41 protein-coding genes and 1 other RNA gene (2 of these 42 cut by a window edge) are annotated in these 57671 nt (G+C 45.9%); 12 read left to right on the top strand and 30 right to left on the bottom strand.

Going from position 1 to position 57671, the window contains the following annotated elements:
- Window positions 1-1488: the 3' portion of a serine hydrolase domain-containing protein gene (locus V7R55_RS01910; protein WP_334056840.1), read on the top strand. The gene continues 30 nt to the left of window position 1, outside the view; only the last 1488 of its 1518 coding nucleotides appear in the window; its start codon lies off the left edge, out of view; the stop codon is at window positions 1486-1488.
- A 251-nt stretch (window positions 1489-1739) separates the two neighbouring features.
- Here the strand turns inward: V7R55_RS01910 and V7R55_RS01905 are convergent, their stop codons facing one another.
- The 11 genes from V7R55_RS01905 to V7R55_RS01855 form a co-directional block, all read right to left on the bottom strand.
- Window positions 1740-2213, bottom strand: a complete 474-nt coding sequence (locus V7R55_RS01905) for a (2Fe-2S)-binding protein (protein WP_131136857.1) — start codon at window positions 2211-2213, stop codon at window positions 1740-1742.
- 3 nt (window positions 2214-2216) lie between these two features.
- The gene (locus V7R55_RS01900) at window positions 2217-4409 is read right to left on the bottom strand and encodes a molybdopterin cofactor-binding domain-containing protein (RefSeq protein ID WP_334056838.1); all 2193 of its coding nucleotides are present in this window, start codon (window positions 4407-4409) and stop codon (window positions 2217-2219) included.
- A gap of 571 nt (window positions 4410-4980) precedes the next feature.
- Window positions 4981-7890, bottom strand: coding sequence for an aminomethyl-transferring glycine dehydrogenase (gene gcvP, locus V7R55_RS01895; protein WP_334056837.1), 2910 nt, complete (start codon window positions 7888-7890; stop codon window positions 4981-4983).
- Between the two features lie 121 nt (window positions 7891-8011).
- Window positions 8012-8401, bottom strand: coding sequence for a glycine cleavage system protein GcvH (gene gcvH, locus V7R55_RS01890; protein WP_334056834.1), 390 nt, complete (start codon window positions 8399-8401; stop codon window positions 8012-8014).
- A 51-nt stretch (window positions 8402-8452) separates the two neighbouring features.
- On the bottom strand, window positions 8453-9532 hold the full coding sequence (gene gcvT / locus V7R55_RS01885) for a glycine cleavage system aminomethyltransferase GcvT (RefSeq protein ID WP_014950361.1): 1080 nt from the start codon (window positions 9530-9532) through the stop codon (window positions 8453-8455).
- A 333-nt stretch (window positions 9533-9865) separates the two neighbouring features.
- Window positions 9866-11218 (bottom strand): sugar MFS transporter, encoded by a 1353-nt coding sequence (locus tag V7R55_RS01880; protein ID WP_334056832.1) that lies wholly within the window; start codon window positions 11216-11218, stop codon window positions 9866-9868.
- A 30-nt stretch (window positions 11219-11248) separates the two neighbouring features.
- A complete protein-coding gene (gene nagA / locus V7R55_RS01875; protein ID WP_334056830.1) occupies window positions 11249-12400 on the bottom strand; it encodes an N-acetylglucosamine-6-phosphate deacetylase in 1152 nt (383 codons plus the stop codon).
- Window positions 12397-13395, bottom strand: a complete 999-nt coding sequence (gene nagB-II, locus V7R55_RS01870; RefSeq protein WP_334056828.1) for a glucosamine-6-phosphate deaminase NagB-II — start codon at window positions 13393-13395, stop codon at window positions 12397-12399. The genes nagA and nagB-II overlap by 4 nt, the downstream gene beginning before the upstream one ends.
- Entirely contained in the window at window positions 13392-14297 is a 906-nt protein-coding gene (locus V7R55_RS01865; RefSeq protein ID WP_334056827.1) for a BadF/BadG/BcrA/BcrD ATPase family protein, read from the bottom strand. Before V7R55_RS01865 ends, nagB-II begins: the two co-directional genes overlap by 4 nt.
- 85 nt (window positions 14298-14382) lie before the next feature.
- Window positions 14383-16938, bottom strand: a complete 2556-nt coding sequence (locus V7R55_RS01860; RefSeq protein ID WP_334056825.1) for a family 20 glycosylhydrolase — start codon at window positions 16936-16938, stop codon at window positions 14383-14385.
- 101 nt (window positions 16939-17039) lie between these two features.
- Complete coding sequence (locus V7R55_RS01855; protein WP_334056823.1) at window positions 17040-19766, bottom strand: TonB-dependent receptor; 2727 nt, start codon at window positions 19764-19766, stop codon at window positions 17040-17042.
- Window positions 19767-19985: 219 nt separating this feature from the next.
- Here V7R55_RS01855 and V7R55_RS01850 point away from each other — a divergent pair, with 219 nt between their 5' ends.
- From V7R55_RS01850 to V7R55_RS01840, 3 genes are all read left to right on the top strand, one after another.
- The gene (locus tag V7R55_RS01850; protein WP_156078719.1) at window positions 19986-21011 is read left to right on the top strand and encodes a LacI family DNA-binding transcriptional regulator; all 1026 of its coding nucleotides are present in this window, start codon (window positions 19986-19988) and stop codon (window positions 21009-21011) included.
- The gene (locus V7R55_RS01845; protein WP_283635187.1) at window positions 21011-22531 is read left to right on the top strand and encodes a tryptophan halogenase family protein; all 1521 of its coding nucleotides are present in this window, start codon (window positions 21011-21013) and stop codon (window positions 22529-22531) included. The genes V7R55_RS01850 and V7R55_RS01845 overlap by 1 nt, the downstream gene beginning before the upstream one ends.
- Before the next feature lie 100 nt (window positions 22532-22631).
- Complete coding sequence (locus V7R55_RS01840; protein WP_014950370.1) at window positions 22632-23480, top strand: LysR family transcriptional regulator; 849 nt, start codon at window positions 22632-22634, stop codon at window positions 23478-23480.
- 53 nt (window positions 23481-23533) lie between these two features.
- Here the strand turns inward: V7R55_RS01840 and V7R55_RS01835 are convergent, their stop codons facing one another.
- The 8 genes from V7R55_RS01835 to V7R55_RS01800 form a co-directional block, all read right to left on the bottom strand.
- Entirely contained in the window at window positions 23534-24466 is a 933-nt protein-coding gene (locus tag V7R55_RS01835) for an exopolyphosphatase (protein WP_014950371.1), read from the bottom strand.
- Window positions 24467-24550: 84 nt separating this feature from the next.
- Window positions 24551-25840, bottom strand: coding sequence for a M24 family metallopeptidase (locus V7R55_RS01830; RefSeq protein WP_334056821.1), 1290 nt, complete (start codon window positions 25838-25840; stop codon window positions 24551-24553).
- A gap of 99 nt (window positions 25841-25939) precedes the next feature.
- Window positions 25940-26815: an EamA family transporter gene (locus tag V7R55_RS01825; RefSeq protein ID WP_334056820.1), complete on the bottom strand. Its 876-nt coding sequence runs from the start codon at window positions 26813-26815 to the stop codon at window positions 25940-25942.
- Window positions 26816-26866: 51 nt separating this feature from the next.
- Window positions 26867-28417, bottom strand: coding sequence for a M28 family metallopeptidase (locus V7R55_RS01820; protein ID WP_334057136.1), 1551 nt, complete (start codon window positions 28415-28417; stop codon window positions 26867-26869).
- Between the two features lie 228 nt (window positions 28418-28645).
- Window positions 28646-29818: an FAD-dependent monooxygenase gene (locus V7R55_RS01815; RefSeq protein WP_334056818.1), complete on the bottom strand. Its 1173-nt coding sequence runs from the start codon at window positions 29816-29818 to the stop codon at window positions 28646-28648.
- Window positions 29805-31178, bottom strand: a complete 1374-nt coding sequence (locus V7R55_RS01810) for an FAD-dependent monooxygenase (RefSeq protein ID WP_334057135.1) — start codon at window positions 31176-31178, stop codon at window positions 29805-29807. Before V7R55_RS01810 ends, V7R55_RS01815 begins: the two co-directional genes overlap by 14 nt.
- 43 nt (window positions 31179-31221) lie before the next feature.
- Window positions 31222-32535, bottom strand: a complete 1314-nt coding sequence (pepP, locus tag V7R55_RS01805) for a Xaa-Pro aminopeptidase (RefSeq protein WP_334056816.1) — start codon at window positions 32533-32535, stop codon at window positions 31222-31224.
- A gap of 75 nt (window positions 32536-32610) precedes the next feature.
- Entirely contained in the window at window positions 32611-33177 is a 567-nt protein-coding gene (locus tag V7R55_RS01800) for a UPF0149 family protein (protein ID WP_334056814.1), read from the bottom strand.
- Window positions 33178-33706: 529 nt separating this feature from the next.
- On the opposite strand from V7R55_RS01800, the gene ssrS reads away from it, so the two are divergent.
- From ssrS to serA, 7 genes are all read left to right on the top strand, one after another.
- A non-coding RNA gene (gene ssrS / locus V7R55_RS01795) (6S RNA) lies at window positions 33707-33889 on the top strand.
- Between the two features lie 21 nt (window positions 33890-33910).
- Window positions 33911-34807, top strand: a complete 897-nt coding sequence (locus V7R55_RS01790; protein ID WP_334056811.1) for a ribokinase — start codon at window positions 33911-33913, stop codon at window positions 34805-34807.
- Between the two features lie 22 nt (window positions 34808-34829).
- Window positions 34830-35771, top strand: coding sequence for a nucleoside hydrolase (locus tag V7R55_RS01785; RefSeq protein ID WP_179984227.1), 942 nt, complete (start codon window positions 34830-34832; stop codon window positions 35769-35771).
- A 60-nt stretch (window positions 35772-35831) separates the two neighbouring features.
- Complete coding sequence (locus V7R55_RS01780) at window positions 35832-37460, top strand: ATP-binding protein (RefSeq protein ID WP_334056808.1); 1629 nt, start codon at window positions 35832-35834, stop codon at window positions 37458-37460.
- Between the two features lie 31 nt (window positions 37461-37491).
- Window positions 37492-38136 carry a 5-formyltetrahydrofolate cyclo-ligase gene (locus V7R55_RS01775; protein WP_334056807.1) on the top strand — a complete coding sequence of 215 codons (645 nt, stop codon included), beginning with the start codon at window positions 37492-37494 and terminating at the stop codon, window positions 38134-38136.
- 89 nt (window positions 38137-38225) lie between these two features.
- Window positions 38226-38882 (top strand): ribose-5-phosphate isomerase RpiA, encoded by a 657-nt coding sequence (gene rpiA / locus V7R55_RS01770; protein ID WP_334056805.1) that lies wholly within the window; start codon window positions 38226-38228, stop codon window positions 38880-38882.
- Window positions 38883-39342: 460 nt separating this feature from the next.
- Window positions 39343-40572 (top strand): phosphoglycerate dehydrogenase, encoded by a 1230-nt coding sequence (gene serA, locus V7R55_RS01765; RefSeq protein ID WP_334056803.1) that lies wholly within the window; start codon window positions 39343-39345, stop codon window positions 40570-40572.
- 228 nt (window positions 40573-40800) lie between these two features.
- Here serA and V7R55_RS01760 read toward each other — a convergent pair whose 3' ends face one another.
- From V7R55_RS01760 to V7R55_RS01730, 7 genes are all read right to left on the bottom strand, one after another.
- Window positions 40801-41547 carry a DUF481 domain-containing protein gene (locus tag V7R55_RS01760; protein ID WP_334056801.1) on the bottom strand — a complete coding sequence of 249 codons (747 nt, stop codon included), beginning with the start codon at window positions 41545-41547 and terminating at the stop codon, window positions 40801-40803.
- Between the two features lie 212 nt (window positions 41548-41759).
- Window positions 41760-42563 carry a DUF481 domain-containing protein gene (locus V7R55_RS01755; protein ID WP_334056799.1) on the bottom strand — a complete coding sequence of 268 codons (804 nt, stop codon included), beginning with the start codon at window positions 42561-42563 and terminating at the stop codon, window positions 41760-41762.
- 132 nt (window positions 42564-42695) lie between these two features.
- A complete protein-coding gene (locus V7R55_RS01750; protein ID WP_334056797.1) occupies window positions 42696-43520 on the bottom strand; it encodes an HDOD domain-containing protein in 825 nt (274 codons plus the stop codon).
- A gap of 21 nt (window positions 43521-43541) precedes the next feature.
- Window positions 43542-43832 carry a DUF1289 domain-containing protein gene (locus V7R55_RS01745; protein ID WP_334056796.1) on the bottom strand — a complete coding sequence of 97 codons (291 nt, stop codon included), beginning with the start codon at window positions 43830-43832 and terminating at the stop codon, window positions 43542-43544.
- A gap of 195 nt (window positions 43833-44027) precedes the next feature.
- On the bottom strand, window positions 44028-44738 hold the full coding sequence (locus V7R55_RS01740; RefSeq protein ID WP_334056794.1) for an SIMPL domain-containing protein: 711 nt from the start codon (window positions 44736-44738) through the stop codon (window positions 44028-44030).
- Between the two features lie 163 nt (window positions 44739-44901).
- Window positions 44902-48024 (bottom strand): efflux RND transporter permease subunit, encoded by a 3123-nt coding sequence (locus tag V7R55_RS01735; protein WP_334056792.1) that lies wholly within the window; start codon window positions 48022-48024, stop codon window positions 44902-44904.
- Entirely contained in the window at window positions 48024-49301 is a 1278-nt protein-coding gene (locus V7R55_RS01730; protein ID WP_334056789.1) for an efflux RND transporter periplasmic adaptor subunit, read from the bottom strand. The genes V7R55_RS01735 and V7R55_RS01730 overlap by 1 nt, the downstream gene beginning before the upstream one ends.
- Before the next feature lie 404 nt (window positions 49302-49705).
- On the opposite strand from V7R55_RS01730, the gene V7R55_RS01725 reads away from it, so the two are divergent.
- On the top strand, window positions 49706-50788 hold the full coding sequence (locus V7R55_RS01725; RefSeq protein ID WP_334056787.1) for a LysR family transcriptional regulator: 1083 nt from the start codon (window positions 49706-49708) through the stop codon (window positions 50786-50788).
- Between the two features lie 158 nt (window positions 50789-50946).
- Here V7R55_RS01725 and lpdA read toward each other — a convergent pair whose 3' ends face one another.
- The 4 genes from lpdA to pdhR form a co-directional block, all read right to left on the bottom strand.
- Window positions 50947-52368, bottom strand: a complete 1422-nt coding sequence (gene lpdA / locus V7R55_RS01720) for a dihydrolipoyl dehydrogenase (protein ID WP_105929621.1) — start codon at window positions 52366-52368, stop codon at window positions 50947-50949.
- A 132-nt stretch (window positions 52369-52500) separates the two neighbouring features.
- The gene (gene aceF / locus V7R55_RS01715; protein ID WP_334056785.1) at window positions 52501-54540 is read right to left on the bottom strand and encodes a pyruvate dehydrogenase complex dihydrolipoyllysine-residue acetyltransferase; all 2040 of its coding nucleotides are present in this window, start codon (window positions 54538-54540) and stop codon (window positions 52501-52503) included.
- A gap of 21 nt (window positions 54541-54561) precedes the next feature.
- On the bottom strand, window positions 54562-57237 hold the full coding sequence (aceE, locus tag V7R55_RS01710) for a pyruvate dehydrogenase (acetyl-transferring), homodimeric type (protein ID WP_334056783.1): 2676 nt from the start codon (window positions 57235-57237) through the stop codon (window positions 54562-54564).
- 211 nt (window positions 57238-57448) lie between these two features.
- Window positions 57449-57671: the 3' portion of a pyruvate dehydrogenase complex transcriptional repressor PdhR gene (gene pdhR, locus V7R55_RS01705; RefSeq protein WP_334056781.1), read on the bottom strand. The gene runs 524 nt beyond the window's last position; the window shows 223 of its 747 coding nt (coding positions 525-747); its start codon lies beyond the right edge, outside the window; the stop codon is at window positions 57449-57451.

Raw genomic sequence — 57671 nt, 5'->3', positions numbered from 1 at the left:
ACACTCTCGCTTTTTTTAGCTTCGTTATTGGGCTGCGCAGAGCCTGAGTCCCTGCCCGCCTCTCCCTCTGCTGCCGCAAAATCAAAAGAAGCCAACCTTTTAAAAACTGGGCTTACTGAACGCATTCGAATTGAAGGGCAAGAGGTTGATTACCAATCTTTAGAACAAAGACAGGCGCATTATGATGTGCCTGGTGTGTCTATCGCGTTTATGAGAAATGGGCGACTAGCTTGGACCATGCAAAGCGGCGTTAAAGATTTAACCACTGAATTGGCTATTGATGAAAACACGGTGTTCCAAGCTGGAAGTATTTCTAAACCCGCATTTGCCGCAGTATTGATGAAATATCGCCAAGATAACCCGATAGATTTAGATGCAGATGTTAATACCTTACTCACCAGCTGGCAGTTGCCTGAACATGAATGGACTGGGCAAGACGTTGTTTCTTTACGCAGATTATTAAGCCACACGGCAGGCACCACAGTACATGGCTTTCCTGGTTACGCAGCTGGCGAACCAGTACCTACTTTGCAGCAGGTGCTAGAAGGGGCATTTCCCGCCAACACCGACGCTGTTATTGTTGATATTCAACCTGGCACGCAAATGCGTTATTCCGGTGGCGGCACTACGCTCGCTCAACTTACCTTACAGGACGTAGCTAACGAGCCTCTGCCATCTATGTCGCAACGGCTTTTATTTAAACCTTTGGGCATGACGCGTTCTGGCTTCGAACAGCCCATAACAACAAACCTATCGAACAATATGGCTACGCCCTATGACGGCGAAGGCGCGCCAATTAAAGGTGGTGCGCATACTTACGCTACGCTTGCGGCAGCCGGTATGTGGAGCACGCCATCAGACATGTTAAAGATGGCAAACGGCGTTCGTAGCGCGTATTTAGGGCAGAAAACCGACTGGATATCGCAAGCCACCGCGCAGGAAATGTTAACCAACAATACGCCAACAAATGAAGCGCCTAATGTAGGAATAGGCTTTTTTATCAACATGAGTGACGATGGAGAAATTCTGGGATTTGGTCACGGCGGCGCAGATGCTGGGTTTATGTCGCAGCTATACCTTGAACTAGATACCGGCAACGGCTACGCCATTATGACGAACGGCAATAACGGCAGGCAGTTAATAACTGAACTAGAAATACGGCTAAAAGAAGCGTTAAAAGTAGGCTACTCGGAAGCTGAAGTTAGGAAGTTAGTACCCATAAGCCAAAAGGAACTGAGTAAATACATTGGAACCTATGTGGTGACCAACCCAGTGAATGTTGATGTGGTGTTAGAAAAAACAGCCAATGGTTTTATGCTTAACGCCTTACCTTATGTTGAAAATGAAGAATATTTTCATGAGGGTGGCGGCCGATTTTTTGCTAAGAACGGCAGTAGTGTACGTTTTGAAATGGATGATGAAAGTGAAGACGGATCGATTAAGACACTTGTGATGGATGGGAGGATTCGGGGTGTTAGGGAAGAATAGATTCTAGGGTGTGAGCTGATACATGCCCCTAATCCTTTTTGTTCTAGTTACCACCCTTACTATATTCTAAGCTAGACGGCTGCTACTTACGTGAAGCAGCCCTACAATTAAAAGCAGTTAAATCCCTGCAATTCGCTTTAAGCAGTCTACAAGAATACAACCCCTATAGGCGAGATACTCAGATTATATCTGAGCTTGTAAAAATTAAGGTGTTCTTCTCAGCCCAACCCGTTTCCCCAAAAATTAGCCTCTTAGGTCGTCTGCTGAATCAAAGCAGCAGCATGCTTAATGGCTTTTCGAATCCTATGATAAGTACCACAGCGGCAGATATTGTCGCTCATAGCTTCATCAATGTCGCGATCGTTGGGATTGGGATTAGACTCCAAGAGTTTGACGGCGGTTAAAATTTGTCCCGCCTGACAAAAACCGCACTGAGCGACATCTTCGTTTATCCATGCTTCTTGCACCGGATGCAGAATATCATCGACCGCAAGCCCTTCAATAGTGGTTAGCGATGCACCCTCCACTTCTTCCATCGGAACAATGCATGGGCGGGCTAGCTCCCCGTCTTTAAAGATAGTGCAAGCGCCACACACGCCAACACCGCAACCATATTTTGGGCCAGTAATACCAAGTCGATCACGCAAGAGATACAGGAGCTCATCGTCGTTTTCAGCGTCGATAGAAACCGGGTTATTGTTAACATTAAATGTAATTTGTGGCATGAATTAACCCTCTGGATAGAAGTCACGAAGTGGAAAACGACGTGGTGCAATACCCGTCGCCCTGGCAAATGCGTTGGCTATCGCCGCTGCCGCCGCAGGCACTACCAACTCGCCTGCACCTCCCGGTGTTTCTCCGTTAGGCGGCATAAAATGCACTTCAATCTTTGGTGGCGTGTTGCGCATTCGAGCAATTTCAAAATCGCCGTAACTGCTCTCGCGTATTGCGCCATTGTCGAGATGTAAACTGGTGCGAATCATGTAGGTAATGGCGTCGGTTGCCGCACCGATAACTTGCGCCTCAAGGCCGGTTGGATTCAATACTCGGTTCACATCTAGCGCAACAACAATCTTAGTGACTTTACTTTCTTTCTCCGGATTTTTGAACGTTTGTAACTCAACAAGCACTGCGGCTCGAGACTTATACTCTTTATGTAACCCGAGGCCCTGGGCCCGTCCTTTTTTCATTCTCCTTCCCCAATTGCCCTTTTGAGAAACTTTTCGCAGAACAGCTTTGGAGCGCTCATCATCAAGCATTTGTAATCTGAACTGGCATTCGTCCTTGTTCATTGCGCGTGCCAATTCGACAACAACTATCTCGTTTGCGACGGCAGCGGTGCCGGAGTAGATGCCGCGCCAAGAGGAGGTTGGCACAACGAATTTTTTTTCGTTTAGCAGCAAGGAAGTTACACCAAACTTATATTGCACTAGTTGCGTTGAGTGCCAGACTGTCTGGCTGAAAGCAGCGGGCGCTAATTCTCCTCCCAATGCAGTAATACCGTCGCCAAAGCCATGTTCGAGATCCAGTTCAGCGGTCGCAGCGCGATGGTCAAACGACAACACTTTTTTGCCAATTAAAAAACCTCTAGTGTAAGTCGCTTTTACGTTATGCAAGCTGAGCGGTCGTGCGCGGCCAAACTTTGTGTCGTCCTGTCGGGTAAACATAAGTTTGATAGGGCGGTTTACAATTTGTGAAATACGCGCGCCTTCAACTGCTGCATCAAAAAATAAGCGACGGCCAAATGAGCCGCCGCTCTGAATTACATTCACCTCAACGTCAGTGGGTAAGACTCCAAGTTCACGCGCAATTTTGGCTTGTGCTGCAAGTGGCGTCTTGGCGCCAGTCCATACCCTGATCTTTGAGCCGGTTGCATCAGCCACTGCTGTCATGGTTTCCATAGGGGCGTGCGCCAAATAAGGAAAGATGAACTCGCCGCCAACCGAATCGGTAGCCAGAGGAATTTTAGGTAAGGTTGGCAGGTTTATCGCTCGTAACTCCTCAATGACCTCGGCGTCAGATAGATGTTCGGCAGCACCCACACTCCATGAAATTTTAAGTGCATCACGCGCACGAAATGCTTCGCCAAAGGAACGCGCAACAACGGCCACGCCAGAGGAATTTGCATCAACATCCAACGGAACTTCTTTGATGGCAAGGACGCCGGGCAGGCCTATTGCCTCAGAATCGTCAAACGTGATCACGCAACCACCTAAGCTGGGTGGCCTAGCGACCACAGTGGGCATCGCGTCTGGTATGTCTAGATCCATCGCGAAATCTAGTTTGCCGGTCACAATATCGCGCGCGTCAGCGCGCTTTTGCCGCGTACCGATAATTTTGTATTGTGACGGATCTTTAGGCTTTGCCAGTCGAGCTGCATCGTTGCGTCCCTCAACACCTGCGGTGAGCTCAGAGTAGGCAATGCGGCTGCCATCGTTATCAATTGCAAAGCCATTTTCTGTACTAATTTCGTTCACAGAAATCCCGAAATGCACTGCGGCTGACAATTTTATCTTATGTAACAGCGCTGCCGCGACCTTGCGCAACGGATCCCAAAGAGAGGTTACGGCGTGAGAGCCCCCTGTAATTTGACCAGTCGCTCGTCTGATTTCTGCCGGTGATAAAGTCGCATCAATGGAGGACATTTCAACGTCCAGCTCTTCGGCAAGAATCATCATTGCAGCAGTTAATATACCTTGCCCTACTTCCATTCTTGGAAGCTCAAAACGGACACGGTTATCACTCGTTATCTTAATTAAATAATCGTAGTAGAAAGGGTCACCAGAGATAAGCAACAGATCTGTTAAATCCAGTTCATCTGCAAGTTCCGGTATTCCTAACAACCGGGCGTTGGCATCCTGAGGACGTATAGCTCCACTAGTTATATGTAACGCAACAGCAAAACTCGAACCCTTAAGCATGTAACCAATAAACTTTCTTCGTCCGGTGTTTTCTAACTCGACAATGTGTTCGTCATCACTACCGGATTGACCATGATTCTGTGAGGAGGAAATCGTCTCTATTTGTTCTGCATGGTTGCTTTTTGTCATAAATTCTCCGTTTCAGATCAAGACCTTCAATCGTTAACTTAAGCTTAAGAAAAGTCGTTTATTTATCGTAGACATTTGCAACTTGCTAAACAAATGTTAACGAGATGCTAACATTGCGTACACTTTATTAAGCATTAATAATAATTAATACTAAAGTAGGGGGATCCCCCTATTGTAATAGCGACTTTACTCACTGCGAACGCGATTTTCTCTACCAAATCAAAAATATAGAAATCTGAGGCAAGGACCGAAGTTTAAGGAAATTTTCCGAATATCCGCTCCTTGTCTAAAGCGCCCCCCCGCCAGATTCAACAGAAGGAGAATCACTCCGCTCTAGAAGCAACCGTTTAAACCCTAGAACTTGGAAAACAAAAAAGGCGAACCAACCGGTTCGCCTTTCAAATCAATCAAGCTCTAGCAGCAGCGCTGCCAAATCAACACCCTATTCCTCAACATAGCTCTCAATACTAGGGCAAGAACAGATCAGGTTGCGGTCGCCATAAACGTCATCAATACGGTTAACCGTTGGCCAGAATTTGTTTCTGTGTACTTCTGGCGCTGGGTACGCTGCTAGCATGCGGTCGTAGCTGCGGTTCCAGTCGCTGTCACAGATATCTGCTAGCGTGTGCGGTGCATTGTGTAGCGGGTTGTCAGTGGCATCCCACTCACCGCTTTCTACTTTCGCAATTTCTTGGCGAATGCTAACCATCGCATTAATGAAACGGTCTAGTTCGTACTTCGCTTCCGACTCTGTTGGCTCAATCATAAGCGTACCCGCTACTGGGAAGCTCATAGTTGGCGCGTGGAAGCCGTAGTCGTTTAGGCGCTTCGCAATATCTAGCTCGGTTACACCGCTTGCTTCTTTAAGCGGGCGAAGGTCAATAATACATTCGTGGGCTACGCGGTCGTTGTTGCCTTTGTAAAGTACTGGGAAGTGCCCTTCTAGCTTCTTCGCTACGTAGTTAGCATTAAGAATAGCGACTTCAGTTGCTTTACGTAAGCCTGCGCTACCCATCATTTTGATGTACATGTAGCTAATAGGCAGAATAGAAGCACTGCCCCATGGTGCTGCCGATACCGCACCACAGTCTTTGCCTGCCGTTTCTACGTTAATAACCGTGTGGTTTGGTAGGAAAGGCGCAAGGTGCGACTTAACACCAATTGGTCCCATACCTGGGCCGCCACCACCGTGTGGAATACAGAAGGTTTTGTGCAGGTTAAGGTGCGATACATCTGAACCAATGAAACCAGGTGACGTAATGCCCACCTGCGCGTTCATGTTCGCGCCGTCCATATAAACCTGGCCGCCGTGCTCGTGAACAATGTCACAAATTTCGCGCACTGTTTCCTCATATACACCATGGGTAGAAGGGTATGTGATCATGGCGCATGATAGGTTCTCGCCTACTTCTTCCGCTTTCTTGCGAAGGTCGTCAAGGTCTACGTTACCGTTAGCGTCACAAGCCACAACTACCACTTTAAGGCTAACCATTTGTGCCGAAGCTGGGTTAGTACCGTGGGCAGAGCTTGGAATTAGGCACACGTTTCTGTGACCTTCGCCACGGCTTTCGTGGTAGCGCTGAATAGCCAATAGACCTGCGTATTCACCTTGTGCACCTGAGTTAGGCTGCATTGAAAGCGCGTCGTAGCCGGTTACGTCAATTAGCCACTCGGCTAGCTCGGCAATCATTTCTTGATAGCCTACTGCTTGATCTAACGGTGCAAACGGGTGAAGCTGACCAAATTCAGCCCATGTTACTGGGATCATCTCAGCCGTTGCGTTTAGCTTCATGGTGCACGAACCCAGTGAAATCATTGAGTGGTTAAGCGCCAAGTCTTTGTTTTCAAGGCTCTTGATGTAACGAAGCATCTCTGTTTCAGAGTGATACTTGTTAAACACTTCGTGCGTTAGGAAGTCGCTAGTACGTACTAAACCTTCAGGAATAGATTTTACGTCTTGCGTCGTTACTTCGGCATCTAGGCCTTCTACTGTTAAGCCGTGCTCTTCACCAAGAAGTACGTCGAATAGCGCAACAATGTCTTCACGTGTTGTAGTTTCGTCTAGCGACACACCTACTGCACCTTCAAGGTCTGCACGCAGGTTCATGCCTTTTGCATATGCTTTTGCTAGTACGTCTTCTTTGTTTTTAACCATTACGGTCAGCGTGTCGAAGTAGGTGCTGTGTTTAAGGGCCACGCCTTTTTCCGCACCTTTCTGGCTAATACCTGTGGCAAGAATGTCGGCAAAGCGGTGAATGCGCTCAGCAATGGTTTTAAGACCTTGCGGGCCGTGGTACACCGCGTAGAAGCTTGCCATGTTGGCTAGCAGTACCTGCGCTGTACAAATGTTCGAGTTCGCTTTTTCACGGCGAATATGTTGTTCACGCGTTTGTAGCGCCATACGAAGTGCTGGGCGACCGCGTGTGTCTTTACTTACACCAATAATACGGCCAGGTAATGAACGTTTGTAGCTGTCGCGTGTTGCAAAGAATGCCGCGTGCGGGCCACCGTAGCCCATAGGTACACCAAAGCGTTGTGCACTACCAAGTGCAACGTCTGCACCTAGTTCGCCTGGCGACTTAAGCATTACCAAGCTCATTAGGTCAGCGGCTACTGCCACAATCCCTTTTTTCGCCTGTACCGCAGCAATGATGTCGCTGATGTCTTTCACTTCACCTGTAGAAGTTGGGTATTGAAGTAGCGCACCAAAAATATCGTGCTCTGCTGCTTCTTCTGCCGCACCTTTGATGATTTCAAAACCAAACATTTCAGCGCGGGTTTCTACCACGTCTACCGTTTGCGGGTGAACGTCGTTTGCAACAAAGAAGGCATTCGCTTTTTTGTTTTTAGATACACGCTTAGCAAGGCCCATGGCTTCTGCAGCCGCTGTACCTTCATCAAGTAATGACGCCGACGCTAGCTCTAGGCCGGTTAGGTCAATGGTCACTTGTTGGAAGTTTAGAATGGCTTCTAAACGACCTTGAGCAATTTCTGGCTGGTAAGGCGTGTACGCTGTATACCAACCTGGGTTTTCTAGCACGTTGCGCAGAATAACGTTCGGTACGTGGGTATCGTAGTAACCCATACCAATGAAAGAACGGTTAATTTTGTTCTTTTGCGCAACCGCTTTTAATTCACTTAATGCTTCAACTTCTGTCGCACCTTCACCACATTTTAGTGGCTCTGGTAGCGCAATACCTGCCGGTACAGTTTGCTCAATTAAATCGTCTAGTGAGCTTGCACCAATAGCAGACAGCATTTCTTCAATTTCACCTTTACCCGGGCCAATGTGACGGCGGATAAATGTATCTTTTTGCTCTAGTTGAGCCAATGTAGGGAAAGTATTCGACATAACGTTGTTAAGCACTCGTAATGGTTGCCGCAAGGGCGCGTTAAATCTTTAAGTTAAAAAGGGGCTGAATTATCTTCATGCCCCTTTTTAAAATATGGTTCTTTCAAAACTGCGTAACGAATTACTCTTCGTCGATGCTGTTTTCGTAGCCTTCAGCGTCTAGTAGACCTTCTACTTCAGCCGCATCATCAGCTTTAATTTTGAATAGCCAACCGTCGCCGTAGGGGTCAGAGTTAACTAGTTCAGGTGAATCTTCTAGGTCTTCGTTTACTTCAACCACTTCACCTGAGATTGGCGCATATACGTCAGATGCTGCTTTTACCGATTCAGCAACACATATGTCGTCACCAGTGCTTACTGCATCGCCAACATCTGGCAATTCAACGAAAACCATGTCGCCAAGTAAGCCTTGTGCGTGCTCAGAAATACCTACAGCGAAAACACCGTCACCTTCAGGGCGAACCCATTCGTGCGTAGCGGCATAGCGTAAATCAGTTGGGATGTTGCTCATAATCGTTCCTGTTATTCTCTGTTAACTTTCGGGGCCTAGAAGCTTTTGGCCTTATAAAACACTTTTTCCATTGCGAACAAAGGAGGGCTTAACCACTTTTACTGTAACCCACTTTTTGCGCATTTCCACTTCTACCGTTTCACCGACATCACTTGGTACTCGTGCCATCGCAATTGAGTGACCTAGAGTTGGAGAGAACGTACCTGAAGTGATAACGCCTTCGCCGCTTTCTGTTTTTACTTTAAGACCATGACGCAGCACGCCTTTTTCAGTCATTACCAAGCCTACTAGCTTGTCGGTACCCGCTTCGCGCTGTGCTTCTAATGCTTTACGCCCTACGAAGTCACGATCAGCCGGTTCCCATGTAATTGTCCAGCCCATGTTAGCCGCTAGTGGCGATACGGTTTCATCCATATCTTGGCCGTACAGGTTCATGCCTGCTTCTAGGCGAAGTGTGTCGCGAGCACCCAGGCCGCATGGCTTAACGCCCGCGTCTAGTAGTGCTTGCCAGAAGCTTTCCGCTTGTTCAGCTGGCACCATAATTTCGTAGCCTGCTTCACCGGTGTAACCTGTGGTTGCAATGAACAAGTCTTCTGCTTGTACACCAAAGAATGGCTTCATGCCCGCTACCGCTTCTTTTTGCGCTGCGCTGAACAAAGTAGCTGCTTTTTCTTTTGCGTTAGGGCCTTGTACGGCAATCATGGCAAATTCAGGGCGCTCGGTGATAGTTACGTCAAAGCCTTCTGCTTTGCTCATTAACCAGTTCATGTCTTTTTCGCGCGTTGCTGAATTAACCACAAGGCGGTAGTTAGTTTCGTCGAAGTGGTAAACAATAAGGTCGTCTACAACACCGCCTTCTTCGTTAAGCATGCCGCTGTATAGCGCTTTGCCTTTGTCTTTTAGTTTTGCCACGTCGTTGGCTAAAAGGTACTGAAGATATGCTTTAGCTTGCGCGCCTTTTACATCAACAATGGTCATGTGAGACACATCAAACATACCCGCGTCTTGACGCACAGCGTGATGCTCTTCAATTTGTGAACCATAGTTAATTGGCATATCCCAGCCGAAGAAATCGACCATTTTCGCACCGGCTTCTAGGTGCTTTGCGTGTAGGGCGGTGGTACTAGACATTCCACTTACTCTTTTTGATTTGAAAGGTAGAAAACGAAATTGAGTATAGTGAGCTAACGTTTATGCAACAAATTGGAAATTTTTATCAATACATTTAAAAAGCAAATGTATTAAACACTGAACATCAGAAATACAAATATTCAGTATAAGTTAAGAGTTAGTGAAGACTCGTCACACTGCCGCAGCTACCTGTCTTTTCTAATATGGCAGCACCGACTTTAATCCGACAGTACTAGTTTTAATGCAGCAGCGCAGACCAACAACAAGAAATGCGCTTAAAAGCGCATTTCTCTAAACAGTTAACCCGTGAGCCACACGGTAAAACACTGGCATTTACCAGCGTTGTTTTTTACAGCCCAATACGGCGTAATAAGCAATAAAGCAGTAGCAAGGTAGCATGATCGCGTAGGCACTTTGACCACCAACTAGCTCACTAGCTCCGCCGTAAACCATGGGCAAAATAGCACCACCTGCAATCCCCATGATAAGCAGTGCCGAACCTTGTGCGGTGTATTTACCTAAGTTATTTAACGCCAGCGGCCAAATTGCAGGCCACACCATGGCATTTGCCAAGCCAAGAAGCGCAATACACGTCACGCTGTTAGGTAGGAAAGGAAGCGATTGCACGCCCGTCCATCCCCACAGCACTTCAGAGATCCCAGTATCAGTGTTTGAGCTCATTAGAATGCACGTAGTGAAAACTACGCCCAATACCGCAGAGCTTAGTAGCGCCGTTTGCTGAGAAATAAATCGAGGAATACAAATAAGGCCTACTGCGTACCCGATAACCATAGCAATCATGGTAAAAGACGTAAGTGTGGTCGCGTTTTCTACGCCAATTGAAGAGCCATACAACCCAATGGTGTCGCCAGCGATGACTTCCACTCCAACGTAGAAGAACAGGCTTATTGCGCCCAATACTAAGTGTGGGAGTTGAAGGATCTTTTTATCTTTATTTGAGGAAAGCGATGCTTCCACAGTTTCGTCTTCAGCTTGCTCATCATTAATGGCTGGCAATGAAAGGCGCATAAATACCAGAGCCAGTACACCCAATGCGATGGCCATTGCAACGTAAGGCTGAATAAGTGAGACTGACATATCGTTAATTAGCGTGGCTTTTGCGTCTTGTGGCATGGCGTTTAACGACTCTTGATTTACGTCAGGCAAACCACTTAACACTAAGCTGGTGAAAACGATAGGAGCCAGCACGCCAGCCGCTTTATTAAGCAGGCCCATAAAGGCAATGCGAGCGGCAGCGCTTTCTTCATTACCCAGGCGAACAATAAACGGGTTTGATGCAGTTTGAAGTATGGTCAAACCGCTACCTACCACAAATTGTGCCAGCAAAAACACGGGGAACATGGCGCTCAGCGCGGCAGGTACAAACAACAAACATCCCACGGCGATAATGCTAAGCCCTAAACTCATGCCCTTCTGGTAGCCTGTTTTTTCGAGGATCTTCGCCATGGGTAGCGCCATGACTACATAAGCGATGTAAAAACAAAAGGCGATAAGCAACGCTTGCATTTCAGTTAGCTCGCACACCATTTGCAAGAACGGAATTAATGCCCCGTTTAACCATGTAATGAAGCCAAAAATGAAAAACAGTAAACCGATACTTAAAATAGGTACAAAGCGCCCCATTCCTGTTGCGTTCGGTATTTGCGACTGAGCTTGTGTTGTCATAGCAAAGATCTCTTATTTATTATTATGTTGTTAGTTAGCGCAAAGGCGTTTAATTCCGTTTTGCCACACTTCTAACAGAGTATTGTCGTTATTTATCACTAAAAAGTTAGCGCGCTTTCCTACCTCTATTTCACCCACCCTATCATGTATTTTGGTGAAGCGTGCTGGCGTTGCGCTTGCCATGGTACTGGCATGTTCTAATGCGATATTGATGTCGTTAATGCTGTTCGTTACTGCGCCGTGCATATCTAAACAGCTACCGGCTAACGTCCCGTCGGGCGTGGTTAACTTGTTACCTTGGCGCGTGATATGAGTATCGAAGAACGCGATGGTATCGTCGCTTGCGCCCACGTGGGCCATGGCGTCAGTCACTAGCATTAATTGATGCGGCCCTTTCACCTTATAAGCCAACTCTACCGCTTTCGGGTGAATGTGATGATGGTCCACAATTATCCCGCACACGCTGTTGTTAAGTAACGCCGCACCCACCATTCCAGGCTCTCTAGAAGTCAGTGCCGACATGGCGTTATAAATATGGGTAAAGCCTGATGCCCCAGCGTCTAATGCATTCTGCACGGTTTCAAACGGTGCGTTTGAGTGCCCTAATGCAACAATAACTCCTTGCCCCACCAAATCTCGGATGATGTCGCAAGGCACGTTTTCAGGCGCAACGGTGATAAGGACTTGCCCAATATCTCTTCGGGTATAGGTTGCCAGTTCACGATCTGAAAGTGCGCGAATATAGCGCGGCAAGTGCACGCCTTTTTTCTCAACAGAAAGGTGCGGCCCTTCAAAATGAACCCCCTCAACACTGGGGTGCGCCTGTGATATGGCCTCGCTTACCGCATCTGCCGCTTGCTCAATGGTGTCTATATCGTCGGTAATAAGCGTTGGAAACAATGTAGTGGTGCCGTATTCCAAGTGCGCTTTGGCCATCACATTTATGCTTTCAAGCGTGGGAGCATGATTAAACATCGCGCCCCCGCCACCATTTACTTGCGTGTCAATGTAGCCTGGAATAACTGCACCACGTATGCGCTCGTTGATTGTCGCCGTTGTGTCTTTCTTAAAGTAAGAAAGAGGTGCAATGTCAGCTATTACACCCTTTTCAATACTCAGCACCTGATTATGCTGCCAGGCACCGTTCATCAGCACCTTTTCAGCCAGAATAATGGTCTTCATTGGGTTTTCGTTACCTTGTTTAATCCGGGTGGCGTATCTGGGTTCAAACCTAATTCAACGGCAATTTTCTCTATATCCAGATAGAAGCGTTGCATTAGTAAAAGTGCGTCCAGCCTTGGGTGTGAAGACGTTACTCCGCCTTGCAGGTCAATACACTCACCGCCACGGGATCTAACATCTTGCACCATGTTTTGATGAAAAGGTGCGCTCTCATCTTCTATGTTTAACGAAATAAGCTTTAGCTTTTTCTCAACTAACGTCACTGGGCCATGGATGAACTCTGCGCTGCTAAACGCTTCGGCGTGTATACCCAATACTTCTTTTAGCTTAAGCGCCACTTCTCGCCCAACCGCATAGCCAAAGCCACGCCCTAAAACAATGGTGTTTCGCGTATTTTCAAGATGGGCTTTTGTTAGCTGACACGGCGCATTAATCACCGCTTCTAGCTGCGAAGGCATGGCTTTTAGCGCATTAAATAGCGAGGTACTTCCGCTCCAACGGGCACACAAATGAAGAAGCGCCGACAGCGTTGCTAAAAAGCTCTTAGTAGCCGCTACCGCTTTTTCTTCCCCGGCAGATAAAGGAATAACGGCATCAGCCAGCTCGGCTAATGGCGACGTTTCATCATTCACGAAGGCAACCGTAAACGCCCCGCCGTTTTTGGCCGACTCGGTTTGCTTTAGTATGTCTGGGCTGCGACCAGATTGAGAGATGATAAAAGCTACCGCCCCCTTCAAATTCAATTGGCGTTCAAATATGCCTGCTATTGAAAGAGCGGCACTGCACACTGGAACACCCATTTCTGTTTCAAATAGATACTTTCCAAACACGCCGGCATGATCTGACGAGCCGCGACCAATAATGTAAATTAAGTTAGGATTTAGTTGCTGTAATCTACCCGCTAACTGACTTATCGCTTCATCATTCTTATCTAACTGCTGCGCAATAACTGACGGAAACTCTCTGGCTTCTTTTGCCATTATAGATAAACTCATTTCTCACCTTCTTTGTGATTAAACGCGGCTTTTGCATGATAAATAGCACCTTGCTGCGGCGTTGCTTTGCAGGGTACTAAACGCGCTTTGATGGATTCTGAAAAATAGGCTGAATAAACATTGCTAAGCCCACCTATCATGGCTAAACAATGGTTGTGATTAGCAAGAAGTCGCTTTGCCATACGCTCAATGTAAACGGCACCCTCTTCAAAAAGTGCAGTAACCTTGTTTTGCTTTGTGTATAGCAAAGGCAGCATACGTTCTACCAAGGCGGCATAGTGATGGGTGTTAAATTCCGCACATTTCGCTACGATTTCTTGGGTGCAAGATGATTGCAGGGCGTTACACACTTCTGCTGCAAGTTCATCCTTTTCTTCCAACTCATCTAAACACAATAGCGTGTGCTGAACGGCCTTTAAGCCTAGCCAAGCCCCACTGGCTTTGTCGCCAATAGGAAACCCGTGCCCACCAACATCTTGAAAAGATTCATCTTGCCACATGGTGCCCGATGAACCCGTACCAATAATTATCGCTGCTCCCGGATTTCCATTGTGTGCTCCAACGCATGCGGCATGTAAGTCGCTCAACACGTGTAACGAATGAAACGGGTGCTGCCATTGTTCAAACTGTTGTTTCGCAGATTCAATGTTTGCGCCAGCTAGACCGGCGCCTACCACGCACTGCGACAGCGAAATTTGCTCAGATGTGTTGGCGTTCCCTGCGTTCGAAATAGCGATATTAATCGCATCTACTATCGACGCTTTAGCTAAATCGCTATCGCGCATAATATTGGCGGGGCCACTTACACCCTCACCCAAGACATTTCCGTCAATGTCTTCTAATCGTGCTCGGCACTTGGTGCCACCACCGTCTATGCCAATAAAAAATAAATCAGAGCTCATTTAAACATCTCAGTATAGATAAATGCATAGATGCACTTGGTAAAAACATGACAACGCTGTCATTTTGACCAATAAAAACAGGCACTTACAGCTGCACCTGTCGACTCATTTGCTGTGTTCCCGCAATTCTAGCGCGTATAGTTACGATCCCCTTCACTTTAACAGGAGCAGTAAAGGTATCCCACTTATTATCTGAAGTTAAGTACTCCATCGTAAGACCAGACACTGGCTTTATATGTAACTTACCATTGTTAATTACCGCTGCTGGCGTAGGTACACGCACATTCACTCCCTGCTGCACTAGCGCGGGTGCATGGCGGTTATATAACGCTAACTCAAACGCTTGCCAGTCGCTTACCTGCCGGTTTACTAAACCGCCTTTTTCATGAAGTGCTTTCGCGTTTTGTTGCCATTGTGCGTAATGCCAGGCCCGCTCAGCCAAAGCCAATAGTCTGGGGAATACCATATATTCCAAGGCGTCTTTATTCACGGTGACTTCTGACCATAGCTGCCCCTGAATACCGATTACTGATGATGTGTCGGCCTCAGCTGAACTGCTGTAACTGTGGCCCATACGGTCGGTCCATAACTCGGCATGAAGCGGCAGCTGTTCGGGAATAAACGAAAATACTTTTTCGGTATCGGTTGCCCGTGAACCCCAGTAATAGCCAGGCTCATAAGGATTGCTTTGGTAAGGAAAGTCAAAATAAAGCACGTCTGGAAACGAAAGTACTACCGGAATATTTTCCTTGGCAAAGTGCGATACTGTTTTCTCCCCACCCGCAGCAAGAAGATGCCAAACGTTGGTATACGCGCTGCTGTTATCCAGTGTATTTACGGCTTTTTCCATGCCATCGCTCCAGCCACCAATTGCTATATCGTGCTTTTGCGCAATTTTCTGCACTTCGGTAACAAAAGCCGGCAGTATTTCATCTGCCTTTTGACCTTTCAAAGCGCATACAGGAGATGCCACCCAAGCACCGGCGGTTTCATCGGCGCCAACATGGAAGTGCGTCAACGGAACGCTGGCCTTTTCATGCAGTGATTTCACAGAAGTAAGTACGGTTTCGATAAAATGATAACTGCTATCTAAACAGGGGTTTATAGTGTTATCTGAATAGAATTGAACGCTTTCATATTGGGTTTTATCTTCTTTATCTACCAATAAAAATTCATTTGCAGCCTCTGAGTTACCCTCTGCCATAAGCCGCTGGTAGCGCGCATTCATAGCAACAATCGCTGCGCGGGCATGGCCAGGCATATCAAGCGACGGAATAACTTCAATACCGCGCGCGTGCGCCATTGTTAAAATATCAATGTAGTCTTGCTGCGTAAGAAAGCCGTTACCTGTAGCACTTTTAAAAGGCCCGCTTCCTAGCTGAGGAAGCAAGCATTGTGTTTCAGACAAATCGTGGCACCGAAACGCCCCAATTTCGGTAAGTTCGGGCAAAGCATCGATAGCTAATCTCCAGCCCTCGTCATCACTTAGGTGAAGGTGTAGCTTATTGAGCTTGTAGGTAAACATTTGGCGAACAACAGATTCAATCGCGGCTTTTCCCGGAAAGTGGCGAGCAATATCTAAGTGCATTCCGCGAAATTCGAATCGTGGCGAGTCTGCAATTTCAGTTATAGGAAAGCGGCCTTGATCAAATATTTGCATTAGCGTTAGCAAACCATAGTTAGCACTAATGTTATCGTTGGCAATTATCGTGGCGCTTTGCTCTGTTATGCTAAGCGCATAGCCTTCTTTTGCGCTTGTTGTTGCGGGTTCATTTGCAAGGGCGTTCGTATCGTGAGCGCGGCGAATAATAACCTTAAGCGGTAAGCCTGTTTTCTGGTTAGTCAGGCCAAAATAGGCCATTTGCTCAATGGCTGGGGTAAGCATGTCTTGGTCAGACCTATCTATATTAATGCCAGCGGCAGCAATAAATTTACCCGAATCATCTCTTTGACTTACGTTGGGAATAACACGGTTCTGGACATCATCTGAAATTAGCGCTGAATCGCCCTTATTGTATAAATACGCGCTGTCCATAAGCGGTGTATTGTCGTTTTCAGTACGTTTGTACTGGGCTTGTTTGTTCCACAAGCCAGTGTGTTGATTAATGAGTAAATTACTTCCCGGCTCTTTCACACGGGTTGTGGAGGCCACCACCACCGGTGATAAAGCAGGGTAAGTTAAGTAATAGTTCGGCATTGCGTCCGAGCGAGAGGCGTGCCAAAAGGGCGCAGATAGCGTTACCTTAATTTGATCACTTGCGTTCATCTTTTCTTCGAACGTTAGGCGGTGCAGGTCACCGTTTATATGCTCAATGCGAATTGCATTTTTTGAGTTATACCCGCGAATAGGCGCAATATGACTAAAGTAAAGCGACGTATAGGCTTCAATGGGGGTTGCCATGGTTGCTATCGTAAGCTCTGACGAAAAGCAGTCGCCTTTTGGAATATGTACCCGGCACAAACTATCGTCCACATTACTTAATACTTCGTAATGTATATCAAGGCTTTCTCCTAGCGCATTCAAGCTGGCTTGCTGTAGCGAAGGCGTTTCAGCCATTGCCGAAGCGCTACTCACTAGCAGTAACGATAAGCTCAAACATGCTTTGAAAAAATTTGTCGAATTGCGGATCACGTCGCACATCCTTAAATCACAATTTCAGAGTAAAACGAGGGTAAAGCAAACGCCTTACCCTATGCTAAGTGAAGATAGTGAACACACGAACTATCTTCACATACTAGCAACTAGAACTTCATGCTAGCGCCAATGAAGAAACGGCGTCCATTAGCACTTTGCGTTCCACCAAGTCGCTTACCGTCACTGCTTCGAACGTAGTAGTTCTCCCAGATTTCGTCGGTAAGGTTAAGGGCTTCAGCTTTAAGTGTAATAGCTTCTGTCACGTTCCAGCTTACCTGCGCATCAAGCTGTGACTGTTCGTCGCGGTACTGATCGCCAATTTCAGCTTGGGCAATAAAGTACTCAGAGCGGTAGTTGTAGTTTAAGCGCGCGCTGTAAAGATCAGTTTCGTAGAACACACCTACGTTAAACGAGTCTTTTGACGTGTTCGGGAAGCTTACTGAGCGCGTTGCGATAGTAGCACCAATGATGTTGCCGTCATCGTCTGTAACGGCAACCGCTTCATCTACTTGTGCGTCGGCCACATCAGTGTAGGTGTAGTTAGCGTAGCCACCGAAACCGTTGTCGAACACATGCTGAATTTGCATTTCGATACCGTCGATAGAGGTTGAACCGCCATTCTCTGGCGTTCTTAGCTGATTGATTTGCTGACCATCAATTTCACGAGATACGGTTTTGGTAAAAATAAAGTCGTTAATATCTTTCTTGAACACCGTTACCGCGGCTACCGACGATTCGCTAAAGTACCATTCTGCACCCACTTCAAATTGGTTAGCAGTTAGCGGGTTAAGCTGCGGGTTACCAGCAGAGCCAGAGCTAGTTTCAGGCGTTAAGTTTACCGCAGGTGCTAATTGAAACGGTGCTGGACGAGTAAGCACGCGTGCTGCCGCCATACGTAGTAACACATCTTCAGATAAGTCGTACGACAAGTTGATGCTTGGCAGCCATTCGTTGTAACCACCGTCAAACGCTACCGCTTCGCCTGTTGTTAGGTCGTAACCGTTCGATGTTGAATCGGTCTCAACGTAACGCATACCCACATTACCTCTGAAACCATCGCCACTAAATTTCGCCATGGCGTAAAGTGCAGTAATATCTTCTTCTATCTCAAATGAAGATTCATCTAAGAATTCATTGGTACGGCGGCAAAGTATAGTAGTGTCATCAGCACATTCGGCTACGCTATATAATGCGTTGTACATGCTGTCTTTGTCAGGGAAGAAATAGCTGGCAGCCACGCCGTTGGTGTTGTCGTGAGACACGTTAATCATGTCGCCATTCCAAAACGATGACGCGGGGCCAAGGCTACCTTCACCCACCGGCGCTAAATTGGCCAAGTCAGTTCTGTAGCGAGATTGCGCAAAGCTACGATCGCGACGCTTAATACCCGTTTTGATTTCGGTTACTGCACCCCAGTCTACTGAATGCTCGTAATCAAACTGGATATAGTTTTCTTTATCTTCCGTTGCATTTAGCTGGTCGAATATTCCTCCCAACCACATTTCATCCGTTGGGTTAGCTAGCCATGGGCTTGCCGTTGTAAAATCGATATACGGGTTGTCGCCACCTGGGTTGTAAAAATCGATGGCTGCACGCGGGTCGTTTGCGCTAGCCCAAAATTCAGTAAAGAAATCTCGGTTTTCGCCTTCACCGGTAGTTGTACCTAACTGGAAGTGCAACTTGCCATCACCCATTAGGTAGTGCCCCTCAATATCTACAATCTCGGTAGACATTTCAGAACCATCGCGGAAGATGTTGTCATACGCCATAAAGCGCGCCCACTCAGGGCGGTTATCTACACCCATCATGCTAAGCGACTCTACTACGTTGTCGCTGCTCACCGTACCCGGGCTGGTGTCAGTACCCGTGTACGCCACACCGCGAAACGGAATACCAATTAAGTTAGAGTTTACGTTGTCAGCTTTAAGCGTTGACGATAAATAGTGGACAGACACATCGAAGTCGTCGGTAGGTGCCCATTGGGCAGTTACATCAAAACCAACGCGCTCACGATCTTGCTTAAACAACGCTGAGCCCATCCCCCATGGAATAGCGCCTTTTTGTGAAGCGCCAACAGGAGCTTCAATAAGTGGGTCGATACGAGGAATGCTAGGGCCGAACCAGCCGAAGTCTTCGTTAGTTTCACGCTCTACCGTTCTTTCTTGATAAGAGCCTGAGAAAAGAATACCAAAGGTTTCGTCATCGTTTTTCCAGCTGTACAAACCAGATAGCGTTGGGTCAAGTGAATCGGCGATATCACCATACTGGCCTTCTACCGAGATTTGTCCAGAATTAGCGTCAAGGTCGAACGGTTTACGTGTTTTCAGAATTACCGTTCCGCCCAATGCGCCTTCATCGATGTCTGCCTGAGACGACTTGTACACTTCTAAACCTGCAATCATTTCTGACGCTAAAATTTCGAAGTTAAAGTTACGGGTTGCGTCTGATAACACAAACCACTGACCGGTTCCCACGGCTTGACCGTTCACTAGGGTCAAGTTTTGGTCTGGCTGAACGCCGCGTATAGTTACTCCTTGCCCTTCACCAAAATCGCGGTCGATGGTAATACCCGGAACACGGGCTAGTGTTTCTGCCACGTTTTTATCGGGGAACTTACCAATGTCTTCAGCAGTGATAGCGTCAACAATGGCGTTAGAAAAACGCTTTGCATTGATGTTGGCCTTTTGGCTTCCGCGGATCCCTGTGACTTCGATGATTTCAGTTTCACCTGCTTCCTGTGCTACCGCAATAGGTGCTGAAATACTTGTTAATGCGCCCATAGCTATGGCGAGGCGAACACTTCTTGTTAGTTTATGTTGTTGGTTTTTGAACATTGTATTTACCTTCTCTCAGCCAAAAATGACAACGCTGTCATTTATTGAAATAATAAAATGACAGGCGTTGTTGTGGGGTACAGCTTTTTGATGACAACGCTGTCATTGAATGTTAACTTACATGACACAATGTAAGGCTGCAATTAATTTTTTAACAAAAAAGTAATACAAGCTTCTTAATTGTTGAAAATTAAACCAATTTTTAGAGTGAGATCGAATTTGGCTGCTACCATCAAAAGTGTTGCCGAAATGGCGGGTGTTTCGATAAAGACCGTTTCGCGCGTAATTAACAAGGAAGGCACGGTAAAACCCGACACCTTGCAACGCGTTGAAGAGGCGATAAAGGCCTTAAAGTACACGCCAAATAAGGCAGCGCGTGACCTAGCAAGCAAAGGGGCTTCGGTACTGGGTTACGTATACGACAACCCCAACGCCTACTACATTATCGATATGCAAAAAGGCATATTGGATGTGTGTCGCAAAAACAATTTCGAATTGTTAATTCACCCTTGCGATGCAAGCTCTAAAAACATAGCGAAAGAGCTGGTGGACATGGTAGACACTGCTCAATTGGCCGGCCTCATCCTTTCGCCTCCGCTGTCGGAAATGCCAGCGGTTTTATCGGAACTTGATCAAAACCAAATAAGTTATGTGCGTATTTTATCTGGAGATGGCCTATTTCCATCGCCCCTCCCCTACGTGTTGGTGAACGACTTCAAAGCGGCATACGATATTACTGAGCACCTTATCTACCAGGGTCACAAAAACATTGCTTTTATTGCCGGTGAAGAAATTCACAAGTCCACCATTGAGCGTTTGAACGGCTACAAAGCGGCGTTAGAAAAAGCGGGTATTGCAATTGATGAGTCGTTAATTATCAAAGGCACCTACTCATTTGAAACTGGGGTAAAAAGCTCTGAAACGCTGCTTGCCATGTCGCCGCATCCTACCGCTGTATTTGCGTGTAACGATGAGATTGCAGCGGGTACGTTGTTTGGTGCACGAATGAAGGGGGTAGATGTTCCTCAAGAACTCGCAATCGCTGGGTTTGAGAACAGCCCCTTTTCCCGACAGACTTTTCCGCCGTTAACTACGGCATCTCAGCCAACTAATGAGATAGCGCAGCATGCTGCGGCGTCGTTAATTCAGTATTTACGAGCTAAGAAAGCCAAAGCTGCCCACGACAATCTTAACCATACTTTCATCCCGGAACTGGTAGTGCGCGCGTCAACCGAGAAACAGTAATGAACAAATTACCTCAAGAAATCGTGATTGTGGGTGGCGGAACAGCAGGCTGGATGACGGCGTGCTACTTGGCAAGAACCGCTGAGTTGATGGCCAATAACAGTAATGTACCTGCCTGCGCCCCTAAAATAACGCTTCTTGAGTCTGCGGTTATCAGCACCGTTGGCGTAGGCGAAGGTTCAACGCCTTATCTGCGCCACTTTTTTGAGTTTTTGGGAATAAATGAAAATGAGTGGATGCTGCGATGCAGCGCTACTTATAAGATGGGCATTAGCTTTGAGCGTTGGACAGCAACGGCTGAATCAAAAACAACGCGCCCCCTGTTCACCGATTCAGACAGCTATTTTCACCCATTCTTCTCTTCTTTAGATATTCCCACCGCGGATATGTACTTCAATGCGGTAAATGAATACAGAAAAGGCGCTTCGCACGACATTAACCCGTCGCACTACTTTACTGCTGCGCACATGGTAGAAAAAGGCATTACGCCCGACGCCATTTGTAGCTCTGCGAATATTGATTACGCCTATCATTTTGATGCAGGGCTGTTAGGCGACTTCTTGAAAGAATACGCGTTAAACAAAGGGGTGTCTCATCAAATAGGCACTGTGGCAAATGTTGAAAGTCATGAGCACACTATTACCTCGCTAAAACTGGATGACGGAAATACATTAAGCGCAGACTTTTTTATTGATTGCTCGGGGTTTCGTGGGCTTCTTGGCAAACAAGCCCTGTCTAGAAGGTTTACAAGCTATGCCGACACCTTATTTAACGATGCTGCCGTAGCCATTGCCAGCGACGCAACAGCATCACCAGAAACTGCACTACAAACTCGCTCTATTGCGCTTAGTCACGGCTGGCAGTGGCACATTCCGCTAACTAGTCGCACCGGCAACGGGTATGTGTACAGTTCACAATTTTGCACTGAAGCCCAAGCAGAAGAAGAGCTTAGACTTGCATTAGAACCAGACCAACCCCATCAGCAAGCCCGGCATTTGAAAATGACCGTAGGCAGACTAGAAGAACACTGGAAAGGTAATTGTTTATGCATAGGGTTGTCTCAGGGCTTTATTGAGCCATTGGAAGCCACCGCACTTATGCTGGTGCAGTACGCACTGAATCACTTTATCGATTGCTGGCAAAGTAACAATCCGCGAAGAGAGGTACGCTATAATTCTGAGATAAACCGAATGTTCGATGGTATTCGGGACTACATTGCTGCTCATTACTATTTAAATACGCGCGACGATTCCGCCTACTGGGTTGCCTGTCGCGAAGACTTAAAGGTGCCGGATACCCTTTCTTATTTGCTGAATGCATGGGACAAAGGCGCCAGCTTTGAACATGCGCTTAATGAAGTAGATAACAAATTGGTTTATTTGCGACCTTCGTGGTACTGCATTTTTGCGGGAATGAAGCGCTTTTCTAATAACACAACGCCACTTGCGCAACCCAACACCCTTGCACTTCGCACTATGCGGCAATCGGTAGAGGGAGCGCATCGAGTAAGGCAACCCTAACTTGGCTAGAACGCACAAACATACAAAATTACGCCTTTCGCCCGCTTACATTTAAAAATATAATAAAAGCAGGCAAATTCATTAGAAAGTGTAATTAACTATGAAGCAGCTTTCCCTTGATACCTTACGCACCTTCGTTAGCGTTATTGAGCTTGGTGGCTACGCTAAAGCGGGCGATTTTTTGGGCCGTTCTCAACCGGCAATAAGCCTACAAATTAAAAAGCTAGAGTCGCAGTTAGACCGCAAGCTATTTACTAAAGTTGGGCAACGGCATGTACCTAGCGCCGACGGCAATTGGCTGTACCCAAAGGCGAAAGAACTGCTAGAGCTTAACGATAACATCTTTCGCAGCTTAACCCCTGCCCCGCTAAGCGGTCGCTTGCGTCTTGGCATTCCCAATGAATTTGCTTCTACATTATTGCCGGGTCTAATTGGCGAATTTTCAAAGCGCTATCCCGATGTATCACTTGAAGTGACCTCTGCTTTAAGTCGTGATTTGCTGCACCCGTCGCAGCGCGATCATTTCGATTTGATTTTGGCGTTGGTTAACCCGGGCGAACAGACAGAAGGCGAAGTAGTGTTAGAAGATGACGTGGTTTGGGTTGGCGACACGGCTCATCCATTAGTTGGCAACAATATTCCTTTGGTGCTTGCTCCCGACGGTTGTATGTATCGAAGCCGCGTTATTGAGCAATTAAAGCAACAAACCTTTGCATGGAAAATCAGCTATACCAATGCAGATTTAGGCGGGCTGGTTGCCGCCATTCAACAGGGGCTAGGCGTGACAGCTCTAGCAAAATCTAGCTTACCGGCAAACCTAGTAGCGCTAAACCACCCGCACCTGCCCAAATTAGGCAAGGTGAATATTTGCCTGTTCAATCAAGATACACAGCACCCTGTGATCAGTAAAACTCTTGCCGAATTCTTTAAAGTGAGGCTAACCCAATAAAAAAAATGGGGTCAGAGTACTTTTTCTGCCCCACCGCTCTTATTCAATTAGCTTTAGCCATCACTCGTGATGGTTTCGATAAGCTCGCCGAGTACAGTTTCGGCTTTGCTGGTTTCAACCTGACATGTACCTGCGTTCATGTGACCACCGCCGCCATACTTCAAGCACAACTCTCCCACATTGGTTTTTGAACTACGATTAGTAATGGATTTACCAATAGCAAATACCACGTTTTGCTTTTTCAGCCCCCACATCTTGTGAATAGAGATATTGCAGTCGGGGTACATGGCATAAATAACAAACCGGTTTGTCGCGTAAATGGTTTCTTGGTCGGTTAAATCAAGCACAACTAAGTTGTCGTATACGGTAGAACACTTGGCAATTTGCGCCTTCGCCATTTCATTGTGCTCGTGGTACAAACTCACGCGCTCGGCCACGTCTTCCATTTGCAGTATTTCTTCAATGCTGTGGTCTTTGCACGCATCTATTAGCTTCATCATTAGCTGATAGTTAGAGATTTTGAAATCTCTGAAACGACCAAGCCCAGTTCGCGCATCCATAATGAAATTCATGAGCACCCAATCTGTGGGCTCAAGGATTTCTTCTTCGCTAAACTGTGCAGAGTCTCCTTTATCTACTGCATCCATCATATTTACTGAGATATTAGGAAATTTATCTGCACCACCGTAATAGTCGTAAACAACGCGCGCCGCCGACGGCGCTTTCGGGTCTATGATGTGATTATCAATATCGCCTGAGTTACGCACTGTTTCGCTTAAGTGATGGTCGAAGGCAATATGGCAACCCGCAACGTAAGGCAGGTTAGTGGTGATATCATTCTCGGTAATATCAATTTTACCGTCTTGCATGTCTTTTGGATGAACAAACAAAATATCGTCAATTAAGTCTAAATCTTTCAATAAAACCGCACATACCAGTCCATCGAAATCACTTCGCGTAACCAATCTAAATTTTCTTTCAGGCATAGTTTATCCATCATTCACTTTGGTAATAATTTTAAGTGTAACAGCTAATAAAAATTTTGAGAGACAGGTTTATTAACTTCTTATTTAGCTTTTTAAATTCAGTAATTTACCCAGCGGCTTAGCCAAACTTTCAGGCGGTTCGGTAAAGTAAGCGGGGCCCGTTTCAGTCATATACAAACAGTCTTCTAAGCGCACACCAAATTCACCCGGAATATAGATACCTGGCTCATTAGAAAAGCACATGCCTTTTCTAAGTGGCGTATTTTCACCACGCACAAAGTTAACACTCTCGTGTCCTTCCATGCCGATACCGTGACCTGTTCTGTGACTTAGCCCAGGCAATGCATAGTCTTTGCTGTACCCTTTGCTGGCGTAGAATTGGCGCACTGCATCATCCACTGTTCCTGCTGGTTCACCAATTTTAGCTGCGGCAAATGCTACGTTCTGCCCTTCCCTTACTGTGTGCCACACGTCCTGAACTTTCTGAGACGCCTTGCCAAATACCAAAGTACGACTTATGTCGCTTTGGTAACCGTGCACACTGCAACCGCTGTCTAGCAAGATCACCGAACCTTCTTTGATAGTTTGTGCTGCATTTGTGCCATGAGGATAAGCACTTGCATCGTTAAACAGCGCCAAACACCATGTACCGCTGCCGCCTAAGTGCTGCTGTGCGGTGTTCATCAAACTTTTTACATCCTGCTGACTCATGCCAAGCTTTAGGTTACTAAAAACAAACTCGTAAGCACGTAGAGTAACTTCATTGGCCTTATGCATAAGTGCCAGTTCACTCGCAGTTTTATACATGCGACAACCCAGTGTAATTGGCTCGGCGGGAACGATATTAATGTTTGGCAGCGCTCGGCTGACTCCAGTAACTACAAAGTAGCGTACGCTGCTTTCAAAGCCGATATTGCCGCTTGTTATACCGCGCGATTTTAAAATATTGGCTACAACATCAAACGGGCTTTCATGCTCTTGCCACACTCTTACATCATCGCCTATAGCTAACGACTCAAGCACACTTGGCTTTTCGAAAAATGGCGTTACCACCGCCATGTCACCTTTTTGAGGGATAACCAGCGCGGTCAAGCGCTCACTACGCCACCATTTAATCCCAGAGAAATAATCCATCGCCGCACCGGGCTCTATTAATATTGCCGCTATATTTTGGGCTTTCATTAGCGACTGCGCTTTTTCAATACGCGCTCTACGCTCTTTCACGGTAATCGGCTTTGCGTTTGAAGTGATATCCGTTAATCCATCGATATCGCTTAGGCTCGCTGTGTTGGTTTTATCTAAAGCAGCCATCGACGCTATAGGAGCTAGTGCAATACTAGCCCCAGCTAATTTCAAGAAATGTCGCTTATCCATGTCCCTTCCTGTCGTTTTAATTGAGGTTGTTTAAACCCTTTGTTTTATGAAAATTACATTGATTTTCTTATAGTCTAGCCGGTAAATCTCGCCTTTAATTTACGCCCACATAACGAAAACGGCGGCCAGACCAATTAGAAGCAAGCCAACTATTTCCCGCTGTGTGACTGCATTCTTTAACCAGTAATGCGAAAGCAATAGGGTTAACAAAACCTCTAACTGCCCTAATGTCTTAACAAGGGCTACATGCTGTAACGCCATAGCAGTAAACCAGCATATTGAGCCTAAACAGCTTACTGTACTTATGGCTAGCACCTGTTTTTTAGCATTTACTAATTGCCTCAACACGAAGGGTTTGGTGATTGCGATATACCCGCTTAAGAATACGGCCTGTACGCACAGCACCCATAATAAAACCCAAGCTGCGGCAAGGGTGTACTGTATATCGAGCATATGGCTTGCTTCGCGTACTAGCAATGACGTAAGAGCAAAGCAGGTACCACAGGCAAGACCTATCAACATGGTTCTCAAACTTACACCGTGAAGTCTGTTACCACTGCTTAGTACAAATACTGCGACTCCACCTATAACTATCCCCGCCCAGCCAAGGGGTGTTAAGTAACTCCCGAAAAAAAGCATGCCGACCACGCCCGCCACTAAAGCTTCACTTTTTGCCAAGCCCGCTCCAATAGCGAAATTCTTTTGCTTAAACAGAATAACCATCAGTGAGGTGGCCGCTATTTGAAGTAATGAAGCGCACAAAATCACCGCTGTGAATGAACCCGTAAACTGTGGTAGTCGACTGGCACTACTGCTATACAGGGCAAGCAGGTAGATAAGGGCTATAGGCGGAGCCAATATAAAGCGAGATAGCGTAACACCGGAGGTGTTGACTGTACCACTTAGTTTACTTTGCAGCGCATTACGCACGGTTTGCATGATTACCGCGCCCAATGTAAATAAGATCCAACTCATTAGCGTCGCTCTACCTTTAAAATAACTTTACTGCGTGCCGTGCAAGCTCTTTTATTTGGTGGTGGCTTCGCCACCGGACAATGCCTGTAGACGCTTTGCTTTAAAGTCACTTTCGCGCTTCCAATAAGGCCAAACATCACCTTGGGCATAATGAGTAAGCAGGGTTCCAATAAGGGAAAGATCTTGTTTTACGCCACCTAATGTCCAGCTTGGAAGATAGTCATCATCGGCTTTATGGTAGCGCTTGGCGATAAAACTTGGGTCGGTATCGCCTAAGCTCATAAACAAAATAGAGGGCACGCCCTGTTTCGCGAGTGCGAAATGATCAGAGCGGAAGAACAGGCCATTTTGAGGGCGCGGATCCATCTTAACCCTTCTATCTTGCAGTGAAGCTGCCGTTGCTAAATCATCTTCAATAGATAAGTAGCCTTCGCCATACTGCAAGATATAATCAACATCATCGTTTACATTCATACCGTCGATGTTTAAAAACGCTACCATGTTCTTGGTGGGCACAGGTGGGTTATTTGCAAAATAATCAGCCCCCAACAGCCCCGTTTCCTCTGCGGTGAACGCGCTAAACATTACAGTACGAGAGAATGCTTTTTCCGTTTTCGTAAGGGCGTCGGCCAGGGTTAATACCCCGGCTACACCTGAAGCATTATCTACCGCACCATTGTAAATGGTGGTTTGACCGTTCTTCTCTGCTTTACCAAGGTGGTCCCAGTGAGCGTGCAACATTACCCACTCATCTGGCTTTGAGGTGCCTTCTAAAATACCGGCAACATTCTGCGATTCAGCATGCTCGATAGCATTGTTAAACTTTAGCGATGCGGCGGTGTTCAAAGAAACGGGTGTGAAGCCAGGCTTGGATGCTTTTCTTTTAAGCTCGCCGTAATCTAAGCCTGCTTTTTCAAAAAGCTCCCTGGCAGCGTTAAGATGAAGCCACCCCATTACGCCTACTTGTGACGCATTATTGTTGTCATCGACTAGGCTAAACTTAGTATTAGAATTGGAGTTTTCGACAACGCCCCAGCCGTAGCCTGCAGGCATGGTTTCATGAACAATGAAAACAGCTTCTGCGCCTTGTCTAGCGGCTTCTTCGTATTTGTATGTCCAACGACCATAGTAGGTCATGGCATTGCCTTGAAACAAATTTGGATCTTTAGAAGCAAACCCCGGGTCATTTACCAGCATGACGACGGTTTTGCCTTTCACGTCTAAACCAGCGTAATCATTCCAGTTGTACTCAGGCGCATTTATACCGTACCCCACAAAGATCAGCTCGCTATCAGTTAGTGAGTATTCATTTACTATACGTTGTGTTCTAGCTGTAAACTCACTTCCTGCTTCAAAAGAAAGGTCGCCAATGTTTAACGAACTCATGTTGCTAGGCGTAATTTTCGCGAGCGGCACAGCTTGGGTATAGCTTTCACCAAAAGCCGGTTTTAGCCCTAAATTCTTATACTCTGCTATCAAGTATTCTACGGTTTTCTTTTCGCCTTTTGATAACGGCCCTCGCCCTTCAAACTCATCACTAGCCAATGTTTTAACGTGCTCGCGATAAACATCTAAATCGATAGGGGTATTATTCAGCTTCATTTTCTCGCTTTTTAGCGTTGCTAAAGATGCTCCACCGGCGTTTTTGGTAGTAGTTTCGGCATTCACTAAGCTAATAGAAAGAGCAGCGGTAAGTAGAGAGACGAAAGACAGGGCTCGAAAAGGTTTGAAAAGAGAAATAGTCATAAACCGTTGGTAGAAATAAAAAAGGATACCGAAGAGTATCCTTTACCGCTGACTATCTCAATGCCAAGAATCCAAGAATGGGGTTTAAAGGCCCATGGCGTGGCTGACGAAGGCGTTTTTGATGGTTGTGAGCTTGTCTGTGGCTGAAAGTCCTATGCCCCGAACTAGTTTTTTGAGCGGGTCGTTGCCGTCGAATAAGAATTTGAAGCCATCCATTGCTGCTATCATTTTCGTGGCTTCTGTTTTACGGCTTCGCTCATAGCTGCGCAGGTGCTTATATAAACCTATGTCTTTACCGGCAGCACTCAGACTGCTTAGTGACTCAGCCAGCGCTAGAGCGTCTTGCATACCCAGATTTGCTCCCTGCCCGGCTAGCGGATGAATGGTATGAGCGGCATCGCCTACCAGTACTACCCCGTCTTTGGCCCATTGCCTTGCATAGCGCATGGTTAATGGAAACGCGGCGCGCTCGGTTTCAAGGGTAATAGTACCTAGAACACTATTACTTGCGGCAGTTAACGCATGGCAAAAAGCATCGTCACCCAATGCCATTAGCTCGCTTGCCTGTTCTGGCGTTTGAGACCACACAATTGAACAAACGTTTGGTTCGGCCATTGGAAGTAGCGCTAGCGGGCCTGTAGGGGTAAACGCTTGGCGCGCCACATTGTTGTGTGGCTCATCGGTTTTGATATTGGCTACTATGGCCGTATGCTCATAATCTTTAAAGGTAATTGGCAGGCCCGCCTGCTTTCTTACAAAAGAGTTAGCACCGTCTGCGCCAACAAGTAATCTGCAGCTGAGCACGTCGTCGTTGTCTAGCATTAGCATGGTTTGATTAGGGCCAGCAAGTACCCTTTCAATACCCGCAGTGACTAGATGCGCGTTAGGCTGAGCCTCTACTGACTTAGCAAGCGCATTCACCAATGCTTGATTCTCCACGATGACCCCTAGGGTATCGCTCCCCATTTCGTCACATGAAAAATGTATATCACCAAAACTGTCTTTGTCCCACACATGCATTGCTGTATAAGGGTTGGCGCGGTCTTGCTGTAAATGAGGCCACACATCTAACTGTTGCAGCGCTTTAATATTAGCCTGATTGATTGCGCTAACACGCGCAGTTGGCTTATCTGCAAGCACCTGATAACAAGGCGACTTATCAATAATTGCCACATTTAGTTCACTGTCTTTTAGCGCTGCGGCTAGGGTTAACCCTACAATTCCACCGCCCACTATTGCTATATCAACATGCTGCATTGTTATCTCTATTTCCGTGTGGTGTTACGCCATAACCTGTTGTGTGCTTTACGAAGGTTTTCTTCGCTTGCGGCATCATACTTAATGCAAGTAAGGAAACGTTTCGGCCTATAACGGTAGGAAAATACTGATTGGAGAAAGTTCGCACTAAGGTATCGGTAAGCGCAATCGTGTTATCTCGGTCTTTCTTACGCTCGTTCGCATAGCGCTGAACGATATTAAATGCACCAGCGTCAAAGTGGTCAGCACCACCTTTCGCTAGTGTTTCTTGATTGCTCTCTTGCTTCAAATCTTGCGACATAGAACGCTTAGATACAGCACTTTTCAGTACAGAAACGAGTGCACTCAAATCGCGTAGGCCCAAATTGAATCCTTGCCCCGCTATAGGGTGTAGCGCCTGCGCAGCGTTCCCCACCACTACCGTTCGGTGGCTGGTAACTTGCTGGGCTTTAGTAAGCGCCAATGGATAGCTAGCCGTATCACTCACTCTTAGTATTTTGCCTTGGCGATAACCGAAGGCTTGTTGAAGCGCGTTAATAAACGACGCTTTATCCATTTTCATAAGTGCTTTAGCGGCTTGTGCTTCTAACGTCCATACCACTGAAAAACCATTGCCATTTGCTTTTACGCCGTTAATCTCATTATCAAAGGGTAAAAAAGCAAGGGGGCCAGAATCAGTAAAGCGTTCGTACGCTTTGTTTTCATGAGGATTTTGCGTATGTACGTTAAATACAATGGCGGTCTGCTTATAATCACTGACTGTTTTGGCAATACCCACACGCTCGGCTAAACCTGAACGCCCACCATCCGCAAGTATCAGCAGCTTAGCGGTTAGTACATCTCCACTATCTAGCAATACGTCTACATGGTTGCGGTGCTGCTTAACACTGGTTACTTTTGCTGGCGCTATATGCTGATACGCAGTGCTCGCGTTCGCAGCAAGGCGCGTTAGCGCGCTTAAACTTACCACTTGGCCAAACGCGTCGATGTGATAGTCGTGACTGTGCAGATTTAAAAAGCCGAGGTGGCCCTTATCGCTAACTTCTATCTGCTTTATTTTTGGAGGCAGTTCGCCGTTGTGCTGCTTGGCTAAATCGTTAAGGCTTAAACCAACATCGGCTAATTCGTTAACGGTACGTCGTGCTAGCGCAATAACTCGAGTATCGGTAAACGGGTTAAAGTCGTTAAGGGTGGGGTTTGTTTCGCTAGGATCTGCAGCGTCAATGAGTGCAACGCTTAACCCGCTACTCGCACCCTCGGAATTTTCGAAAGATATGTTTTCTGAAAGAGCTTTCGCAAGCACTGTTCCTACAATACCACCACCGATAATAACTACATCAACCGCTGCCGATTCCACTATATTTGTCTTCCCATCGCTTTAATTTTAGCGCTTTTTTGTTCTTTTAGCTTTTCGCCATTAGTGATTCGATTTCGTCAATCTCTTTAGGTACATCAGATGTTAGGACCTCTACACCCGATGCAGTGATGACCACATCATCTTCAATACGAACGCCTATTCCCTTGTACTTTTCAGGTGCTGCGCTGTCTTGACTGATATAAATACCCGGCTCTACCGTTATAACCATTCCTGGCTTTAATGGTCGGTCTTGGCCGTCTATTTTGTAGTTACCTACGTCGTGCACATCAAGCCCTAAGAAGTGACCTAACCCGTGCATATAAAACTGTCGCCAGCTTTCATTTTCAAGGTTTTCTGCCACACTACCTTCTAAAACACCAAGGTCAACTAAACCTTCAGTAATAATCTCCGCGCTGTGCAGCATTGCTTCAGAAAGCGTGACACCGGGCGCTAGCATGTCCAATACACTTTTTTGCGCTTTTAATACCACGCTGTAAATTTCTCGCTGAGCGTGACTAAACTTACCACTTACAGGAAATGTTCGGGTAATGTCTGCAGCATAGCCTTGATATTCTGCGCCTGCGTCGATCAAGATCAAATCACCGTCACTAACCTGCGCGTTATTTTGCGTATAATGCAAAATACAGGCGTTATCTCCACTTCCTACAATCGTGCTGTACGCTGGAGAACGTGCGCCAGCCATAGCAAACTCATGGTGAATTTCAGCTTCTAACTGATATTCAAAACAGCCAGAAGAAGCAAACTGCATAGCACGTTTGTGAGCCCGTGCACTGATTTCACCTGCCGCTTTCATCATTGCTACTTCACAGGCAGATTTGAATAGTCGCATTTCATGAAGTTGAGGGCGTAAATCATGCACCGCGCAAGGCGCTAAGGATTCTTTTGGCGCTTCACGCAAAGTATTTAAAGCTTCAGTAAATAATCGGTCGTGACTTTGGTTATGACCTAAAGCGAAGTAAACATTATCCTGCCCTTGAATGGACGCCAACAAGGCTTCTTCTAATTCATGTGTTTCAAACGCTTCATCTAGGCTGAATCGGGATAGCGCAGCTTCAGCACCAAGGCGCTTACCGTGCCAAATTTCAGCGCTCTTGTCTTTTTCCTGAACCACCATTGCGCGATAACTCTCGCCGTAGCGAGGATGGTTAGACAATATTAACCATGCATTAGGCTCTTCAAACCCCGTCAAATACCAAAAGTCGCTGTCTTGTCTGAAGGTATATTCGGTGTCTCGGCTTCGCGTAACCAGCCCCGCTGCAGGCACTATGCACACACTATTCGGTTGGCACTGTGCCAGCAACCTATCTTGCCTGGCAATAAACTCTTGCGCGCTAATCATAAACTAGAAAACCTTAACTAATTCACTGTAAAGTAACCTGTTTAAACAGCTGCTACTTTTAATTTTCTCTGAGTACTAGTGTACGGACGGCGTGTCTTGTTGATCATCGAGAAGCGATTGACCAAGTTCGCTGAAGCATAAAATAGCTGAAATTTTAACGTACTCTTCCACCTCAAAAAGTGCTTTTTCCGATTCTTCATCAGCATCCATTGGCTCTTCCATACGAGAAATATCCGAAAAATCTTCAAGGGCTTCTTTTACGTCATCAGAACACTGCACTAGATCTTGCTGATGTAGGCCAAAACCAAGCATGAAACCCTGCACCCAGTTGATGAGCGCAGCTCCGCGGTCATTAATAGGTGCGTGATCTTCAGGAAGCAGCAAGCCAAGCGCAAATTCAGGCTCTAACAACTGCTGACAAGTTTGATTGAAAAGCGTGTTGAGAAGATGTTGAGCTTGGTCACTAAATTTATCACCTTGATTAATGGTTTCGCTGAGTGCTTCCATCCACTTCTGATCGGTAAGTGACATGCCGCCGCAAAGCATTCCAGTTAGAATACCGTGCACTTCTGCCGCGTCTACAATGATACCCTGCTGTGACAATTTATTAGTTACGCTATCGTAATCGAGCTGTTTTTCCACGATTCGTTCTCTTTATTGAAGATGAGTTGAGTTTTCACAGCCCTTTTGGTTCGGCCGTTACTCCGTGATGGCGTTAATACTAGCAAAAATCAATATACAAAGCCCACTTTTGCCAATTTAGCGTGCACTGATTAAACAGCGTATTTACCGTGAAGTTTATACTTTATACAACAGAGACGCACATTGTTTACTGAATGTTCAAACAATACCGAATTGACGTTAATTTAACGAAATGCACGCTGCTATGCCTAGCAACCAGAGCATAATTAATCTAAGATCGCAGATGTCGGATACGGAATTCCTCTCGCAACATTAAATCAAAGAGTTGCAAGTCTCTGGCTGAATTAGCTGGTTGGTTGTTATTGAGCTTCTCTTGTATGCGTGTATAATTGCTGACCAATTGGTCAAGAAAATAGTATTTTCTTGACGCTTTTATATTCACCACGCAAAATAGTTATAAAGCGCCTTAGGTGATCCTCTTCACTGGATCTCGCGTTTGTTATACCCTGTTGCGTTAATACAACAACAATGTTTCCTGGGATGTTTGCTAGTTCATTCATGTCCCTGGCCGATGCTTTAAACCTAGGAAGTTGAAACAGCTGCTATTGTGCAAGCTCGACGCGTATCGAGAAGCCTACGGCAATTGTGATTCTTCCGCCCTGAACTTTTCGGTTCACGGGCGAAACATGGACAGCGGCATTCTGGGAAGCGCCCTCTTTCGACGGAAGAAGAAATGGCAATAATAAATTTTGGCTCTATAAATATTGACCACGTTTATCAGGTAGACCACTTTGTACAACCTGGAGAAACGTTGGCCTCGACCCATTACCAGACGCTACTTGGTGGTAAGGGTGCAAACCAGTCGATTGCTTTAGCGCAAGCAGGTGCAGACGTACGTCACGTCGGCAGCATTCACGAAAACGACGCCTCTTTCAAACAGGCCCTTATTAAAAAAGGGGTAGATTGCCGTGGTGTTAAGTGTTCAGAAGTTCCTTCTGGTCACGCTATCATTCAGGTTACGCCTAGCGGCGAAAATGCCATTGTGCTTTTTGGTGGTGCTAACCAAACCATAACAGCAAAAACGGTAATGCAAGCGCTAGACGACACTCGCCCTTCAGACTGGGTACTAACCCAAAACGAAACCAGCAGCATTGAAGAAGTACTTCGCCAAGCGAAAGAAAAACAGTTAAAGGTTGCCTTTAACCCTGCGCCTATGAGCGAGTCAGTTAAACAGCTACCACTGGAATGCGTTGATTTGCTTATTGTTAATGAAACAGAAGCGGCAGCCATAACCGGCAAAGAAGAGCTTGAAGACATTGTGACAGTGTTCAAAGAACAATGGTCACACTGTGAAGTTATTATCACACTGGGTAAAGCAGGTGTGATGATGCTGCGTAAAGACGACGTTGTAGAAGTAAAAGCATTCTCTGTAGACGCGGTAGACACTACAGCAGCTGGCGACACATTTATCGGCTATTTCCTGTCAGCCTATTGCAATCACACCGATGCAAAACAAGCATTGCGTCGCGGGTGTGCAGCTTCTGCCATTGCAGTAACTCGCGAAGGCGCGGCACAGAGTATTCCAACACAAAAAGAAGTGGATCGTTTCTTAGCGAAACACGCCAACTAGCAAGACGCACTGAGAAAATTCGATGGCACATAAAATCATATTAGATACAGATCCAGGGATTGATGATGCAATGGCGATTTTTTTCGCCTTTCAATCTCCAGACATTGAAGTACTTGGCTTAACGACCGTTTACGGTAATGTTCCAGTAACAATGGCAGCGCAAAACGCACTGACACTTTGTGAAATTGCAGGTAAAGATATTCCTGTAACTAAAGGTGTTGGCATGCCATGGGTTGGCCCTGAGTCTACGTACGCCCACTTCGTACACGGTGAGCACGGCTTCGGTCATATTAAACCTGAAGCGCCTAAAACCGAGCTTGACCCACGCAGTTCTGCGCAGTTTATCGTTGATATGGCGCGTAAGTACCCAGGTGAAATTACATTAGTGGCAATTGGTCCACTGGGCAACTTAGCCCTAGCCCTTCGTCTTGAGCCCGAGCTACCTAAGCTGGTTAAAGGCGTTAGCATTATGGGTGGCGCTGCGTTTGTACCTGGCAACGTCACGCCTGTAGCAGAGGCAAACATCTGGAATGACGCCCACGCAGCAGAAATCGTTTTTGCGGCAGATTGGGAATTAACCATGTTTGGTTTGGACGTGACGAACTTCACGCCATTCTCGCCGGCTTTTGTTGAAAAGCTTGAAGAGAAAAACAATACCCTTGGCGGTTTTGTAAAAGAAAGTGCTCAGTTCTACATGGACTTTTACTCGCAAAACCGTGAAGACCGTGTTTGTTTCTTCCACGATGCATTCCCAATTGCTCACCTTCGCCACCCAGAGTTATTCGAATTGACCGAGGGTCACGTTCGCGTTGGTACTGGTACGCTTGACAGAGGCCAAACCGTGGTTGCGCCAACAGGCACTACACCTAGCCCACTTTGGAACGAAGCTAATACTATTAAAGTTGCAACTAAAGTTGACCATCAAAAACTGGAACAACTATTCGTAGACACCTACGCTCTGTGATATGTTTAAGGGATTGTGAATAAACAGTCCCTTTTTTATTTCTGCGTTAGGTTGTTATAAATGGAAGCAGCTGCACTCCCTAAAAATGAAGACGAGCGTCTTGCCGAACTACTCAGTTACGATGTTCTCGATACCGAAGCAGAGCAGCTTTTTGACGACCTCACAACGTTAGCTTCTCAGATATGCGAAACCCCCATTGCACTTATTAGTCTTATTGACCCTGACAGGCAGTGGTTCAAGTCTCGCGTTGGACTAGATGCAGAAGAGACTTCCCGCGAAATAGCTTTCTGCTCTCACGCCATTTTACAAGAAGAAGTGTTTGAAATTCCTAACGCCACGTTAGATCCGCGATTTCATGACAACCCTTTAGTGACCGGTTCACCAGATATACGTTTTTATGCGGGCGCGCCACTCATTACTCCATCAGGTCATGCTATTGGTACGCTTTGCACCATCGACCGCAAGCCTAAAACGCTAACTGAAGCGCAAAAGACATCATTGCAGACATTAAGCAAATCGGTGGTAGCCCATTTAGAGCTAAAGCGTAAAAACCGAGAACTTGAGCGTACTAGCCAATTTAAATCTGACTTCTTATCCTATGTTAGTCACGAAATCAGAACGCCGCTGAATGCAATTAACACTTTTAGTCAGTTGCTCGAGGGAGAAGCTCAAAAGTTGGGTTTGCCCTCGTCTTTTACCACACCGCTCTCTCATGTAAGTACAAGCGGCGAAAGACTGCTAGAAATTGTAAATTCAGTTCTAGATATCAAGCAAATAGAAGCCGGTAAGATGCGTGTAATGCCCCGTGCGGTGGACACTAAAGACTTTTTCACACATCTATTTTCGTTAACTAAAATCCGAGCCGAAGACGGAGGTATAGTATTTTCGACAAAAATTGATGAAGCAATGCCCGAATCTTTGTATTTTGATGACACTAAGTTTGGGCAGATTGCACTTAATATACTGTCGAATGCGATTAAATTTACCAATAAGGGTAAGGCTGTCAAAGCACAAGTAAAATACAAAAATGGCAATGTTGTATTCAATGTCATAGATGAAGGCATCGGCATTAGCGATGATGATCAGAAGCGACTCTTTAAGCCTTTTGAGCGAATGGGTAACGCTCAAGAGATTAGTGGAACTGGATTAGGCTTAAATATATCTAGGCGTCTTATCGAGCTTATGGATGGGACAATAAAAGTTAGCAGTAAACTAAATCACGGAACCCGCATAAGCATTACCTTGCCTGCCGATGCGCTAAGTGCGAACCAGTTTGTTGAGGCACAACCTCAAAGCTTTGTAGCACAAGTTAACATTGATAAATCTGCAAACGTGTTGGTGGTTGAAGACCACTATATAAACCAAGTGGTTATTCAGACCCTGTTTGAAAAATTAGGCGTGTCATTTTCTGTGGTAAGCACAGGTGAAGAGGGGGTTGAATACGCCAGGTCTAACCCCGTCGATTTAGTACTAATGGATCTTAACTTACCCGGCATTCAAGGCGACGAAGCGACGGCACAGATAAAGGCTCAAAAGCCAGGTTTACCGGTTGTTGCATTGACGGCTGACGTGATAACTGAGTCAAAGTACTTGCGAGAGCGGGGTCTTGATGATGTGCTAACTAAACCCATCGATAGTAGCGAATTGGTTCGTGTGCTCAATCTTCATCTGGGGCGAAAAGGCAGCTAGTCTGCAGTTACACAAAGCAGGGCTACCAAATATGCGAGTAGATGTTTCAAAAGAAAGGATGCAAGCCAGATCACTGCTGCGTAGAAAGCTTCGTGAAGCGCGCCGTGGTTTATCTATGGAACAACAGGATTACGCTTCACAGCGCATCTCGAAGCAACTTAACACCCTGCCCTTTATCAAAAATAGCAAGACCGTGGCGGGATACTTGGTTAACGATGGCGAGGTAAACTTAAAAAATTATATTGAATCAATATGGCAACTCTCGCACAAAGCGTTCGCACTGCCTGTACTACACCCTATATGCAAAGGGCACTTGCTTTTTTTATCTTATTCCCCTAATTCTCGGTTAATTAATAACAAATACAATATAGAAGAGCCTGTATTGTCCTGTAAGGCCGTTATTCCTGTTACACAATGCGATGTTATTCTTATGCCACTAGTGGGCTTTGATACAAACGGAAACCGCCTGGGTATGGGTGGGGGCTATTACGACCGCACCTTAAGCTTTACACAACGCAAATTCAATTCTCAGCCAGCCTTAAACCAGCATACTCCAAAATTAGTGGGTATCGCTCACGATGTGCAAGAAGTTGATGCCCTTCCAATTGCACCGTGGGATGTACCGCTTGATGCTATCGTGACCCCTTCTCGCACTCTTATATTCACTAAACCGTAATTTCACTATATCAAATTGAACATATGAACTTATGGGTTCATGGGCACTTATAAGTTACACTTGCAAGCATAATAAGTTGGAGAGTAACCATGGATCAGAACGAAAAAAAGCAAGCCGTAGCCAAAGCAGCCATCGACTATGTTGAAGCAGACAGTATTGTCGGTGTGGGAACGGGCTCTACTGTTAATTTTTTCATAGAAGAACTGGGCAAAATTAAGCACAAAATTGAAGGCGCGGTTTCAAGCTCAGAAGCATCTACCGAGCGTTTGAAAACCTTAGGCATTGAAGTCTTCGAGTTAAATGAAGTTAGCAACCTTTCAGTTTATATTGACGGTGCCGATGAAGTTACTGAACACAAGCATATGATCAAGGGCGGCGGTGCAGCCCTGACCCGCGAGAAGATTGTTGCAGGTGCTGCTACCACGTTTGTTTGTATTGTAGATGAAAGTAAGCGTGTTCCTGTATTAGGCAGTTTTCCACTTCCCGTAGAAGTGATTCCTATGGCTCGCTCTTTTGTCGCTCGCGAACTGGTAAAACTAGGTGGCGACCCCGAGTATAGACAAGGTGTAGTAACAGATAATGGTAACGTTATTTTAGATGTACACAACCTTGAAATACTTAATCCTCGTGAGCTAGAGCAAAAAATCAATAATATTCCAGGAGTGGTGACTAACGGCATTTTCGCCCTGCGTGGCGCAGATATCGTGTTAAGTGCGACCGATAGTGGTGTTGAAACCTTTAAGTGATAGCCTTTTAAAAAACACTAAGTACAGCCAATGGCACAACAAAACGACTCGTTTACCTGTGCCTTGGTATTGCATCGCCAGAAGTGTTACTGCTCAATGACTTAGTTGATGAGCATAAACGGATTAGGCACTTTAGCCGCGGATAACACAGTATTTTGATGAAAAGCTACGCAAAATACTGCTTTCAACTTAACGTGTTTTCTGTTAATTTCCGTTTAGACGTCTAGATGTCTTAAGTAGTAAATCTTTTTGCGACTAGATGTATATGTCGCTTTAGGTTGTAAACCTTTTTTATTAAAGCAATTAGCGTAATTTAAAACGCTAGATAGCAGGCGCTAGACCAGGCTCTATCGCAAAGAAAGTAGTGCATATTTAGATTATTTACTACTGAGAAAACCACGATAGTCTATGGTTCGCATTGCCAGCAACCCCAATTAAATCAGCGAGAGATAGCGAGTTCATGAGCAAAGTTTCATTAGAGAAGGATAAAATCCGAATTTTGTTGTTGGAAGGTGTTCACCAAAGTGCTTTGGAAACACTACAAAGCAATGGGTATAGCAATATTGAATTTCTCAAAACCTCTCTTCCTGAAGATGAGTTAATAGAGAAAATCAAAGACGCCCACTTTGTTGGCATTCGTTCACGCACTCAAATTACTGAAAAAGTAGTTGATGCAGCACAAAAACTTGTTGCCATCGGCTGTTTCTGCATTGGTACCAACCAGGTTAACCTTGAAGCCACACAGCGCCGTGGTATTCCAGTTTTCAACGCGCCTTTTTCTAACACACGCTCAGTTGCAGAACTCGTTCTTGGACAAATTATTCTTTTGCTTCGCCAAGTACCAAGCAAAAATGCTAAGGCACACCGCGGTGAGTGGGAGAAAACTGCAGTAGGCTCTTATGAAGCTCGCGGAAAGACCTTAGGTATTATTGGTTATGGCCACATAGGTACACAGCTTAGTATTCTTGCTGAACATCTGGGCATGCGCGTTCAATTTTTCGATATCGAAGACAAGTTAGTGTTAGGTAATTCTGCTCAGGTGAAGTCGCTTGAAAAGCTACTTAATACCTCTGATGTAGTATCGCTACACGTTCCCGAAACGCCTCAAACCCAAGATATGATTGGCGAAAAAGAACTGTCTCAAATGAAAGAAGGCAGCATTCTTATTAACGCATCCCGCGGAACCGTAGTCGATATTGACGCACTGGCTAAGGCGCTGGAAAGTGGCCACCTTAACGGCGCTGCCATCGATGTGTTCCCCGTAGAGCCAAAGTCTAACACTGAGGAGTTTGAGTCTCCGCTTCGCGCATTTGATAACGTTATTCTTACGCCACACGTAGGCGGAAGCACACAAGAAGCGCAAGAAAACATTGGTATTGAAGTAGCGGGTAAGCTCGCAAAATACAGCGACAACGGCTCTACTTTGTCTGCGGTTAACTTCCCTGAAGTATCACTTCCTGAGCACACTGGTCGTTCACGTCTGCTTCACGTACACAAAAACCAGCCAGGTATACTTACGCAAATTAACCAAGCATTCGCTGAAAAAGGCATCAACATTGAAGCGCAGTACTTACAAACAAACGCTGAAATAGGGTATGTGGTAGTGGATGTTAAAGAAGATCGCGGCTATGAAGCGCTAGCGGAACTTCAGCAAATAGATGGCACCATTAAAACCCGAATTCTTCATTAAACATAGCGTTTAACAAAAAAGCTCGCTTGATATTTAGTTAAAAAAAACGCTGCAAAAATGCAGCGTTTTTTGTATCTGTATTCCCGATTTACTGAGTGATTCTTTCCTTCCTGTGCCTGCTCTATCGACATTTTCAAATCGGTGGCATCGACACAGAAAAGACTTATCAACGTAAAACATTAAAGAGCCCAAACTCAACGTGAATAAGCCTGGGCAACTCAGTAAAGCTTAGAAGAAGTTGTACACTAGGCTTACAGCCGTTTCTGTATCAAGCTTTTCTACATCATCGTCAACGTTGGTGTTGTGATCAAGTTTAAAGGAAAGACGCATAGAAAGGTTTCCGCTAATCGTAGCGGTCAGAGCTGATTCAGCACGTGATTTTGTGTTGTCAGAACCCATTTCCGTACTCACAGTTTGCGTAAACTTAGCTGTGTCAGAAATCTTCCAAGAGTACGCTGTCGATGCACGGACGATAACGCTATCAAGATTTTCATCTTCTTGTGTTTCGATAAACGAGTAACCAGGACCAATTGAATATTCAAGGGTGTGGCGCTTGTTCTGAAGAACCTTTTGGTTCCAACCCGCAGCTACAGTAGCCTGGTAATTAAAGTTGCTGAACCGATCATCTTCATAAGATGCGAATCCGAATAAACGGTTATCTGGGTTAGCGAGTTTGTAGTTACCCTGCGCTGAACCGAAGAACTTCTGTGCAGAAGTAAATTCAATATCTTCTCCGTCATCGCCTTCCACAGTCTCTTGTTTATAGAGACCTTTTAAGACGTAGTCGTTACTCCACTTCTCGAGCTCTTGGTGGGCTTGAATACCTGCGCTGATAGATGTTGTTTCAGTGTTACCTGAGGTCGAGATAAAACCTAGCTCACCTTCCATACTAAAAGGCTTCACCTCATCGTCTTGAGCGAAAACAGCCGGAGAAAGAGAAATTGCAACTAGAGATGCAAGCACTTGCTTTTTCATTGAACAATCCTATTGATTATCGGTCCATTCGTTGTACGCGATACCTTTTGAACTGCAAGGCGGTACAACACGAGTTTTAAAAGAAGTCTATTAAGTAATGCCCCAAGGGATTGGCACCACAAACAATGGTGCGCAGTGTACATTTTCAAGCCTATCAGTCAATGCGCACGCGGCAAAAAGCCTATATTCGACTGTTAATTTACACTAATTGACTAAAAGAATTGATAAACCAGCGCTACCGATGTTTCTGTACTTAACGCCGCGACATCTTGAGGGGTGTCTGTTTCGTGATTTAATATGAATGATAACTTCATTGCCAATGATCCAAACACATTGGCAGAAAGCGAGGTTTCTGAGCGGGATTTTGTATTTTCTTCGCCGGCCTCTGTACTAACAAATTGTCTTAATTTGGCACCCGAGCTCCAGTGATATTTATACTCGGCAGACGCGCGCACTATTACACCGTCATTAACGAGGGTATCGCTGTCTTCTTCTGCTTCTATAAAGGTGTATCCTGGCCCCACGCTGTAGCGAAACTCACTATCTTCATTTCGCCAAACGCGCTGTGACCAACCCGCGGCTAATGAAGCTCTGTGCTCATACCCTGTAAACTTATCGTCTTCGTAATCGCCATACATGAAAAGGCGGCGGCCAGGCGTAAGCAGTTTATAGTCGAATTGTGCGCTGGTAAAAAAGCGCTGTGCACTTATGTCGCGCTGCGTGGTAGGCGTACCGCTTTCTTTGTACAGCAGCTCAGCAAAATAAATACTGCTCCAGTTTTCAGTTTCATGGTCGGCATTCACTGCCGCTTTCACGCTGGCTGCAGATGTGTTGCCGGTATTAACAAGAACACCGAGCTCTCCGTCTAATGTAAAACGTGGTATTTCATCATCGGCATCGGGAGTGAAATCAGCGTGATAAAGGGTCTCGATGAGGTCTCTAGCATGAGCTGAAAAACACACGCCAAAACATATGGCACCTACAAAAACATGTGGGCGGAAGATTTTTCTGAACATAATCTGGTTTTACGTCGAGCTTTATAGTTATTAGATTACGTCTAATTGAGACGTTTATAATACCAGTCCTCTGGCGGAGCTTAGCTATGTTCTGCGATGTAAAATACTTTACCGATTTAGCGCGCTGAAAGCTCAGTGAATAAGCGACACAATTTTTGCTGTTTCTTGCTCAGCATATTCAATTGAATTACTTATCACTTCCATGTCGAGACTTACTGTATTGGCTATCTCTGGCGTAAAAAGTTCAATATCAGCGTAACTTTCTTTATCAAGTTGGCTAAGCGTAATACGACTTGCAAGAGCAAGGACACAAATATCAACGTCGGACGTGTATTTTGATTCGTCGTTCATAAATGTTACCGGATAGTACAAACCAATAGGTAAGTGCCATTTTTCGAGTATGATACCGCTACACTGTGCAAACGTAAAACCGAAATGGGCAAGCTGTTCAATATGTGGCAACTCGCTAGTTTGAGTATGACGATAATCGTCGTAACGCTTTGGTTCCTTTTTTGCGATAACGAGCTCACTGAGGTTCTGAAGAATCCCCATGACAAAGAAGCGTTCAGCGCCACGAACGTTTAATCGCATCGCCAAACTCTTCGCGACCATGCCGCAATAAACTGAGGCATGCCAATGTTTGTCTAAATCAATTAACAATGTATCGAAGTGCTTAAAAGCAGAGGTGGCCGTTTCAGCGATGACCAAATTATAGAGTGCTTCACCGCCTATGACGTTTATAGCTTTTGTAACGGATTCGATTTGAGAGGGGAAACGAAAAAGCGAACTGTTAGCTAGGCGTAAGACCTTTGCAGTAAGTGAAGGGTCGGCGCCTATTAATACAGCAATATCTTCCATACTAGAACGAGGGTCGTCTAGCGTTGAGCGCAAGCGCATACATATATCGGGTAACGTAAAGGATTTACCGGCGTACGAAACATACTTATCTAACGACATTAAATATTCTCAAACTCTCTTTTAACCACTTTCAGGCGGCTTATCGAAAAGAGGAATCTGCTGCGCTGTTTCCTCACTTTTAAGCCCTTGCGCTTTGCGTAACTTAGCCGCTACTGCTTTTTTACGTCTTACACAGGCACTGATTATCTTTCGTTTTGTAGCATCATCTACTTTCAGCCAATAAAGGCGTTCATCTCGACTTCTGTAACAACCTTTACAAAAACCTCTTGGACCTGACTCACAGACGCCAACACATGGGCTTGGAATTTCAAAGAATTCAAGCTGTTGGGACTGCGCTTTTGGGTCCGTCATTTCAGGCTTGCCACCCTTAGTCATTGAGATGTAAGCACTGACATCATCAGCGCCTAGTTAAATTAAAACGTATACTTACGCGTCTAGCCAGTAGACATTAGCAGTAATCTAATGCATGAAGTACATGGAATACACTAATTGCGTACGTGTGTTAGCTACCCGTATCGACATATTGTTTTTAGCATAGCATGAATATCAATCCACAAGAGTATATTCAATGGTAGACACTACCCGCACCTTCTTAATGTGTGGATGATGACTATCGCGACTAGAAATACTGAACTGCCCTTGGTTAGCGCGCTTAATTTTGCCCAACGTACTTTTTGAATCTTTGGCAAATTTTTCCGCAACCTCTCGTGCGTTGAGCGTAGCTTCTTCAATCATTTCCGGCTTTACTTCGTTTAAGCGGGTAAATACATAGTCGGGCTGAGCGCGGTAGCTTTGGTCTGATAATACAATACCAGTTTTAATTAACTCCCCAATTTGCTGCATAAGCGCTCGCACCTTTTCAACATCATTGGAAAAGACAGTAACAGTTTGAATGGCACTGTAGCGAAATGGCGCTTTTTCACTACTTCCGTATTGTTGCGCCAATTTGTCATTTATTTCAGGCTTTCCAATAGTAATGCTTTCTGCTGATATGCCCTTCTCTTCTAAAAAGTTAGCCACCTGAAGGCTATTCTTTTCGATATGTTCATACAGTTGAGGTAAGTCATTGCCCGCGTCGACAAATTGAATAGGCCAAATAACCTGATCAGCAATGTATTCTCGCTCTGACAATCCTTTTACGGTTACTACTCTATCCCACGTTTGCATATCGTTCATGGCAGAAGACACCTGAACACCAAGCAAAGACACAGCAACCACCATGCCCATCGCCATTACTATCGCCGCACCTATTTTCATTCGAATCTCCATTCTTTCTGTTTTCAACAGGATACAAGCGAATATAAGCTTTTCGGTTTCACAAAACGAGATAAAAGCTGACCAATGGTGGCAAAAAAAAGGCCACTCAAATGAGTGGCCTAAAGAGCCCCTTAAGAGGGCAACGCTTGGGTAGACGGGAGAGTTAACCTTTACGCTGTATCAGGTAATAAAATACCGGAGTTAGGATAAGTCCAAATACGGTAACACCAATCATGCCTGAGAATACTGCCACACCCATGGCCTGACGCATTTCAGAGCCGGCACCGGTTGATACCGCCATTGGCAGCACACCCATGATGAAAGCAATGGATGTCATTAGTATTGGACGAAGACGTAAGCGACTTGCTTCTTTAATGGCTGAAAGCGCGTCCATCCCCTTGTCTTGTAGCTCTTTTGCAAACTCGACAATAAGAATGGCGTTCTTCGTTGCAAGGCCAACCAGTACAATCAAACCTATTTGGGTGAAAATATTGTTGTCGCCGCCGTAAACTTGCACACCAATAAGCGCGCTCAGCAAAGTCATGGGAACAATCAATATGATTGCCAGTGGCAAACGCAGGCTTTCGTATTGCGCAGCCAGCACTAAGAACACTAAAAGCACAACTAATGGGAATACAAACGCAGATGCATTACCCGCTAATATTTGCTGATAGGTGATCTCTGTCCACTCGTAAGTCATGCCAAGTGGTAATGTTTCAGCCAGTATTTCTTCAATAGCTGCCTTCGCTTGGTCAGACGAATAGCCTGGCGCTGCTGCACCGTTTATTTCAGCGGTGACGTATCCGTTATAGTGCATTACACGGTCAGGACCAGCGCTGTGCTCAATATTCAAGAATGAGCCAAGTGGGATCATCTCACCTTGTGCATTACGCACTTTAAACTGTGTAATGTTCTCAATATCCTGACGGTATTGGGCATCAGCTTGTACATTTACTTGGTAAGTTCTACCGAACAAGTTGAAGTCGTTCACGTATAACGAACCTAAGTAGCCCTGCATGGTGGTAAACAAGGTATCGATGTTTACACCTTGGCTCACCGCTTTTTCACGGTCTACATCTACATCGAGCTGAGGTACAGCAACAGTGAAGCTGGTAAATGCATCGGTTAGCGCTGGGTGTGCCCACGCTTTGCCAATCACTTCTTGCGTTACGCGCTCAAGTTCTTCAAAGCCTAGGTTCCCTCTGTCTTCAACCTGTAAACGGAAACCACCAATCGTGCCTAACCCCATTACTGGTGGCGGCGGGAATATTGCCACAAAGGCACCTTTTATAGACCCAAAGTTCTGGTTAAGCTGTGCAGCAATCGCGCTACCAGATAGATCAGGCGTCGTTCTTTTATCAAAGTCAGTCAGCGTTGCAAACAACACGCCTGAGCTTGGACTATTGGTAAACCCGTTAATATTCAAGCCAGGGAATGCAATTGCATCTTCAACACCAGGGTGTTCCATAGCAATACGAGACATTTCACGGATCACTTCTTCAGTTCTGTCTAAGCTTGCTGCATTAGGCAGTTGAGCAAAGGCGACCAAATACTGCTTATCTTGCGGCGGAACATAGCCTGTTGGTGTATTGGCAAACTGGAAGTAAGTGAGCCCTAACAGACCCGCGTAAAGCACCATGATGATACTGCTCTTACGGATAAGCCCACCCACAGCACCAGTATAGCGCTTTGAGTTACGCTCAAAGAAACGGTTAAACGGTGAAAATACAAAGCGGCCAAACACTTTATCCATTAAACGGGTTAACCAGTCATTCGCTTTACCGTGAGGTTTCAACAGCAATGCAGATAATGCAGGGCTAAGCGTTAACGAGTTAATTGCAGAAATTACCGTAGAGATAGTAATTGTTAGCGCAAACTGCTTATAAAACTGCCCGGTAAGACCGCTCATGAAAGCAGTAGGTACGAATACCGCAGCTAGTACCAGTGTTGTGGCAATGATAGGACCGGTTACTTCTTTCATTGCCTGTACGGTGGCTTCAAACGGCGCTTTGCCTTCAGAAATATTACGCTCTACGTTTTCGACAACAACGATGGCGTCGTCCACAACAATACCGATTGCCAACACTAGACCAAACAGCGACAGTGCATTAAGCGAGAAGCCCATTAGCTGCATAAAGGCGAACGTTCCCACAAGTGAAATAGGTACTGCAACGAGTGGGATAATAGACGCACGCCATGTTTGTAAGAACAGTACAACAACAAGTACAACTAACAATACTGCTTCAAGAAGTGTACTAATAACCGCTTCAATCGAACCGCGAACAAATACGGTAGGGTCGTAGGCAATTTCGTATTCAAGGCCTTCAGGGAACGCTTTTGACAGCTCCGCCATGCGAGCGCGAACGTCATCTGAAATTTGGATTGCATTAGAACCTGGTGCTTGGAAAACCGGCACCGCTGCCGCAGGGTTATTGTTAATAAGTGAACGCAGTGCATAAAACTCTGAACCTAGTTCGATACGCGCAACGTCTTTAAGACGGGTTATTTCACCATTCTCACCCGACTTAACAATAATATTTTCAAATTCGGCTTCATCTTTTAAACGGCCGCGCACATTGATAAGCAGCTGAAATTCGCTGGTACCCGTAGGCTGTGCGCCAAGGCTACCTGCCGCCGCTTGCTGGTTTTGGTCGGCAATAGCTGCTGCCACATCGCCAGGGTTTAGCTGGAGCGCAGCCAGTTTGTTAGGATCTAACCATACTCGCATGCTGAATTCACCAGCACCGAACAGGCGCACTTGCCCTACTCCATTTATGCGAGCTAATTCGTCTTTAACAAACTGATCGGCATAGTTCGAAAGATACAGCATGTCATAACGTTTATCAGGCGACGTTAAATGTACCACCATGGTTAAATCTGGCGAGGACTTTTCGGTAACCACACCCAAGCGCTGCACTTCTTGAGGTAAACGCGGTGTAGCGCGATTCACACGGTTTTGCACCAGCGTGGTTGCTTCGTCTGGGTCTGTACCAATCGCGAAGGTAACAGTTAGCGTCATACGGCCATCACTGGTTGCCTGTGATGACATATACAGCATGTTTTCAACACCGTTAATTTCTTGTTCTAACGGCGTTGCAACTGTTTCGGCGATAACTTCTGGGTTTGCACCAGGATAATTCGCAGTTACCACCACGGTAGGCGGCACTACTTCAGGGTATTCAGTGATAGGCAGTTGCCATACGGCAATAGCACCACCGATAAAAATAAGTAGGGAAAGCACGCCCGCAAAAATCGGGCGGCTAATGAAAAACTGCGAGATATTCATTACTTAAGACCTGCTGTTGCTGCACCTGAGGTAAATGAACCACCAGATAAAACATCTTCAACCTGCGCCATGCTTTGGGTTACTTGTGTAGCGTTATCAACACGTGACTGCCAGCTAGATAAGTTTGCCAAAGCATCTTCATCACCCATAGGCACTTCGTTAGCGGCAACCTGGGCACCAGGGCGAACGCGCTGTAAGCCATCAACCACAATGGTGTCGTTTACATTCAAGCCGCTTGTGATGATGCGCATGCTGCCCACTTTGTCGCCTAGCTTAACCGCACGGTATTCCACTTTACTTTCGTCATTTACAACCAGTACGAACTTGTTATTAAGATCTGTGCCGATAGCTTTTTCTTTAATAAGAATGCCCTGTTCATCGGTGTCACCTGCCAATTTTAAGTGTGCAAATAATCCCGGAATTAAACGACCGTCTTCGTTATTAAATACGGCACGAACGCGAAGTGTGCCGGTGCTACCGTTAACCTGGTTGTCGATGAAATCAATTTGACCCCAGTGGTTATAATCAGACTCGTTAGCAAGGCGCATCGCAACTGGCTGCTCGCTCACTGCTGTTGAAGCCGCTGATTTATCAGTTAGATAGTTTAGGTAGGTCTGCTCATCAATATCGAAATACGCATATAAACGGTCGGTCGATACGATGCGAGTCAACTCTGTTTGTCCTGCAGTAACAAAGTTACCTTCAGTGATGTTTGCTCGAGAAATACGTCCAGAAATAGGTGCTTCAACACGAGCAAAGCCTCGATTTAGGCGCGCTACTTCAAGTGCGGCTTGCGTTTGATTTAAGCTAGCAAGTGCTTGATTTTTCTCAGCTAAACGGGCATCAAGAACTTCTTCAGAAACCGCCTGGGTTTTACGAAGTTTAAAAGCACGGCTATAGTTTTGCTCTGCCAACTGAACGCGACTTTTAGCTTCTTCAAGCTGTGCAGTCAATCGATCAACTTCTGCTTTAAACGTGCGGTTATCAATTAAGAATAGGGTTTGCCCTTGTTCGACATATTCGCCTTCATCAAATGCAACAAAATCAATATAGCCCGACACGCGAGGGCGAAGCGCAACAATGTGCGGAGACTCTAAACGACCTGTAAAATTATCCCACTCGGTTAAACGCTGAGACACAACCGTTGCCACATCAACAGGAACACCAGCATTTGCGCCAGCGCTCATTGATTGGCTTGGATCCTGCTCGTCACCACCGCATGCAGCGACAAGCGCAGTTAGGCTGACTATTGCCAATAGACGGGTAAAAGTTTTCATTGCAAGATTCTCTAAAAAATTAAACTAAAGTTTGATGCTGCGCATTATGCACACCCCCAAACAATAAAAATAATTATCTTTTTATATGCAACACATCACACGATGTTATATATTGAAGATCGGGCTGACAGAGACAACTACTTTTAAAAATTTAGAAGAATGGTTTCGCAGAGAAAATGAGAATAACCGCATAAAAAGCGAGAGCTTAGGGAGAACAACGGTTACAGCGATATAGTGTACCAGTGTCGCTCGTCGCATTCATTTGGAAAATAAATGCTTCTAGCTATAACCTATAACTAAACTATGTCAGTTAAATTACATAGTCAAAAACGAAGTAAACGGCAGCTTTTTTCATTGTTCGATAGATGAAAGTAGATTGTCCGCAATAGATACCGGAGACAACCATGCGTCCACATGATTTAAATTTATTGATGATTTTTGATGCCATCATGACTGAGGGTGCCATTACTCGCGCAGCCGATAGACTATCGATGACGCAACCTGCGGTCTCTAATGCATTGTCCCGCATGCGCACTGCCTGGAACGACGAACTATTTGTAAAAGACGGCCGTGGTATTCAGCCCACCTCTTTTGCAAAAAACTTGTGGAGTCAGATTCAAGGCCCGTTAGGCGAACTTGAAGTTGCCGTAAACCCGACTGACTTTAACCCCGCAACGGCAAAGCGGACTTTTCGTATTGCAGCCACAGACAGCATTGTATCTATGGTGTGGGGGCCGCTTCGCAAAGTTATTGAGAACGAAGCGCCTGGTATTAATATCCATGCTATTCCTAATTACGATATGGAAACGGATAAAATACTTAAAGATGCCGAAGCTGAACTGACCTTCTCTAAACACCAAGAGCCCGGCTCTGTAATTCGCTCTGAACATGTACTTGACCCAAGCTGGGTTGTGGTAATGCGTCCTGATCATCCACTAGCAAAATCACAATTATCGTTGGAAGACTTTGTAGCAGCAGATCACTTGCTAGTGTCAGTGACAGGCGATGTAACCGGCCCAACCGATCAGGCGCTCGCTAATTTGGGCCTCAAGCGCCGCGTTGCGATGTCAGTAAATCAGTTTTACAACGCTACCCCGCTATTAAAAGAGAGTAACCTTATTTGCGTTGCGCCCTCGCTTGTAATGGAGAGAGAGATTTTCTCAGGTGAACTAGCAGTGTTTGAAACGCCTGTAGAAATTATTAGCTCCCCTCTATCTGTAATGTGGCATAAGCGCCAGGACCAAGACGCTGGCTTGCAGTGGCTAAGAAGCTTAGTAGTTAAGTTTATTCGCGAGCGTGTACAACGTCATGAAATGCTGCTGTCTCAATGCTGTAGAAAAGCCTATTGTGCCGATACGGTTAAACGCTTTATGGACCAGCGCAATATGGACTGTGAAGAATTTACGCCAGCGCATTTGAAAATGCCCAGCAATGATGAAATGGCCGAAGAACACGACACCGTAGCGGTGGGAAAAGAAACGGCTTAATATCAGTTCGCTTAGATAACCACTCACTCAGCGAGACTTAACATGTTCGTAATCACGCTGTATTATCGCAGGTGAGGTGGTTCTAAAACATTCACAGCCCCAATAAAAAAACCGCTTCAATGAGCGGTTTTTTTGATAGTTCGAACAAAGAAGCTAATTTACTTCTTTTTCTTCGCTTTTGGGTTTGGCAGGTCAGTAATGCTTCCTTCGAAGATTTCAGACGCAAGACCAATAGACTCGTTAAGCGTTGGGTGAGCGTGGATAGTTAGCGCCACGTCTTCAGCGTCAGCACCCATTTCTAGTGCCAAGCCAATTTCACCTAGCATTTCACCGGCGTTAGTACCGACCATAGCACCACCAATTACTCGACCTGTTTCTTTATCGAAGATCATCTTGGTCATACCGTTAGTGGCATCAGAAGCAATTGCACGGCCAGATGCAGCCCATGGGAAGGTTGCAGTTTCGTAGCTTAAACCCTGCTCTTTTGCTTCTTTCTCAGTTACACCAACCCAAGCAACTTCTGGCTCAGTGTACGCTACTGAAGGAATACCACGTGGGTCAAAGTAGTGCTTCTGTCCAGCAATAACTTCTGCTGCAACGTGACCTTCGTGAACCGCTTTGTGCGCAAGCATAGGCTGACCTACTAGGTCACCAATCGCGAAGATGTGGTCAACGTTGGTACGCATTTGCTTATCAACATTGATAAAGCCACGCTCGTCTACGTTTACGCCAGCAGCGTCAGCACCCACTAGCTTACCGTTTGGCTTACGGCCAACAGCAACAAGTACTTTGTCGTAACGTACTTGCTCGGATGGCGCGTTTTTACCTTCAAACGTCACGTATAAACCATCATCTTTTGCTTCAACCGCAGTTACTTTGGTTTCAAGCATGATGTTGAATTTTTCTTTGTAGTCTTTCATGAATACTTTCATGATGTCTTTGTCAGCAGCTGGAATAAGCTGGTCTAAGAATTCTACTACATCGATTTTTGAGCCAAGTGCTTCATACACTGTACCCATTTCTAGGCCGATGATACCACCACCTAGTACTAGCATTTTCTCTGGAATGTCTTTCATTTCCAAAGCACCAGTAGAGTCGATTACACGATCATCTTCCGGGATAAACGGTAGGCTTACTGGCTCAGAACCCGCAGCAATAATCGCTTTCTCGAAAGTAATAGTAGTAACGTCGTCACCATTTTTTACTTCTAGGGTGTTTGCGCCTGTAAATTTACCGAAACCTTGTACATGCTTGGTTTTACGCATTTTAGACATACCGCTAAGGCCATTTGTTAATTGCTTAACAACGCCGTCTTTGTATTCGCGGATTTTATCTAAATCGATGGTAGGCTCGCCAAACGATACACCGTGGCTAGCAAGGTGCTTCGCTTCTTTCATCACTTTAGCAACGTGAAGAAGGGCTTTTGAAGGGATACAGCCAACGTTTAGACAAACACCACCAAGCGTGTCGCGTGAGTCTACGATAACTGTTTCAATACCTAAGTCAGCCGCACGGAATGCTGCTGAATAACCGCCAGGGCCGCCGCCCAGTACCACCAATTGCGTTTTAATTTCGCTCATTGTGAACCTCAATCCTGTTCTTGTAGGGTCATGCTATTACTTTTGTGTAATAGCATAACCTAAATGCCACCAAATGGGCTTATAAAATCGTCGAAAATGTTACTGATATTGTAAACTTTTTCGACCTTTTATTTAAAGTATGATTCTGCGCAAGTCAGTTAGGTTTGCAGCAACCTCAGTAGAGAATCTTGCACCTACCGCACCATCGATTACTCGGTGGTCGTATGACAGGCTTAGCGGCACCATTAAGCGCGGCTCAAACTCTTTACCATTCCACTTAGGCTTCATCTCAGACTTAGACACACCTAATATGGCGACTTCTGGTGCATTTACAATAGGCGTAAACGCCGTACCGCCAATACCACCTAGGCTAGAGATTGTGAATGTACCACCTTGCATGTCAGCCGCTTTAAGCTTGCCTTCACGGGCTTTCTTAGATGTTTCGATAAGCTCGCGAGAAAGCTCTTCAATACCTTTTTTATTCACATCGCGAATAACAGGTACAACAAGGCCACCCGGTGTTTCAACCGCGATACCAATGTTGATGAACTTCTTGATGATTAAGCTCTCGCCGTCGTCAGACAGTGATGAGTTGAATACTTCGTACTTCTCAAGGGCTTTCGCTACCGCTTTCATTACGAATACGAGTGGCGTAATTTTAAGGCCAGACTTAATCTTCGCGTGGTAAGCGTTTTGCTCTTTACGGAAGTATTCCACTTCAGTGATATCGGCTTCGTCGAACTGTGTAACGTGCGGGATAGTCGCCCAGTTACGGTGTAGGAACGGTCCAGAGATCTTCTGAATACGAGAAAGCTTCTGTTCTTCAATCTCACCAAACTTGCTGTGATCAACAGGTTTAACTGGCACGATTTGAAGCACATTGTCGCCCACAGGCGCACTGCCTGAAGCTGCCGCTGTGCGAGGTTTCGCAAGCTCAGCTTTCACATAGGCTTGAACGTCTTCTTTCAAGATACGGTTTTTAGGGCCAGAGCCGTTAACTTGAGTCAGGTCTACACCAAACTCACGCGCAATACGGCGAACCGAAGGCGACGCATGTGCTTTACCTGTATTCTTGGCTTCAGGCGCTGCAGGCACAGGAGAACGGCCTTGAGAGGCTTCTTGCTGTGACGCTTGTTTAGGTGCTTCTTGCTTAGGTGCTTCAGCAGGCTTTTCTGCTTTAGGTGCAGATGGTGCCTGTTCAGATGAGCCACCGCTAGTTTCTAGCTTAACAACTAATGTGCCTTGCTTAACTTTATCGCCTGTTTTGATAAAGACTTCTTTAATGGTACCTGCGTGCGTTGAAGGTACATCCATGGTGGCTTTATCAGTTTCTAGCGTGATAAGACCGTCTTCTTTTTCAACGGTATCGCCAGCTGATACAAGCACATCGATAACGTCAACTTCACCGTCTTCACCAATGTCAGGCACGGCTACTTCAATGGTTTCGCTACTTGCAGACGCCGCAGGAGCTGACTCTTGCTTTTCGCTTTCCTGCGCAGCCGGTGCAGATGCTTCAGAAGAAGCATCGCTAGTAGCCGAATCACTTGAAGACGAGCCTGAGCCCGCTACTTCAAGCTTAATAACAACTGTGCCTTCTTTCACTTTATCGCCAGTGCTGATGAATACTTCTTTCACCGTTCCTGCGTGTGTTGAAGGTACGTCCATCGTTGCTTTATCGGTTTCAAGCGTAATTAGCCCATCTTCTTTTTCGATGGTATCGCCTGCTGAAACCAATACGTCGATTACGTCAACTTCGTCGTCAGAACCGATATCCGGTACGGCAACTTCAATCACTTCGCTGCCGCCAGACGCAGCTGGTGCTGTTTCTGACTTGCTTTCGTCTTTTGGTGCTTCTTCTTGCTTAGGCGCGTCTTCTTGTGAAGCGTCGTCTGAAGATGATTCTTCAGCGGTGCTATCATCAGAACTGTCGCCACCTGCAGCCTTCATTTCACCAATCACATCGCCTTCTTTGATTTTATCGCCTACTGATACAGACAAGCTTACAATCTCACCTTCAAACGGTGCTGGGATGTCCATTGACGCCTTGTCACTTTCAACAGTAACAACGCCTTCATCAGCCTCAATGTTGTCGCCTACGGCAACACATAGCTCGATAACTTCAACTTCGTCACCGCCTACGTCGGGTACGATAATCTTTTGAATATCTGACATATGTAAAATACCTTATCTGGCTTACGCGTAAAGTGGGTTAAGTTTTTCAGCGTTTATATCAAAACGCTTAATGGCTTCTGCTACCACTTTCTTCTCAACGTCACCGCGCTGAGCCAATTCGTAAAGTGATGCCACCACAATGTATGACGCATTAACTTCAAAGTGAGTACGCAAGTTTTCACGGCTATCGCTTCGACCAAAACCGTCTGTACCTAGGCAGCGGTATTCAGTTTCAATGAACGCGCGTACTTGGTCTGAGTAGTTCTTCACATAGTCGGTGGCAGAAATCGCAGGACCTGCGTCTTTCGTAATAACCTGACCAATGTAAGGTACTTTCTGCTCAGCTTCAGGGTTAAGCATGTTGTAACGAGCTACGTCTTGCCCTTCACGCGCTAGCTCGTTGAACGAGGTCACAGAGTAAACGTCTGAAGATACGTTGTAGTCTTCACACAGAATCTGTGCCGCTTTACGTACTTCGTTCAAGATAGTACCCGAGCCCATTAGCTGTACGTTAAGCTTAGACTTGTCGTTTTCAACGCGCTCAAGCTTATAAATACCTTTAATAATTTGCTCAGCAACATCATCACCTTCTGGCATTGCAGGGTGCTGATAGTTCTCGTTCATCAACGTTAGGTAATAGAAGATGTTCTCGTTGTTACCATACATGCGACGTAGACCGTCTTGAACGATAACAGCAACTTCATAACCGTACGTTGGGTCGTAAGTAATACAGTTAGGGATTAGGTTCGCCTGAACGTGTGAGTGACCGTCCTGGTGCTGTAGACCTTCACCGTTAAGCGTGGTTCTACCCGCAGTTGCGCCTAATAGGAAACCACGTGCTTGGCTATCGCCTGCTGCCCATGCCAAGTCACCAACACGTTGGAAACCAAACATTGAGTAGTAAATGTAGAACGGAATAGTGGTAGCGTTACACGTTGAGTAAGACGTACCCGACGCAACCCACGATGCCATTGCACCTAACTCGTTGATACCTTCTTGTAATACCTGACCTTTCTTATCTTCGCGATAGTAAGCCACTTGATCGGCATCTTGAGGTACGTATTTCTGGCCTTCATTAGCGTAAATACCTACCTGACGGAATAAGCCTTCCATACCGAATGTACGGGCTTCATCAGGAATAATTGGCACAATACGCTTACCAATTTTCTTATCTTTCAATAGCGCGTTAAGTACACGTACAAACGTCATGGTTGACGATACTTGACGGTCACCTGAACCTTTTAAGATAGCGTCGAATGCACTTAGCTCAGGAATTTCAAGCTGCTCTTCAGCCTGTTCACGGCGAGAAGGCAAGTAACCGCCTAGTGCTTCACGACGTGCACGAAGGTACTTCATTTCTTCGCTGTCTTCGTCGAACTTGAAGTATGGCAGGTCAGCAATTTTCTCGTCTGCTACAGGAATATTGAAACGATCGCGGAACGCTTTGATTGAATCAACGTCCATTTTCTTAACGTTATGCGCTACGTTTTGCGCTTCACCTGAAGAACCTAAACCGAAACCTTTAACCGTTTTAGCAAGGATTACCGTTGGACGACCTTTCGTATCAATAGCTTTTTGGTAAGCCGCAAATACTTTAACTGGATCGTGACCACCACGGTTCAAGCGCCAGATGTCGTCGTCAGACATGTTCGCTACAAGTGCCGCTGTTTCAGGATACTTGTTAAAGAAGTTCTCACGGGTGTACTTGCCGCCTTTGGCTTTACAGTTCTGGTATTCGCCATCTACCGTTTCACCCATAAGCTGAATTAGCTTGCCAGATTTATCGCGAGCCAGTAGCTCATCCCAGTAGCTACCCCAAATAACTTTCACTACTTCCCAGCCAGCGCCGCGGAACGTACCTTCAAGTTCTTGGATAATTTTGCCGTTACCACGTACCGGGCCGTCTAGGCGCTGTAGATTACAGTTGATAACAAACGTTAGGTTGTCTAGGCCTTCGCGAGACGCAAGACCAATTGCGCCCAAGCTCTCTGGCTCATCACACTCACCATCACCCATGTAGCAGTATACGCGCTGACCTGAACAGTCTTTAATACCACGGTTAGTTAGGTACTTAAGGAAGCGTGCTGTATAGATAGCTTGAAGTGGACCAAGACCCATAGATACGGTTGGGAATTGCCAGTAGTCTTTCATCAAGTGAGGGTGTGGATAAGATGACAGACCATCGCCAGCACACTCTTGACGGAAGTTGTTTAACTGCTCTTCAGTTAAGTTGCCTTCCATATACGAGCGCGCATAAATACCTGGAGAAATATGGCCCTGTGCGAAAATAAAGTCGCCGCCTTGATTCTCGTTAGGCGCTTTGAAGAAGTGGTTAAAGCCAACATCGTAAAGCATAGCCGATGATGCGAAGCTACCAATGTGGCCACCAAGCTCTAGGTCTTTTTTCGATGCACGCAATACAATCATCAATGCGTTCCAACGAATAGCGGCACGGATGCGCGCTTCGATGGTCAAGTCGCCAGGCATTTTTGGCTCTTGCGCTGCTGGGATAGTATTGATGTAGGCAGTAGTTGCGTCATACGGTAAATGCGCTCCGCTGCGACGTGCTTTATCAATAAGTTTTTCGAGTAAATAATGGGCGCGTTCTACGCCTTCCTCTTCTAAAACCGACTCAAGCGCATCAATCCACTCTTTAGTTTCTTGAGGATCTACATCTTGGTGCATCATATCAGACATGGTGCCATCCTATTTTTTGCTTATATAGAAAATCCTCCCTAAGCATTGCCTCTATCTTAAAGGCGCTAAAAGAAGGAAAACTAAATTACGTTGTACTCACAGTGACCCAATCTGGCTCACCTGCTTTTGCAGTGGCACAGGAAAAAACCTGACCGGCCTCTGCGAATGAATAGCTATCTAGCCCTTACCTTACAAAAGGTCAGACTAGTAACTAAATCTCTAATCGTCGCAATGCGCGCTGTACGCGGGTATCGCGTTGATTAATGGTTAATAGCGTTTTTTCAATAAACGCCAAATGCGTATTACATGCCTGACGCGCAGCTTCAGGGTCGCGAGAAGCAATGGCTTCTACAATTTCACGACGCTGCTTAGCAATGTCTTCCACCGCTTCAGGGTGCGTTGCCAGCATGTCAAAGTTTCGTTCGATATTGTCC

Origin of the sequence: Alteromonas sp. S005 (assembly GCF_036864475.1) — a bacterium.
GTDB lineage: Bacteria > Pseudomonadota > Gammaproteobacteria > Enterobacterales > Alteromonadaceae > Alteromonas.
The sequence above is the reverse complement of the archived record's forward strand: the minus strand, read 5'-3'. Positions and strand labels throughout refer to the sequence as shown.

Coding starts and splice junctions, on each gene's coding strand:
- V7R55_RS01905 (WP_131136857.1), bottom strand. CDS start 2,213: ATGCCACAAATTACATTTAATGTTAACAATAACCCGGTTTCTATCGAC.
- V7R55_RS01900 (WP_334056838.1), bottom strand. CDS start 4,409: ATGCTTAAGGGTTCGAGTTTTGCTGTTGCGTTACATATAACTAGTGGA.
- gcvP (WP_334056837.1), bottom strand. CDS start 7,890: ATGTCGAATACTTTCCCTACATTGGCTCAACTAGAGCAAAAAGATACA.
- gcvH (WP_334056834.1), bottom strand. CDS start 8,401: ATGAGCAACATCCCAACTGATTTACGCTATGCCGCTACGCACGAATGG.
- gcvT (WP_014950361.1), bottom strand. CDS start 9,532: ATGTCTAGTACCACCGCCCTACACGCAAAGCACCTAGAAGCCGGTGCG.
- V7R55_RS01880 (WP_334056832.1), bottom strand. CDS start 11,218: ATGACAACACAAGCTCAGTCGCAAATACCGAACGCAACAGGAATGGGG.
- nagA (WP_334056830.1), bottom strand. CDS start 12,400: ATGAAGACCATTATTCTGGCTGAAAAGGTGCTGATGAACGGTGCCTGG.
- nagB-II (WP_334056828.1), bottom strand. CDS start 13,395: ATGAGTTTATCTATAATGGCAAAAGAAGCCAGAGAGTTTCCGTCAGTT.
- V7R55_RS01865 (WP_334056827.1), bottom strand. CDS start 14,297: ATGAGCTCTGATTTATTTTTTATTGGCATAGACGGTGGTGGCACCAAG.
- V7R55_RS01860 (WP_334056825.1), bottom strand. CDS start 16,938: ATGTGCGACGTGATCCGCAATTCGACAAATTTTTTCAAAGCATGTTTG.
- V7R55_RS01855 (WP_334056823.1), bottom strand. CDS start 19,766: ATGTTCAAAAACCAACAACATAAACTAACAAGAAGTGTTCGCCTCGCC.
- V7R55_RS01845 (WP_283635187.1), top strand. CDS start 21,011: ATGAACAAATTACCTCAAGAAATCGTGATTGTGGGTGGCGGAACAGCA.
- V7R55_RS01840 (WP_014950370.1), top strand. CDS start 22,632: ATGAAGCAGCTTTCCCTTGATACCTTACGCACCTTCGTTAGCGTTATT.
- V7R55_RS01835 (WP_014950371.1), bottom strand. CDS start 24,466: ATGCCTGAAAGAAAATTTAGATTGGTTACGCGAAGTGATTTCGATGGA.
- V7R55_RS01830 (WP_334056821.1), bottom strand. CDS start 25,840: ATGGATAAGCGACATTTCTTGAAATTAGCTGGGGCTAGTATTGCACTA.
- V7R55_RS01825 (WP_334056820.1), bottom strand. CDS start 26,815: ATGAGTTGGATCTTATTTACATTGGGCGCGGTAATCATGCAAACCGTG.
- V7R55_RS01820 (WP_334057136.1), bottom strand. CDS start 28,417: ATGAAGCTGAATAATACCCCTATCGATTTAGATGTTTATCGCGAGCAC.
- V7R55_RS01815 (WP_334056818.1), bottom strand. CDS start 29,818: ATGCAGCATGTTGATATAGCAATAGTGGGCGGTGGAATTGTAGGGTTA.
- pepP (WP_334056816.1), bottom strand. CDS start 32,535: ATGATTAGCGCGCAAGAGTTTATTGCCAGGCAAGATAGGTTGCTGGCA.
- V7R55_RS01790 (WP_334056811.1), top strand. CDS start 33,911: ATGGCAATAATAAATTTTGGCTCTATAAATATTGACCACGTTTATCAG.
- V7R55_RS01785 (WP_179984227.1), top strand. CDS start 34,830: ATGGCACATAAAATCATATTAGATACAGATCCAGGGATTGATGATGCA.
- V7R55_RS01780 (WP_334056808.1), top strand. CDS start 35,832: ATGGAAGCAGCTGCACTCCCTAAAAATGAAGACGAGCGTCTTGCCGAA.
- V7R55_RS01775 (WP_334056807.1), top strand. CDS start 37,492: ATGCGAGTAGATGTTTCAAAAGAAAGGATGCAAGCCAGATCACTGCTG.
- rpiA (WP_334056805.1), top strand. CDS start 38,226: ATGGATCAGAACGAAAAAAAGCAAGCCGTAGCCAAAGCAGCCATCGAC.
- serA (WP_334056803.1), top strand. CDS start 39,343: ATGAGCAAAGTTTCATTAGAGAAGGATAAAATCCGAATTTTGTTGTTG.
- V7R55_RS01760 (WP_334056801.1), bottom strand. CDS start 41,547: ATGAAAAAGCAAGTGCTTGCATCTCTAGTTGCAATTTCTCTTTCTCCG.
- V7R55_RS01755 (WP_334056799.1), bottom strand. CDS start 42,563: ATGTTCAGAAAAATCTTCCGCCCACATGTTTTTGTAGGTGCCATATGT.
- V7R55_RS01750 (WP_334056797.1), bottom strand. CDS start 43,520: ATGTCGTTAGATAAGTATGTTTCGTACGCCGGTAAATCCTTTACGTTA.
- V7R55_RS01745 (WP_334056796.1), bottom strand. CDS start 43,832: ATGACGGACCCAAAAGCGCAGTCCCAACAGCTTGAATTCTTTGAAATT.
- V7R55_RS01740 (WP_334056794.1), bottom strand. CDS start 44,738: ATGAAAATAGGTGCGGCGATAGTAATGGCGATGGGCATGGTGGTTGCT.
- V7R55_RS01735 (WP_334056792.1), bottom strand. CDS start 48,024: ATGAATATCTCGCAGTTTTTCATTAGCCGCCCGATTTTTGCGGGCGTG.
- V7R55_RS01730 (WP_334056789.1), bottom strand. CDS start 49,301: ATGAAAACTTTTACCCGTCTATTGGCAATAGTCAGCCTAACTGCGCTT.
- V7R55_RS01725 (WP_334056787.1), top strand. CDS start 49,706: ATGCGTCCACATGATTTAAATTTATTGATGATTTTTGATGCCATCATG.
- lpdA (WP_105929621.1), bottom strand. CDS start 52,368: ATGAGCGAAATTAAAACGCAATTGGTGGTACTGGGCGGCGGCCCTGGC.
- aceF (WP_334056785.1), bottom strand. CDS start 54,540: ATGTCAGATATTCAAAAGATTATCGTACCCGACGTAGGCGGTGACGAA.
- aceE (WP_334056783.1), bottom strand. CDS start 57,237: ATGTCTGATATGATGCACCAAGATGTAGATCCTCAAGAAACTAAAGAG.